The sequence below is a fragment of the Dietzia aurantiaca genome, from assembly GCF_021033825.1.
GTDB lineage: Bacteria > Actinomycetota > Actinomycetes > Mycobacteriales > Mycobacteriaceae > Dietzia > Dietzia aurantiaca.
On record NZ_JAIFXZ010000007.1, the window covers coordinates 21,756 to 79,426 of the forward strand.

General features: G+C 67.7%; 34 protein-coding genes and 1 tRNA gene (1 of these 35 only partly in view). 17 read left to right on the forward strand and 18 right to left on the reverse strand.

All coding sequences use genetic code 11. The features are described 5' to 3' along the window. Positions 1–913: 913 nt before the first annotated feature. The 8 genes from K3888_RS09225 (at position 914) to K3888_RS09260 (ending at position 29,964) form a co-directional block, all read left to right on the forward strand. Complete coding sequence (locus K3888_RS09225; protein WP_230929972.1) at positions 914–2,677, forward strand: alpha/beta hydrolase family protein; 1,764 nt, start codon at positions 914–916, stop codon at positions 2,675–2,677. Between the two features lie 176 nt (positions 2,678–2,853). After that, positions 2,854–5,799: a DEAD/DEAH box helicase gene (locus K3888_RS09230; protein WP_230929973.1), complete on the forward strand. Its 2,946-nt coding sequence runs from the start codon at positions 2,854–2,856 to the stop codon at positions 5,797–5,799. A 1-nt stretch (position 5,800) separates the two neighbouring features. Then, positions 5,801–10,432, forward strand: coding sequence for a DNA methyltransferase (locus K3888_RS09235; protein WP_230929974.1), 4,632 nt, complete (start codon positions 5,801–5,803; stop codon positions 10,430–10,432). Continuing rightward, complete coding sequence (locus K3888_RS09240; protein ID WP_230929975.1) at positions 10,429–16,899, forward strand: DEAD/DEAH box helicase; 6,471 nt, start codon at positions 10,429–10,431, stop codon at positions 16,897–16,899. Before K3888_RS09235 ends, K3888_RS09240 begins: the two co-directional genes overlap by 4 nt. Position 16,900: 1 nt before the next feature. Further along, the gene (locus tag K3888_RS09245) at positions 16,901–19,273 is read left to right on the forward strand and encodes a 3'-5' exonuclease (protein WP_230929976.1); all 2,373 of its coding nucleotides are present in this window, start codon (positions 16,901–16,903) and stop codon (positions 19,271–19,273) included. Further along, on the forward strand, positions 19,270–23,664 hold the full coding sequence (locus K3888_RS09250) for a hypothetical protein (protein ID WP_230929977.1): 4,395 nt from the start codon (positions 19,270–19,272) through the stop codon (positions 23,662–23,664). Before K3888_RS09245 ends, K3888_RS09250 begins: the two co-directional genes overlap by 4 nt. A 7-nt stretch (positions 23,665–23,671) precedes the next feature. After that, positions 23,672–28,366 (forward strand): DEAD/DEAH box helicase family protein, encoded by a 4,695-nt coding sequence (locus K3888_RS09255; protein WP_230929978.1) that lies wholly within the window; start codon positions 23,672–23,674, stop codon positions 28,364–28,366. A gap of 134 nt (positions 28,367–28,500) precedes the next feature. After that, complete coding sequence (locus tag K3888_RS09260; protein WP_230929979.1) at positions 28,501–29,964, forward strand: P-loop ATPase, Sll1717 family; 1,464 nt, start codon at positions 28,501–28,503, stop codon at positions 29,962–29,964. Between the two features lie 48 nt (positions 29,965–30,012). On the opposite strand, the gene K3888_RS09265 is transcribed toward K3888_RS09260, so the two are convergent. The 6 genes from K3888_RS09265 to K3888_RS09290 form a co-directional block, all read right to left on the reverse strand. Beyond that, positions 30,013–30,086: transfer RNA gene (locus K3888_RS09265), tRNA-Leu, on the reverse strand. A gap of 53 nt (positions 30,087–30,139) precedes the next feature. Continuing rightward, positions 30,140–31,144 (reverse strand): Ppx/GppA phosphatase family protein, encoded by a 1,005-nt coding sequence (locus K3888_RS09270; RefSeq protein WP_308281956.1) that lies wholly within the window; start codon positions 31,142–31,144, stop codon positions 30,140–30,142. Then, on the reverse strand, positions 31,141–31,692 hold the full coding sequence (locus tag K3888_RS09275; RefSeq protein ID WP_230929980.1) for a DUF501 domain-containing protein: 552 nt from the start codon (positions 31,690–31,692) through the stop codon (positions 31,141–31,143). The genes K3888_RS09270 and K3888_RS09275 overlap by 4 nt, the downstream gene beginning before the upstream one ends. A 23-nt stretch (positions 31,693–31,715) precedes the next feature. Further along, on the reverse strand, positions 31,716–32,594 hold the full coding sequence (locus K3888_RS09280; protein WP_230929981.1) for an FtsB family cell division protein: 879 nt from the start codon (positions 32,592–32,594) through the stop codon (positions 31,716–31,718). 65 nt (positions 32,595–32,659) lie between these two features. Beyond that, positions 32,660–33,937, reverse strand: a complete 1,278-nt coding sequence (eno, locus tag K3888_RS09285) for a phosphopyruvate hydratase (protein ID WP_230929982.1) — start codon at positions 33,935–33,937, stop codon at positions 32,660–32,662. A 651-nt stretch (positions 33,938–34,588) separates the two neighbouring features. After that, positions 34,589–34,879 carry a type II toxin-antitoxin system ParD family antitoxin gene (locus tag K3888_RS09290; protein ID WP_230930089.1) on the reverse strand — a complete coding sequence of 97 codons (291 nt, stop codon included), beginning with the start codon at positions 34,877–34,879 and terminating at the stop codon, positions 34,589–34,591. Positions 34,880–34,998: 119 nt separating this feature from the next. Between K3888_RS09290 and K3888_RS09295 the strand changes: the two genes are divergently transcribed. The 3 genes from K3888_RS09295 (at position 34,999) to K3888_RS09305 (ending at position 36,989) form a co-directional block, all read left to right on the forward strand. Beyond that, positions 34,999–35,859, forward strand: coding sequence for a MerR family transcriptional regulator (locus tag K3888_RS09295; protein WP_230929983.1), 861 nt, complete (start codon positions 34,999–35,001; stop codon positions 35,857–35,859). Next, entirely contained in the window at positions 35,856–36,686 is an 831-nt protein-coding gene (locus tag K3888_RS09300) for a hypothetical protein (protein ID WP_230929984.1), read from the forward strand. Before K3888_RS09295 ends, K3888_RS09300 begins: the two co-directional genes overlap by 4 nt. A gap of 141 nt (positions 36,687–36,827) precedes the next feature. Continuing rightward, on the forward strand, positions 36,828–36,989 hold the full coding sequence (locus K3888_RS09305) for a hypothetical protein (protein ID WP_230929985.1): 162 nt from the start codon (positions 36,828–36,830) through the stop codon (positions 36,987–36,989). An 84-nt stretch (positions 36,990–37,073) separates the two neighbouring features. On the opposite strand, the gene K3888_RS09310 is transcribed toward K3888_RS09305, so the two are convergent. The 7 genes from K3888_RS09310 to K3888_RS09340 all read right to left on the reverse strand — a co-directional run bounded on the left by K3888_RS09310 (position 37,074) and on the right by K3888_RS09340 (position 44,805). After that, the gene (locus tag K3888_RS09310; RefSeq protein WP_230929986.1) at positions 37,074–38,141 is read right to left on the reverse strand and encodes an MDR family NADP-dependent oxidoreductase; all 1,068 of its coding nucleotides are present in this window, start codon (positions 38,139–38,141) and stop codon (positions 37,074–37,076) included. A gap of 143 nt (positions 38,142–38,284) precedes the next feature. Beyond that, positions 38,285–40,048: an ABC transporter ATP-binding protein gene (locus K3888_RS09315; protein ID WP_230929987.1), complete on the reverse strand. Its 1,764-nt coding sequence runs from the start codon at positions 40,046–40,048 to the stop codon at positions 38,285–38,287. Continuing rightward, positions 40,045–41,790: an ABC transporter ATP-binding protein gene (locus K3888_RS09320; RefSeq protein ID WP_230929988.1), complete on the reverse strand. Its 1,746-nt coding sequence runs from the start codon at positions 41,788–41,790 to the stop codon at positions 40,045–40,047. Before K3888_RS09320 ends, K3888_RS09315 begins: the two co-directional genes overlap by 4 nt. Positions 41,791–41,963: 173 nt before the next feature. After that, positions 41,964–42,509 (reverse strand): TIGR03086 family metal-binding protein, encoded by a 546-nt coding sequence (locus tag K3888_RS09325; RefSeq protein WP_230929989.1) that lies wholly within the window; start codon positions 42,507–42,509, stop codon positions 41,964–41,966. Continuing rightward, positions 42,506–43,306: a helix-turn-helix domain-containing protein gene (locus K3888_RS09330; protein ID WP_230929990.1), complete on the reverse strand. Its 801-nt coding sequence runs from the start codon at positions 43,304–43,306 to the stop codon at positions 42,506–42,508. The genes K3888_RS09325 and K3888_RS09330 overlap by 4 nt, the downstream gene beginning before the upstream one ends. Positions 43,307–43,367: 61 nt before the next feature. Next, positions 43,368–44,126 (reverse strand): lytic transglycosylase domain-containing protein, encoded by a 759-nt coding sequence (locus K3888_RS09335; protein ID WP_230929991.1) that lies wholly within the window; start codon positions 44,124–44,126, stop codon positions 43,368–43,370. An 82-nt stretch (positions 44,127–44,208) separates the two neighbouring features. Then, on the reverse strand, positions 44,209–44,805 hold the full coding sequence (locus K3888_RS09340; RefSeq protein ID WP_230929992.1) for a TetR/AcrR family transcriptional regulator: 597 nt from the start codon (positions 44,803–44,805) through the stop codon (positions 44,209–44,211). A gap of 46 nt (positions 44,806–44,851) precedes the next feature. Between K3888_RS09340 and K3888_RS09345 the strand changes: the two genes are divergently transcribed. From K3888_RS09345 to K3888_RS09370, 6 genes are all read left to right on the forward strand, one after another. Continuing rightward, the gene (locus tag K3888_RS09345) at positions 44,852–46,063 is read left to right on the forward strand and encodes an oxygenase MpaB family protein (RefSeq protein ID WP_230929993.1); all 1,212 of its coding nucleotides are present in this window, start codon (positions 44,852–44,854) and stop codon (positions 46,061–46,063) included. A 174-nt stretch (positions 46,064–46,237) separates the two neighbouring features. Further along, entirely contained in the window at positions 46,238–46,927 is a 690-nt protein-coding gene (locus K3888_RS09350) for a hypothetical protein (protein WP_230929994.1), read from the forward strand. Continuing rightward, positions 46,924–47,370 (forward strand): hypothetical protein, encoded by a 447-nt coding sequence (locus tag K3888_RS09355; protein ID WP_230929995.1) that lies wholly within the window; start codon positions 46,924–46,926, stop codon positions 47,368–47,370. Before K3888_RS09350 ends, K3888_RS09355 begins: the two co-directional genes overlap by 4 nt. 44 nt (positions 47,371–47,414) lie before the next feature. Further along, on the forward strand, positions 47,415–48,791 hold the full coding sequence (locus K3888_RS09360) for a hemolysin family protein (protein WP_230929996.1): 1,377 nt from the start codon (positions 47,415–47,417) through the stop codon (positions 48,789–48,791). Next, positions 48,791–49,855, forward strand: a complete 1,065-nt coding sequence (locus tag K3888_RS09365; RefSeq protein ID WP_230929997.1) for a CNNM domain-containing protein — start codon at positions 48,791–48,793, stop codon at positions 49,853–49,855. Before K3888_RS09360 ends, K3888_RS09365 begins: the two co-directional genes overlap by 1 nt. Before the next feature lie 5 nt (positions 49,856–49,860). Continuing rightward, positions 49,861–50,457: a GNAT family N-acetyltransferase gene (locus K3888_RS09370; protein WP_230929998.1), complete on the forward strand. Its 597-nt coding sequence runs from the start codon at positions 49,861–49,863 to the stop codon at positions 50,455–50,457. 107 nt (positions 50,458–50,564) lie between these two features. On the opposite strand, the gene K3888_RS09375 is transcribed toward K3888_RS09370, so the two are convergent. The 5 genes from K3888_RS09375 to mfd form a co-directional block, all read right to left on the reverse strand. After that, positions 50,565–50,990, reverse strand: coding sequence for a hypothetical protein (locus K3888_RS09375; RefSeq protein WP_230929999.1), 426 nt, complete (start codon positions 50,988–50,990; stop codon positions 50,565–50,567). Positions 50,991–51,256: 266 nt separating this feature from the next. After that, positions 51,257–51,388: a putative transporter small subunit gene (locus K3888_RS09380; RefSeq protein WP_230930000.1), complete on the reverse strand. Its 132-nt coding sequence runs from the start codon at positions 51,386–51,388 to the stop codon at positions 51,257–51,259. Between the two features lie 22 nt (positions 51,389–51,410). Then, positions 51,411–53,159, reverse strand: a complete 1,749-nt coding sequence (locus K3888_RS09385; protein ID WP_230930001.1) for a sodium:solute symporter family protein — start codon at positions 53,157–53,159, stop codon at positions 51,411–51,413. A 322-nt stretch (positions 53,160–53,481) separates the two neighbouring features. Then, positions 53,482–54,294: a nucleoside triphosphate pyrophosphohydrolase gene (locus tag K3888_RS09390; RefSeq protein WP_230930002.1), complete on the reverse strand. Its 813-nt coding sequence runs from the start codon at positions 54,292–54,294 to the stop codon at positions 53,482–53,484. Then, positions 54,291–57,671, reverse strand: partial view of a transcription-repair coupling factor gene (gene mfd / locus K3888_RS09395; protein ID WP_230930003.1) — the 3' portion only. 369 nt of this gene lie beyond the right edge of the window; only the last 3,381 of its 3,750 coding nucleotides appear in the window; its start codon lies off the right edge, out of view; its stop codon occupies positions 54,291–54,293. The genes K3888_RS09390 and mfd overlap by 4 nt, the downstream gene beginning before the upstream one ends.

The window sequence follows — 57,671 nt, forward strand, 5'->3', positions numbered from 1 at the left end:
TGTGCTGAAGCAAGAGGCGCACCTCCCAGAGCTAGGGCCGAAACGGTACACGCAACTGCCAGGCGTCTTACAACGGTCTTCATCGTCATGCTCCTTATTGGCCCACGCGGGGGATTACATCATCACCAGTCGTACTTGGTATTCACTGCATCGCACAGAGCTGGGTCAGAGATGTATCCCTCATCGCAGCCGTGTTTGGTCTGGATCTCCCCTGAACTGGGATTTGGGTTGCCGTTTGCATCGTGTCCGTAACCGCACCGCGCAGCTGGGCAGTTGCCGCCGTCGGCTACGGGGATTTCATCCAGATTGAGCGGGGGAATTGCATCGTAGATCGAGGTCCCGTCTTGGAGTCGCAACGGGCCTCCCGCAGATTCGTCACACGACTCCACGTAACTCTTCGACCCGTCGGACATCTCCGCCGATCCGTCCGCAAGAACACAACGAACAACTGTAACGGCGGGCGGAACCGTCGCCGGGGCAGCGGTGGATGTGATCGGACTTGGCGATACTGCGGTCGACGTGCTCGGCTGCGATGAGGACGTGGCCTTCGCGGAGGGCGCTGACGTGACTGAAACCGGAATCGACTGCTCGTCCGAGTCGGCTCCGCACGCCCCCACCGATGCAACCGCGATCACCGCAAGCGCGGCGGTACCGAATGTCCGCATAACGACCTTCCCGTGTGCAACGACCCTGACGAGGCCGCCGGCCCAGTACGGGTTAACATTAGAACACGTTAAACATCGCCTGGTCTCGGGGTAGGCGGCGAACTCCCAGCCGTAGGGCTCATTACGCCTCTTGGATGGGGCGTCATCAACTGTGTCGTAGGCGGATACTAAGTTCCTCCTAAACCCGAGCGCCCCTCAACCAGCGCTCAGCACCTCACGAGATTCACCCTCAAGAACGGACAACCACGGTGACCAAGACGGTCGTTTTCCTCCATGGCGTCGGTGACGGCGATCCTCACAAGAACTGGCTGGCTGGTCTGAATCGTGGATTTCCCGCGGCCGGCTCGCCTCAGATCGACTCGTCACAGGTCATCAGCCCCGACTCCTCCCTGATCCTCGGCATGGCTGGCGGCAAAGCCAAGCATCCCCAGGTGACGTACAACGTCAAGGACGACCGCGCGGATCGGCGGGCGTTCGTTCGGCGCCAGGCACGCATCGAAAGGCTACTGGAGCAGTCAGAGCTGGCGACCGGGTTCGGACTACGGCGAGTTCCGGATGCTGTGGTCACGCCACTCCAAAAGATCGGCATCCAAGCCGGGTCACTACCCCAGGTGCGGAACTACATGACGGACGAAAGACTCCGCGCCGTTGTTCTATCGACGATCCTCAAGGCACTACCGGATTCCGGTGACATCGTTTTGATCGGCCACAGCCTCGGAAGCATCATTGCCATCGACCTCTTGGACCACCTCCCGGAGGACCTGCACGTCTCACGATTCATCACCATCGGCAGCCCTGGGGCAGCGCGGATCCTGCACGAGAAGCATGAGCGCATCCTCAAGCGTTTTCCGTATGCCCGGGTGGATGACTGGAGCAACTTCTTCGTTCCGCACGATCCCGTCACCGCGGGTCGCGGAATCGCATCGATCTTCCCGGGCGCACAGGATTTTCGCATCCAGGTGCCCGTTACCAAGAGCAATCAGCTCGCTCACAATGCCGCGCAGTATCTCGAGCACCCGGCAGTCGGAATGCTTGTCGCGGACGCCTTGTCGCCTACAGAAGACGTTTTGGCTACGGGAACAGAGGTTGCGATTCGTCTTGACGAGACGAGCTTCGACGCCCTTTTCACGCTTGCCTACGCAACGCGGGTCTCCACCGAAATTTCGAAGAAGGAAGTCGCGACTCGTTACGCCGACACGCTCAAGGTCCTCGGCGATGAATTCGTCGACGGCGTGCGGCAACGGCTCCCCGAAGGATCCGCTCTTCCCGTCGAGGTAGAGGCGCTCTCCCACGGCCAGCGTCCACGCGTCCCTCGACGCCTCGAACTCGACGACGCAGTTCGACTGGTGGTGACGATGGCCTTCGCCAACGTGATCCAGCCTTACGAGATCTCTGTAGGTGACGCGCAAGTCGAGGCAATCCCCGAGTTCTTCGCCGAAATGGGTTTCTCCACCGGAGTCGGACGCGCGGTGCGGAAGGCAATCGTGGACGTGCAAAAGGTCTTGTCCGAGAGTGGCGGCTTCCCCACCGGACGTCTTGCGCTCGCCGCTGCAGGGCTCGCGCTCATCGCGGCTGGGCCGATCGGGATAGCCACCATGGGGACTGCGGCAGGAGCCGCCGCCATCACGAGCGGACTCGCAGCGTTCGGCCCGGGCGGTATGGCCGGCGGTTTGGCCCTGCTCAGCGGCCTCGCATCCACCGGAGCGATGGTCACCACGGCTGCTGCCACGCTAAAGACGGGAGAGTCTTCTGGGGGCAGCGACCCCGCGAGTCTCGCAATTCGGGTGGCATCGTCGCACGCGCTGATGAGAGTCGGCGAGCAACCGGACGCGAGCCTGTGGTCATCGCTGACGGTCGCGGAGAGTGTGGTGGCTGGTCACATCAATAAGCTCGCGGAGTACAGCGACCCGAAGGCGCCCCAGCTCACGCAGCTAATGCAGACCCGGGACATAATTAATCGCCTCATGACATTCGCGCATGACAATGGTCTAGGACGGACTGCCCTCGCCTAGAGCGCACCGATAACACGTAGCCCCGCACCCGGCGAACGTGACTCGTTCGGTAACCCGTCACGCGTCCGGAGGCCTCGCCTTTCTGACAACTGTCCAGATTCTCGTGCGGAGCTTTGTGAGCGCCGCTAACCTCGACAATTCGACGACTGAGCGATCAACAAGAAGGACATCGCCCTGTGAGCAGTACCACCACCATCCAGCCGACTGATGCAAGTCAAGTCCCGTTCGCTCCGGGCGTCACGGTGGAGGTCCGTGACGAGGAATGGCTCGTCACCGCGGTGGAACGGGCGGCGAGCTCGCCCTCGACCGGGGGCGACGCATACCTGCTCAAGGTCCGGGGGGTGAGTCCGTACGTCCGCGACACCACGGCCACGTTCTATACGGACCTGGACGAGGTGAAGCCGCTGGACCCGAGCGAGTCCACGGTCGTGGCGGATCCCTCCCCCGGCTATCGCCGCTCACGCCTGTGGCTGGAGTCGACGCTGCGCCGTACGCCCGTACCACTGTACGACGAGTCGCTGGTGGTCTCCACGCAGATGCTGGCAGACCATCTCGAATACCAGCTCAGCGCGGTGCGCAAGGCGTTGTCCAACGAAATGTTGCGGCCTCGCCTACTCATCGCCGACGCGGTGGGACTGGGTAAGACGCTGGAGATCGGGATGATCCTGGCTGAGCTCATCCGCCGCGGCCGCGGCGAGCGCATTCTGGTGGTCACTCCTCGGCACGTATTGGAGCAGATGCAGCAGGAGCTGTGGACCCGCTTCGCGATCCCGCTGGTCCGCTTGGACTCGATGGGCATCCAGAAGGTGCGCCGTACATTGCCCGCCACGCGTAACCCGTTCACGTTCTTCCCCCGCGTGATCGTCTCGATCGACACGCTCAAGTCCGCCAAGTACCGCGCCCAGTTGGAACGCGTGCGTTGGGACGCCGTGGTGATCGACGAGGTGCACAACGCAACCAACTCGGCCACTCAGAACAACGAGCTCGCCCGCCTCCTCGCCCCCACCACGGAGGCGCTCATCCTGGCCTCGGCCACGCCGCACAACGGGCGTGCGGAGAGCTTCGCAGAGCTGATTCGCCTACTGGATCCCACGGCGGTCGGCCCGGACGGCGCCATCAACCCCCGCGATCTGGCGCCGCTCATCATCCGCCGTCACCGGCACAGCCCGGAGGTGGACGACGAGGTGGGTTCGCAGTGGGCCGTGCGCGCCGAGCCGAACAACATCCTCGTACCGGCGTCGAAGCAAGAGACAGCACTGGCGGGCGAGCTCCGCGACACGTGGACCCGCCCGGGCGTCCAGCCGCCGTCGGGCGACAACCGTCTTTTCCCATGGACCCTGGCCAAGGCGTACCTCTCCTCCCCCGCAGCGTTGATCGAGTCGGTCACCAACCGTCGCAAGAACGCCTCGGGCCCCGCCGAGGTGGCCGCCCTGGACCGGCTACATGAGTTGGCCGAGCAGGTGACGCCCGCCGTCAGCGCCAAGTACCAGAGCCTGCTGGCGTACCTGCGCGAGATCGGGATCTCCCCGCGCAGCGAGCAGCGGGTGGTGATCTTCTCCGAGCGCGTGCGGACCCTGCACTGGCTGGCGGAGAACCTGGCCAAAGACCTCAAGCTCAAGTCGGACGCGGTGGCGGTGATGCACGGCGGGCTGTCCGACCAGGAGCAGATGGACCTGGTGGACGGCTTCAAACGCGCATCGAGCCCGCTGCGGGTGCTGGTGACGGGCGACGTTGCCTCGGAAGGCGTCAACCTGCACACCCAGTGCCACCATCTGGTGCACTACGACATCCCGTGGTCGCTCATCCGCATCCAGCAGCGCAACGGCCGCGTGGACCGCTACGGGCAGCGCACACCCCCGGTCATCACCACGCTCCTGCTGGATCCTCCGGAGGACGCCGCACCGGGCGACCTGCAGGTGCTCACCCGGCTGATGGAGCGTGAGTATGAGGCCCATACGCAGTTGGGTGACGTCGCCTCCCTGATGGGCGAGCACTCGGAGGCCCGCGAGGAGGACACCATCCGTCAGGTGCTCGCGGGGGGCAAGAAGTTTGATGACGTCGTGCGCCGTCCGGAGGACGTCCTGGCCACCGTGGGTGAGCTTGGTGACGACGACATCGACGACGGTGACGATATCGACGCATTCCTCGAGCAGATCGCCATGGGCGGCTCTGAGGAGGTCGTCGACTCCGGCGCGGCGGCGCAGGCCCGTCGTTTCAGTGTCTACGAATCTGAGGTGGACTATCTCGAGGACGCTCTGACCGAGGCTTTCCACGGGGAGCCCCAGTTCCCCAAAGGGCGGGGCGGAGTCGCGTGGAGGCGAAACGCCAACCAGACTGCCCAGCTGGAGCCGACGGATGACCTGGCCCGCCGGCTGGACCTGCTGCCCGAGGACTACGTGCGGGCGCGCCGGGTCCGAGAGGAACTCATCCTCGCGACTTCCACCAACCGGGGCAAACTGTCTCTCGAGGAGGCCCGCGAGGGCGCCTCGGAGACAACCTGGCCGATCGCCCACTTCCTCGGCCCGCTGCACCCGGTGTCGGACTGGGCTGCGGACCGGGCGCTAGCCTCGATGGCCCGGCAGGAGGTCCCGGCGGTGCGCGGCCGGGTCGATTCACCGACTGTGCTGGTGATGGGCACGCTCATGAACCGCCGCGGGCAGGTCGTCACCCGCGCCTTCTCGACGGTCGAATTCCCGATGCCGGACCTGGCCACCGCCGAGCCCGTGGACGACCCGTACACCTGGCTCGAGGGTATTGGCCTGAGCGCCGGGGCCACCAACCCGGGCCCTGTGGCGGGCGCCTACGAGCTTTCCCACCTCATCCCGCGGGCGGTCAAGGCAACGTCAGGCAGTTTGGAAGCAGTGTTCGCCCAGGCCAGCGCCGAGGCCGATCGCAGAGTCACCGCATGGCGCGAACGTTCCCACGAGTGGGAACACCAGACAGAGGAACTGATCAGCAGCGCCCGCCTCACGAAACTCTCCCGGCGCGTGAGAGAGGAGGCAGAGCTCGCCGAGCAGCTCCGGCCGGAGCAGCGGCTGGTGAGGCCCCTCCTCGTCGTCGTCCCCACCGATCACCCCATCGCGGAGACCTCCGCGCCTACCACCTCGCAGGAGAACAGCTGACATGGCCGCCGACAGCGCGATCGTCAACGTCGACGAGTGGATCAGCGAGCACTACCTCACCACCGAGGAGACCAAGCAGTCCTACCTTGCCCGGGTGCGGGCACTGGTCAAGAGCTGGAAGCAGGACGCCGGCGAGGGTGCCATCTCGCCGTTGAAGAGGCTGACCACGGCGCGGCAGGCGCTGTTGGTGTCCCTGTCGCAGCTCTCCGGTAACAGCGATGGTGAACAGGCCCGCCCGGCGCCGGAGGAGGAACGCGCGGAGCTGAGGAAGGCCCTGGGATACGGCGCTCCCGGCGATCACTCGTGGACGCGTGGGGAGTCCACGTGGCACGCCCAGGCCTGGGCCAGAGACGGTGTGGTGATGCTGGAGGCCTCCCCTGTGGACACCGTGGAGGACCTTCGCTCAGCAGTGGTGCTCGGAGAGGTGTTCGCGGACGGCAAGCCCGCCGACGCAACGGTCGGCAAGGTGGTCGGTGAGCTGTTCGTGTCCGACGCTCCGCCGGCGTTCGTCGCGGTGTTGGCTGGCCGGTGGTTCCTGCTGGCCGAGCGAGAGTCGTGGCCGTTGGGCCGGTTCCTCGCGGTGGACCTGCTGTTGGCGCTCGAACGTGGCGACACCCGCTCGGGTGGGGAGATTGAGCGGGTGGTGGCGGCAGTCTGCCGCGAGTCCCTCGAGCGCCGGGCCGACGGCACGGTGTGGTGGACCGAGACGCTGGAGGATTCGCGTCAGCACTCGGTCAAGGTCTCCGAGTCCCTTCGCGGAGCGGTGCGTGAGTCAATCGAGATTATCGCCAACGACGTGCTGGAACGTCGTCGGGTGCGGGGGCTGTCGGTGGGCCAGGTCGACGGCCAGGATCTTGCCCGGCAGTCGCTGCGGTATCTGTACCGAATCTTGTTCCTATTGTTCGCCGAGGCGTCACCGGAGCTGCGGATCCTGCCGGTCGGATCGACCGAGTACGACGACGGCTACGGGCTTACCCGACTCCGGGATCAGATCCTCACCCCGCCGGCCACCCCTCGCGAGGAGCAGGGAACCTATCTCTACGATTCGTTGGCGTTGTTGTTCCGTCTGGTCGACGGCGGCCATCACCCAGCGGACGAGCCGGGCGTGGCTCCGGGCCTGGAGTTCAATGAGCTTTCGGCGGATCTGTTCTCGCCAGCGGCAACCTCTCTGATCGACGAGGTACAGCTGTCCAACATGGCGCTGTACCGGGTCCTGGGCAACCTCCTTCTCACGCTGGAGCAGCCGGGTAGGGACCGTGGGTTCATCTCCTACGCAACGCTGGGTGTCACCGAGCTCGGTCAGGTATACGAAGGCTTGATGTCCTACACCGGGTTCATCGCCTCCGAGGACCTGTGGGAGGTCGCCCGCGGTGGCGACGACTCCAAGGGCTCGTGGGTGGTGGGCCACGCTGACTCGTTGGAAGTCTCCGCCGGCGATCGAGTGATGCGTCGCAACCCCGTCACAGGTGAGGACGAGTGGGTGCGGCACCCGCGCGGATCGTTCGTGTTCCGCCAGTCCTCGCGCGACCGTGAGCGGTCCGCCTCGTTCTACACGCCGCAGGTGCTGAGCGAGTTCGTGGTGGGCCAAGCCATCGAGGAGCTGGATGCCACGGGGCGGATCGACACCGCCGAGGCCATCTTGACGCTCTCGATCTGTGAGCCTGCGATGGGTTCGGGGGCGTTCGCCGTGGAGGCGGTGCGACAGCTCGCCGAGCTGTACCTGGAGCGTCGTCAGCAGGAGCTGGGCCAGGAGATCGACCCCGAATCGCGTACGGCGGAGCTGCAGAAGGTCAAGGCCTACCTCGCCCTGCACAACGTGTACGGGGTGGACCTCAACGCCACGGCCGTAGAGCTGGCCGAGATCGCCCTGTGGCTGGACACCATGACGCCCGGGCTCCAGGCCCCGTGGTTTGGCCTGCGCCTGCGTCGCGGCAATTCGCTGATCGGTGCCCGAAGGGCCACCTATTCCCCCACGCAGGTCGAGAAGAAGCAATGGCTCGGCGCCGAGCCGCAGGATGCGCCAGTGGCGACGCTGGCTGCTGCAGTCGATGACGAGACGGGGTTCGATCCGTCAGTGCGCGGTCGCATCCATCACTTCCTGCTCCCCGCCGCTGAGTGGGGGTCGGCGGCCGACGCCAAGGAGCTCAAAAACTACGTGGGGCAGGCGCAGGCCGACCTCAAGCAGTGGCGCAAGTCGGTCACTTCCAAGCCCAGCAAGACGCAGGTACGCCGACTGACGGACCTGGCCGAGCGCACGGAGAGGCTGTGGCAGATCGCCCTGGTGCGATTGCGTATTGCCGAGGATCAGGCGCGGCGGCGCATTGATGTCTACGGCGCGGATGTGGCCACTCCCGCCAACCCGGTGCCGCGGGCGGTGATCGAGGAGTCGTTTGCCGATCCGGGGAGCGCGTTCCAGCGGCTGCGACGGGCGATGGACGCCTGGTGTGCCCTGTGGTTCTGGCCCCTCACCGGGGCCAGGTTGGTTGTCGACGACGAGGCCGTCACTCCCCCGACCCTGGACCAGTGGATCAACGGGCTCGAGGCGCTGCTGGGTAAGGCGTATTCCGATGCGCCCAAGGCCCGCGGCCGCTATGGCGCGAGCGAGGGACAATACCGGCTCGGCGACGACCTGACGTGGGAAGAGATCAACAGCGCCGAGGACATCGACCGCGCACTCGCCCAGGAGGCCCGCATAGAGACCGTGCTCCGCGAGCATCCGTGGATGGTCGTCTGCGAACGCGTGGCCGGAAGCAGCGGCTTCTTCCACTGGGAGCTGGACTTCTCGCCGGTGTTTGCGCGCGGTGGGTTTGACCTACAGGTGGGTAACCCGCCGTGGGTGCGGCCACGCACGGACGAGGACGCGCTGTGGGGCGAGTCGGATCCGTGGTGGATCCTGGTGCACAAGCCGACGCAGGCCGCCAAGGCGAAGCGACGCGAACTCACCGTCACCCGACCGGGTGCCCTGGACATTTTTGCCGACGGCATCGCCGAGACGGTGGTGACGTCCAAGTTCCTCAACGACGCCACCCAGTATCCACTGCTCGTCGGTCAGCAGCCCGATCTCTACCGGGCCTTCATGCAGCGCACGTGGCGCTCTGCGGGCGACGACGGCATCGTTACCCTGATCCACCCGGAATCGCACTTCACGGAGAAGAAGGCCGCACCACTCCGCCGAGAGACCTATATGCGACTGCGTCGACATTGGCAATTCATTAATACACTGAAACTATTCGATATTGCCCATTTATTCGTATGGGGGATCCACTGTTACGGCCCTAAGCGAAACAGCCCTTCATTTTTATCTGCAACCAATCTGTACCACCCCACTACCGTCATCGATTCGCTGATTCACAATGGAACCGGCCCTCTCCCTGGGCTAAAGAACGACGACGATTACTGGGATCTGCGCCCACACTCCGACCGCATCAACCATGTCGACCGAGAAACGCTCGAACTGTGGAAGTCGATTCTTGAAGATGAGGACACTCCGACACTCGATTCGCGGATGGTGTACTCGGTCACTCGCGAGGCCGAGGGCGTGCTCCGCAAGCTCGCTGCGGCACCGCGAATCAAGGAACTCGGCCTCCAGTACTCCGCCGGCTGGCACGAGACGGCCGACAAGAAGAAGGGCTACTTCGACACCCAGTGGGCCGTGCCGGCCTCATGGGACGACGTTATTCTCCAGGGGCCGCACTTCAGCGTGGCTAATCCGTTTGCCAAGCAGCCGAATCCAACGCTTCGCAGTACCGGTGACTGGACTGCGATCGACCTCGAGGCGATGCCGCCGGACTTCATCCCGGCCACGGCCTACCAGCCCAACCGCGCCGACCCCTCCCTCAACTACGACGCCGGCTACCGCCTCATCACCCAGCAAGACGCGGAGCCAGTATCGGCACGTTCCGTTATCCGAGTGGGCTGGCGGCGCATGGCCGCCATGACGGGATTCAGAACCATGTACCCGGCACTCATTCCGTCAGGCGCGGCCCACGTGCATATGGTCGAGTCGGCGGCTTCATCCACCCAGTCCGATCGCACCGATCTCTTGATTGCTGGATCGTCACTCAGTTCCTTGCTGATTGATTTCCTGTTGCGATCAACCGGTGGAGGAGACATCCACGGGTCCACCGTCGAGGGTCTGCCTCATGGACCGAGGTCCGTCCTGATGGACGCCGCTGTCGCAAGATTCCTCGAAATCAACTGCTTGACGTCCGTCTACTCCCCTCTCTGGGAGGAAGTCACCGGAACCGGGTGGACTCCTGAAATCCCGCTGCGGAAGGCCGAAGAGCGTCGGCAGGCTCAGGTGGAAATCGATGCCCTGGTCGCTTTGTCTCTCGGCGTGACTGCAGACGAGTTGTGCATGATCTACCGCACCCAGTTCCCGGTGATGCGCAAGTACGACTCACAGGACCTGTTCGACGCCAACGGCCGCAAGGTGGCCGACGACGTGGCCAAGCTGCACCGCAAACTTAAGCCCGGTCAGGAGCTCAGCGAGGAAGAGCGCACCTGGACGCATCCGCAGTCCGGCGCGACGTATGTATTCGAGTACCCATTCCGAATCCTCGACCGCGAGGCTGACATGCGGGCCGCATACGAGCGATTCGAGCGTGAACTAGCAGAAGGAACCTTGGCATGAGTGCCCTACTGCCACTGCAGGCCGCCGAGCAGCTCAAGGACGGCATCTCAGAGTTCCTGTCGACCACATTCGCGCTGTCGGACGGAGCCGCCCTCTCGGCACTGACCGAATTCGTGAGCAGCCCCGGCACGGGTATTTTCCACGGGCCCTACGTGCGAACGCGCATGCCCTTCACGCCCGCCGTCGACGGTGCATCCGAGGTGCTGGACTGGACGCCCACCACCTTCCCGTTTCGGCCCTACGTCCACCAGGCGCAGGCCTTTGCCCGCCTGTCCAGTAAGCCCGCGGCCGATTCGACCGAACCGTGGCGGCGTCCGGATCCCACCCTCGTGGTGACCGGCACCGGCTCCGGCAAGACCGAGTCCTTTCTCTACCCCGTGCTCGACCACGCACGCCGAGCCCGCGCCCAGGGCGTCCGCGGGGTCAAGGCCCTCCTGCTGTACCCGATGAACGCCCTGGCCACCGACCAGGCCGAACGCCTCACCCAACTGCTGACCACAGAGCCAGCGCTCTCGGGCATCACCGCCGGCCTCTACACCGGCGAAGCCTCCGGCACGGGACGCACGACCGTGAGCGAGGCCGGACTCATCACCGACCGCGCCACCATGCGCGAGGACCCGCCAGACCTCCTGCTCACCAACTACAAGATGCTCGACCAACTGCTCCTGCGCTCCGAGGACACCGACATCTGGCGCATCTCCGCTGCCGGGCTGCAATACGTGGTGCTGGATGAGTTCCACACCTACGACGGAGCACAGGGCACCGACGTCGCACTTCTGCTGCGACGGCTTGGTCTGGTCGTAAATGCCCACCTCGAGAGCAACACCACCTCCCCCGTCGCCCGGACCGAAGCCAACCGCGCCCGACCCCTGGGGCGGATCACTCCCGTTGCCACCTCGGCCACCCTCGGAGACGACGGCGATACGACCGCCGTCCGGACGTTCGCCACCACCGTGTTCGGCGAAGAATTCCCGCCCGAATCCGTCCTCACCGAGTCCCGCGTGACCGTCGACGAGTGGACCGGCCGCACCGCCGACGAGCGCATCCCGGTGGAGACCGCAGTCTCCCGATCAGTCATGGCCGATCTCAACACCGCGATACTCCAGGGCATTGAGGCGGGAGCCGACCCGGCCGAAGCCACATACGCCGAGGTCGCCACTCGGGTATGGGACATTTCTCCCACACCCGAAATGGGCGACGCCGTGGAGGCCGTCAAGCGTCACGACCTCACCGCCCGCATCCTCACCCACTCGTCCCGGGCGGTGAGCATCAGCGACCTCGCCGCCGCGGTACTCCCCGTGGACCACGGGCGCAGCCCCGCCGACACCGAGACGTTCCTCGTCCACGTCCTGGGCGCGCTGAGCCACCTGCGCGCCACCGTCACCGCAGCAGATTCCAACGCCGGTAGACGGCTCCCCAGCATCGAGGCTCACCTCTGGGTGCGTGAACTGCCCCGCCTCGACCGCGCCGTGCAGACCACCGTCGACTACCACTGGCATGATGACGGCCCCGACCTCGCGATAGACGGCGTCATCGACGGCACCGGCCCCGGCGACCGCGACTACCTGCCGGCCATCTTCTGCCGCCACTGCGGACGTGCCGGATGGATGACCACCTTCGAGCACGGGACCGAAAAGCCCACGTTCGAACCCTCCGCCATCCGCCGACAGTCCGTGACTGAGCCGACACAGACGCGGGCCCTCATCGCCGCCGACCAGGAAGTCCGCGCGGCCCACGAAGCCGCCGTGCCGCTTTCTCAAGTGAGATCCTCCCGCGACTCGGGCACGTCACTCATGTGGCTCGAGCCCGCCCAGTCCACGCTGCACGCGGCCGACGCGTACGGGGCCTCTGAGCAGGACGACCGCATTGTCCCCGTGCTGCTCCACACCGGCATGGCCGCGAAGGAGAACTCCGAGCGTCAGACATGCCCGGCCTGCGGCACGCGAGATTCCATCCGCTACATCGGCTCGGCCGTGGCCACCCTGCTCTCCGTGGCCCTGTCCAACCTCTTCGGACTGCGGGGACTGGATACCGCCGACAAGCGCACCCTGGTGTTCAGTGACTCCGTCCAGGACGCCTCCCACCGGGCCGGGTTCGTCCAGGCCCGGTCGCATGCCTTCGCACTGCGCACCGCGATCACCACCGCCCTGGACGGTGGCGACGCCTTCCTCGACGACCTCACCCGCGAGGTCGTAGGCGGAGCCACCACTCCTGTCGAGCGCTACCACCTGCTGCACCCGGCGATCGTGGAGCGAACCAACTTCATCCCGTTCTGGGACGCCTCCGCCAGCGCCGAGAAGCGCCGTGCTGCGTCCCGCCGGGTCCGCGAGCGGCTGCTGTTCGACCTGTGCCTGGAGTTCGGTCTGCGCTCGACCGTCGGCCGCACGCTGCCCCTGACCGGCACGGCCATACCCAGCGTGAGCATTCCTGCCGCAGCGCTGCGCACCACCGCCCGTCGGGCCTGGGAGTCCCTGGCTGTCCAAACCACCCTCACAGAAGCCGAACCCGATGATTCCGCGCTCGAGGCGTGGGCCCGCATCGTCGTGGAACGCATCCGTCAACGCGGCGGCATCAACCACGCGTGGCTCGCCAAGTACCTCGCCACGGACGGCAACACCTTCCACCTGACCAACCGGCGAGCCCGCGCCCGCGGCGTTCCGGGCTTCCCGGTAGGCGGATGGCCTACGTTCCCGCGTGTCGGTTCGACCCTGGCCAAGGACCGCTACCGGGACGGCACCGATGTGGTGGCCAGCAACCGCTCCTGGTACGCCCGCTGGACCGCGCGTCAGCTCGGGGTCACCCCGGACACGGCCCAGAAGCTGGTGGCCACCCTCATGGCGGATCTGGCGGCCGAAGCCCACCTCGACGCCGTGACCACAGAGTCCGGGGCGACCATCTACGCTCTGGATCCCGGCACCATCCTGGTGACTGCGGAGGCTGCTCCCGCCGAGCTGCGCTGCGACGTCTGCCATAACGCCACCCCCGCAGCCGCACCCATCCGCGACGTGGTGGCCGGCGCCCCGTGCCTGACGGTGGACTGCTCCGGCCGCCTACAGGTGGAAGGAATCGACACCGACAACTACTACCGGCGTCTCTACCATTCGCGGGATAGCCGATCGGTTATCGCCCGCGAGCACACCGGGCTTTTGCAGCCCGCTGAACGGGCCGAGATCGAGACCCAGTTCAAGTCCGCCTCCGAGGCCCCCGGAGCGCCCAACGTTCTGGTGGCCACCCCGACTCTGGAGATGGGCATCGACATCGGGGACCTGTCCTCGGTCATGCTCTCCTCCCTGCCCTCGTCCGTGGCCAGCTACGTGCAGCGCGTGGGCCGCGCGGGCCGACTCACCGGCAACTCGCTCGTCGTGGCCCTGGTCCAGGGCCGGGGAGCAGCCCTACCGGTGGTTCACGATCCGCTCTCGCTCATCAACGGCAGCGTGCAGCCCCCGGCCGCGTTCCTCTCGGCTGCCGAGATCCTGCGCCGGCAGTTCATCGCCCACGCGATCGACATGCTGCTCATCGAGGGCATCCACCCGTCCAGCACCAGAGCACGCGAGGTGTTCTCCACCCACCCGGGATCGTTCCTCGACACCCTGCGGGCCGAGTTGCCGCAGCGCGTTCCGGGCATGCTCGACCGCTTTCTCTCCAGCCTCGGGCCCCACGTGGGCGAGGCTGCCGCGCTCGATCTGCGCGCGTGGGCCACCGGCGTCACCGCCGAGGGCGAACCCTCACGACACAACCTGGACTCCAGCCTCAAGCTGGCCGCCGACCGCTGGCGGACCGACTATGCGGAACTCCTCAACCGGCTGGATGCCCTCGACGTGGTGTTGGTCGAGTTGCGCGAGCGGGCCGAGAGCCCCGGTGCGGTCGAGCAGGACCAAGACGATCTCCGCGCCGCCGAGGCTTCCCGCAAGGCCACCGTGGTCCAGAAGAACACCCAGCAACGCGAATACTGGATCAACGCGCTCGAACGCTACGGTCTGCTGCCCGGCTACCAGCTGCTCGACGACACCGTGGACCTGCAGGCCTCCATCGCCACCTACGACCCGGACACAGCGGAATTCGACGCCACGTCCGCGACATTCACCCGGTCCGTCGCTTCGGCGCTCACCGAGCTCGCGCCCGGAAACTCCTTCTATGCCGACCGGATGCGCATCGAGATCTCCGCCGTGGACGTGGGCGCCGACGGCGACGCCGTGGAACGCTGGCGGGTCTGCCCCACCTGCAGCTACGGCCACACCGAGCTCGCCGGGGCACCGCCCGACGCCTGCCCGGCCTGCGGCGCGGCCGGGTTCGCCGACACCGATCAATTGCTGGACGTGGTGCCTCTCCAGAAGGTGTCCGCGCAGGTCATGCGTGACTCGGCCACGGTGGATGAACGGCATGACGAGCGTCGTCGTCGTCGTTATACCGTGGCGCGCACACTCGCCTGGAACCCCACCGACGCCGCCCCCGCCTGGTTCGTGGACAACAACGGCTTCGGCGCCCGGTACCTGCGCCGCGCTGACATCCGGTGGATCAACCTCGGCACGGGACCCGGCGCCACCCGGCTGATCGGCGGCACCCAGCCCGCCGCACCCCGCTTCCGGGTCTGCCGCTACTGCGGCCACCTCGACTCCGAAGCCGGCGCCAACAATCGCCGCGACCACCGCCCCTGGTGCCCGCACACCACCGCCGACGAGGAGCCCAGCATCCACGTGGCCCTGGGACGCGCGCTGTCCACCGAGGGCGTGCTGCTCTACCTCCCGCCCGCGGTCTCCACCTACGACACCATGGTGCTGCCCAGCCTCACCGCCGCACTGCGGCTCGGTTTCCGGCACGTCCTGGGCGGCGACCCCGACCACCTGGACGTGGCCACCGTGACCGTTCTTCAGGTGGGCGCGCCCGCTCCCGCACTCCTCCTGCACGACACCGTGCCCGGCGGCACCGGGTACCTGGCCGACTTCACCACCCCCGAGCGCGTCTGGGACCTCCTGCACACCGCCTACGTGGCCGTGCGCGACTGCTCCTGCGCCGACGAGAACAGAATGGCCTGTCCCCGCTGCCTGCTGGCCCACGCCAGCGGCGGCGAGGCCGACCGCACCTCGCGTGCAGCCGCCGAAAGCGCACTACTCGCCCTGCTGCGTGGCGCTGACCGAAGCGATGACGCCGAACCGACCCGCGAGGACTGGACAGTGGTCACCACCCAGACCATCGACCCCGAAGGTGACTCGCAGCTGGAGGTCCGATTCCGCCACGGACTGACGCGGATCCTCGAGGACGAAGGCGCCACCATCACCACCGTGCCCGACGGCAAATACACCGCCCTGCGGATCCGGATGCCCGGCTCCCAGCTCACCTGGATGCTGCGCGCCCAGAACCACATCCACGAGGCGGGCACCACACCCGACTACATCCTGCAGGCCGACGACCCGCACCAGATGAAGTTCGCCATCTACGCCGACGGGTACAAGTACCACGCCAGCCCCCTGCACAACCGGATCGACGACGACACCGACAAACGTGCCGCCCTCCGGGACCTGGGCTGGATCCCGTGGGCCGTCACCCACGCCGACCTCGACGAAGTCGAATCGGCCGTGCCACCTATCACGTGGGAGCAGCAGAACTTCGTCAAAGCCTTCGGCTCCGCACTGGGGATCGCCCCCGCGCGCCTCAACACCGCCGCCGGAGACCCCGTGACCCTCCTCGCGCGGATCCTCGCCGACCCCAATCCCGACGTGTGGCAGAAGGTCGGCCACGCCAGCGCCGCATACTGGCTGGCCACCGGAGACCGCGTCAAGGCCCGGTCCGAACACGCACGGCTGTTCGCCCGACTAGTGGTGCAGGGGCACCCCCGTCAGCCCGCCTCACTCAACGCCGAACTGATGATCGACGATTCAGCGGCAGCCGTGGCCGACGAGGACTTCCGCGCTGACTGGCAGTGGTGGCTGCGAACCTCCAACCTGCTGTCACTGCGGGGGCAGAACACCACGATCGGCACTCGGCGCGACATGGCGGCGACCGGCGACGTGGACGCCGAGCTGGCGGCCATGGTCGCCGAGGCCGAGACCGGTGCGGACTCCGATGAGCGCGTGGCTGCCGTCGCGGGCTCTGTTGCTGACGATGCGCATGATTCGGGCGGCAGCCCGGTGTCCGTTGGGGACGCATTACCAGAGCCCTGGCGGGAACTGGTCGAGGAGATCGATCCCGACGACGCCGACGCGGCAGCCGAGAACACGCTACTGCGAGCGCTGGCCGATCTCGACGTGCCGCTACCGGACTACGGGGAGGAGGTCCACGGCGTGATCGCCAACGTGTCCTGGCCCGATGCGCGCATCGCGGTGTTCGTGTCGCAGTCGTCCGATAGGTTGCGGCCGATCGCTGACGCGGGGTGGACCGTCATCAACTCCACCACCGGCGACGGTGACCCGCAGACCATGGCCGCAGCGGTGAAGAACGCACTTGCAGAACGCCGCGGAGAGAGGGCTTGAGATGGCAACAATCACGCTGATCAACAAGAAGGAGAACCTCGACGGTTCTCTACGCAAGCGCGTCTTTGACATGCTCTCCAAGCTGCAGGCCGACGACACCTCGGTGGGCGCGCACGTGGAGCCCGTCAAGAACGCGGTGGACGAGCGAATCCGGTCGGTGCGGGTCAACGACAAGTTCCGGGCGTTGGTCTTCCGGATCGACGGCGGGGCCGAGACTCACTACGTCTACGTTGGCACCTTTCCGCACGACGACGCCTACGACGCCGCGGCGACTATGCAACTCCGGGTCAACCCGGTCAACGGCGTTCTCACCCTGGTCCGCGAGCAGGCCGCCGCACTCGATGCCAAGGTGGCCGCCGAGCAGGCCAAGCAGGTCGCGGCCGAGGAAGCGGCGGCCAAGGCGGAGCAGGCCACAGCCGGCGGGGTCGAGGAGGAAGCAGTCGTCGAGGGCGGGACGGCGGTGGTCCCCGAGGCGACGTCGGCCGCCGCCCCGGCAGTCGTGGACGACCCGATGCCCGCATTTTCGAGCAGCGGGATCAACGCCGACGTTCTCTCGCGCGAGCTGGGTATCGATCCCGTTGTCTCCGAGCCCGCGCTGTCCGCCAACACGCTTTCCGAGCTGGAGGCCGCGCTTGATTCCGCCGCGCCCTGGGAACGCGACGCCCTCCTGGGGCTGGCGATCGGATACTCGATCGACAATGTCCGCGAAGAATTGCGCCTGGGTGACGCGGCGGCGGACGAGCAGGCCGACGAGTTCGTCCGCGCGGTCACCGCTCCCGCCTCCCGGATGCAGTTCACCTTCCTCGGAAGCGGCGGGGACTCGGTCGATGTCATGCGCGAGATCATCGAGAACGGTGACTTCGAAGCGTGGACGACGTTCCTCCACCCGACTCAGCAAGTGCTGGCGACCCGCTACCGCAACGGCGCCTTCCGGGTGTCCGGTGGCGCGGGAACGGGTAAGACCGTCGTGGCCCTCCACCGCACCCGCGCCCTGGCCACCCGGGCGCTGACCGAGGCCCCGGCCGACTACTCGTCGGACCCCACTACTCCTCGGGTTCTCTTGACCACCTTCACCCGAGTACTGGCGGGATCGCTGTCCACCCCGCTCAGAGTTCTCGATGCCGAGCTACCCCGTGCTGCTGCTACCGGGGATGCCGGCGTCAGCGTGGCCGGTATCGACCAGACCACCATGACGGTGCTCAACCGGGCCACGCCCTCGCAACTCGCAGCGTCCGCCCCTACCGTCGTGGGCCAGTCCCTGTCCTCTGTCCCGTCCCCGCTGAGCGATCATGACGACCGTGAGTTGTGGTTCGAGGCAGTCGAGCGCGCGGCCACGCAGCCCGAGGGCGGCACCTCCACCCCGGAGTTCCTGCGCGGCGAGCTGGAGACAGTCGTTCTGGCCCAAGGGATCACCACCAAGGCCGGCTATCTCAAAGCCGACCGCAGTGGCCGGGGCACGGCCCTCAATCGCAAGGCTCGTACCGCAGTGTGGTCGGTGATCGAGTCCTATCTCGCCATTGCCCGGCGCGAGAACAAGCAGACTTTCCCAGTGCTCGGCTGCCTGGCTGCCGCAGTGCTGGACGGGATCGCAGACTCCGGCGGAGGGCGGCTGCTCGATCACGTGGTGGTGGACGAGGCCCAGGATTTCCACGTGGGGCATTGGCGTCTCCTACGCGCTCTTGTCGCGGAAGGCCCCAACGACCTGTTCATCGCCGAGGACGGACACCAGCGGATCTATGGCCGCCCCACCGTGCTGTCCCACTACGGGATCAACATCCGAGGCCGGGCATCGCGGTTGACACTCAACTACCGGACCACCGACGAGAATCTTCGCTACGCCATGGGCATTCTCGCCGGTGAGACATTCGTCGACACCGACGGACAGTCGGAGAACCTCACCGGCTACCGCTCGGCGCGCAGCGGGCCGATCCCGCGCGTGGGCCACGCTGACACGCTCGCCGGTGAGCTCGACATCGCTGAGGAACACATCCGAGCCTGGCTCGCCGACAACCCCGGGGCGTCGATCGGAGTGCTCACCCACAATCGCCGCGACGTGGATCGCATCATCGACGGCCTGGAGGCCCGCGGCATAGACATCACGTCCGGCGGGGGCGCAGGCGTGCACGTCACCACCATGCACTCGTCCAAGGGGATGGAGTTCACCCACGTCGTGCTCGCCCGAGTAAGTGAGGGGAACGTTCCCGCTCCGGCGCGGCAGGGCCTGACCGAGGATGACCTCGACCATCTCCGGCGACGTGAGCGGTCGCTGCTCTATGTGGCAGCTTCCCGCGCGCGAGACCAGCTGGTCGTCACCACCGGTGCAGAGCCGTCCACTCTCCTACCTCGCATCACCACGGAGGTCACCACATCGTGACAGGCGCAAGCCACACATCTGCGACCACGTGGAGGCTCGCCTTCCCGTTCTGGGATCAGGTCGCAGAGCAGGTGCCCGTCTCGGGTGAGACGCTTATCAGCGACACCTCGGCGGAGGACCGCGTCGAGACAGTTCTTGAACTCGCGTCCGCGTTCCGCGTGACCGGCGATCCCGCACTGGGTGAGCTCTACCCCCTGATTCCCGCCCAGTTCGGTCTCGTTCTCGGCGCCGGGCAAGACCCGGTGACGTTTGCGGCGCTGGCCATCCGTTCGTCCGCAGACGTGACCACGCCTATGTCGCGCGCAGATGGACGTCGGCTCCACCGGACTCTGGCGCAGGTCAATGCTGCCGCGGGCGCGGTGCCCGACGCCTCGTGGCCCCGGGACCCAGTCCTGCGCGCAGTGAGCAGTGCGGTGTTCGCGCTCGCGCCCGAGCGGTTCTACGCCCTCATCGACATTCGTTTGAAGGGCGGCAACGTCGAGACGGCGAACAACTATGTCAGCCGCGAATTCCAGGACGATTTCGACACCATCCTCGAGGCTGCAGTCGCCGAAGCGCGGCACGGCGCCGACTCGCCGGAGATGCAGCACTGGCTCGACACGCTCATCTCGCGCGACGGCGAAGATGCGCTGTCCACGCATCCGCAGCTGCGCAGGCCCCTGGGACTTCTCGACGTCACCCTGGCGCAGGCCGCTACGCTGCTCATGCCCGAGGTCGGCGATCTCTCCGGAGACAACGCAACGAGCACGGTCAGTCTTCCGCACTCGGCGGACACCACTCTTATCGACCAGGACGCCACCGTCCGGGAAGCCCCGGTCGACAGCGCGGACTCGGACGCGGTTCCCCTGTCCGACACGTCGGCGGTGGACACCGAATCACACGCCGACGAGGCGAGCCCGAGCGCTCAGACAGAGACAAACAGTTCAGAAGTCGGCGGCATCAAAGCCGACGAACTCCGTCCAGGAATCGGGCTGACTTCAGACGATGACATCGACGCGTGGGAGAACGCTCTTCGCCGACGGCTGACCGAAGCCACCCTGGCTATCGATACGGATCTGTCTGGCCTGGAACTCGACGTGCTCTTTGACGTGTACGGAAACCGGTACCGTCTGTCCCGCGGACGGGGCACCACGGTCAAGCAGATCGCCCACCACTTCCCCGCCGCCACGCTCATGTCGATGGTGGGCATGGCTTCGGTCGGGCTGGAAGACAATGCCTACTGGGACCAGTTCTGGGACCGGCTGCGGACCGAGCGAAACCACACCGACGAGAACGCACTCCGACAGCTCATCATCCCGCTCCTGCGACAGTTCGACCTCGATCCGATCGCGGGCTTGTCCACGTCACTGCACGTGCAGCGGCTCGCGGTACACGCTGGCATCCCGGCGTCCAGCGCGAGTCGGCTCGTCGAGGTGCTCACCATCTACATCGGGTCCGTCTCCTCCCGCGACACCCAACCCTTCAGTGAATGGGTGCGACAGCCGGGTCAGGAGCACGTCTTTGATCAACTGGACTATCCCACCCGCGACTTCGTCCGATACAGCGGTGAACGTGGGACCGAGCTGCTGGACGAGATGGCCCGCATCGTGGCCGAGATCGCAGAAAACCCTGCCGTCGATGCCACCGCTCTCACCGCTGCACAGACGTTCCTCCCGCAACTACTCATCGAACCTCTCAGGCACGCGCTACACAGCGCAGACGTCTCCGACTCGGTTCGCGCGCAACGCCGACGCGCACGCCTGACGCCAACCCTCCACCTGGAGGCCGACGACTCCATGGTGGTGCGCATCCCGGCCCCATCGAGCCACACCTCGGCACCGTGGACCATCACCCTGGACACCCACGTGGTGCGAGTCGCCGCCGAGAAATTCAGCAGCGACCAATCCGTAGAGGTGCCCATCGAGCACCCCACCAGGCGAGTAGTCGTGACCCACCCGTCCCTGGCGCATCCGATCGAGCTACGTCTCTACGACACTGGTAAACCACTCATCCTGTTCACCGCGCAGGGCGAGCACATCCCGGACACCGCGCGACTGCCCAGATCAGAGGTGCTCGCGGTGATGCCTGGGGACCTCACTGTCCTGGGCGAGCATCCTTTCGCCCCACGGGTCATCGCGAACTACGGCACCCCGCTGGGCTGGGACGGATGGGAGATCAACCAGTGGGATCTCACCGAGACCACATCTCTGCGAACCCGGACCGCCCAGGATGAGGTGCGGGACCATCCGGTGGGAAGCCAAGCTCTGCCCAGCTTGTTCGACGAGCCCGACGACCCGCTTCCCGTTCTCCCCGGCGTCTTCAGCGAAAAGCTGCCCGTTCTTCACTCCCGTCCGTGGCTCGACCTGCCGGCCCTCGGACCCGACTCCGCAGCCACCTGGACCATCCAATACCGGCGTGCCGGCGCCCGGGAATGGACTATTCAGGGCGACTACGCGGCACCGGAGCAGGGAGCGGCCCCGTTGTTCGATGACGAGCCCGAGCAGCTCGGCCGCTTCGACGTGCGTGTCACAGGACCTTTCGGAGCGAGGTTCGAGACCAGCATCGTTGTGGCTGAAGGTCTGCAGATCGAGTACGACGACTCGTTGCGCATTCCGGAGGACGACGGTCTGACCGAAGTCACCGCCGAGGTCTGGTCCGACGACCCCGCGCTCGTCATCCTGGACCCTCAGCTGCACTTCGGGCCCCAGGTTTCTAAACGGCCACTCCGCATCCGCCGGGGCGCTGCCTCGGAGATGGTCACCGTCCGCCCCCCGCGGATGGAATTCCGGATGACGCCGGTCGGCGGCGTTCCGTCGTGGAGCGACCGGCAGATCGGTCGACGTCCCGATGACTTCACCGGGGCGGTTCTCGCCGTCCGAGGGGTGCCCGAGGACATCCCCATCGTGGCGGAAATCCATGACCACACCGGTTCGGTCCGAGCGAAGGAACCACTGGTCTCACGCTCGCGCGGCGGCGTGCTCACCCTGACCGCAGACCGTCTCGCGGGTGCCGCACGCGAGACGCAGTCAGGACTGGTCATCCTTCTCCTCGCCTACCCCGACCGCACCTACACGGCTCCCATCATCCGGTTCAACACCGTCGGCGCCGACGTCAGGATCGCTGTCGACGGGGACGAGATTCACGTCCGCGGCCGTCACCTCCACTCGGACACCACCGTCCACATCTGGAAGGTCGCCCGCCCATGGAGCCCGGTGCTCACCGTCCCGCTCGTCCGAGGCCGGGCCACGCTGCCCGCTTCGGCGTTGGAGGCCGGAGACCTCCGAATCGCCCCCGTGGTGCAGGACGACTGGGACCCGGTTCCCCCATCGCCCCTTCCGACCCGGGACAGTGTCCGCATCAGCCGCCCGGGCACCTTCACCGACCCCGCGACCGCCGTTCTGTCCCAGTTCCTCCTCGGTCACACCGGCCCGGACGGAATCGATCCCACGCTCCCCGAAGTATGGTCCGCACTCGCTCTCCTCTCCCGAGGCCTTGAAGACGGAGACGACGAGCGGTTCGACCAATTGTCCCGTCTGATGGGGAACGCGCCCCGCCGCGCTGCGCTCTCCCTGGCTGCGGCCCCACTGGAGACCGCCGACAAACTAGCTCTCTTCATCCGCTCCGGGCTGGTCTTCCACTCGTTCCGACCCTACGGTCGAGACGATCTCCTTTCCCGCGCACAGAACACCGCACTCTCCTCCGAGCCCTGGCTGGACGTGCTCATCACCATCGCCAATATCCCCGCAGCCAGCGTGGAAGATCGCATAGCGTTGCGGGATCGACTACGTGGCGTTGGCGGGCATGCTCTCGTCGACATTCTCAAAACCGGAAGCGACCCACTAGCGATCTCGGCGTCTCTCGACGCAGCGTTAGTTCTCCGCAGCGACCACCCTGACGCGGTATCTGCCTTCCTCGATGCAAAGCGACTCGTCCCCGGTGGGCTCACCGACGCTGCCGCCCGATACGAGGCCTACCGGGCTCTCTTCCGGAACAAGGACTCTGAAACGGAGAAACTGCGTGAGTTCTACGGGGTTCTCCTCGAAGGGCGCTTCCAGCCCCTCAATGAAGTCAGGCGCTTTGGAGTCCTGTGGCGGGCGGTAACGGCACGGGCCAGGAAGCTGGGCAACGTTACCAACCAGCACCCGTGGGCTAACGCCCCCTTCGCCAGCTTGACCTTCTGCCTCTACGCCCGTCTGGCTGCGGTGGATGAGATCCGGTTGGATCCGCCCCAAGGGCTCGATTCAGCGTGGGCATGGTTTGCCGCCCGCGAGCCCGAGCAGACCATGATCGACCTACTCGTGGCCGAGGCGCTGGTCACCCGTATGACCCTGCCCGACCGCAAGCGCAACCCCTACTCCGCATTCGACTCGATGACCGATGAGGACATCGTGGACCTGATCGTCACCATCTAGGAGCACCGTGACTGACATCCTCGATCCGCTGATCACCGCCCGAAACATCGAGACGACGTACAAGCGGTACCTCACCACAATCCTCCACCCGAAGGAGGCGAGTCTTCGCAACGAGTTCGTAGGTGAGGTGGGTAGATCTCGCGATCTCACCAAGGGTCCACTGCTCGAGACAACGCCGCCCTACGCCGCGGGCCAGTCGCTGAACGATCTCATTGACGAGGGAGTGCTGGAGCCCTCATTCGCGCGGCTCTCCAGCCCCGCCCTCCCCTTGGAGAGGCCGCTGTACGCGCACCAGGAGAACGCGATCCGCAAGGTGGTGGCCGGCCGCAACGTAGTGGTGACAACCGGCACCGGCTCGGGCAAGACGGAGAGCTTCCTGCTGCCGATCTTCAACCACCTCATGGCCGAACGCGCGGCGGGCACCTTGGGCCCAGGTGTCCGAGCACTGCTGCTATACCCGATGAACGCTCTCGCCAACGACCAACTCAAGCGGCTCCGAACACTCCTGGCCGACGTCCCCGAGATCACCTTCGGGCGCTACACCGGGGAGACCAAGCACACCACAAAAGACGCCCAGCGGCACTTCAAGTCCCTCCATCCCGGTGAGCCACTGCTGCCCAACGAGAAGCTCAGCCGCGAGGAGATGCAGGCGGACCCGCCCCATATCCTCCTCACCAACTACGCCATGCTCGAATACCTCCTCTTGCGTCCTCGGGACATCGAGCTCTTCGCATCCCACGGTTCCCAGACCTGGCGTTTCGTCGCGCTCGATGAGGCCCACGTGTACGACGGAGCCCAAGCGGCCGAGGTCGGGATGCTGCTGCGCCGCCTCAAGGACCGGGTAGCCCCCTACGAGCGTCTGCAGTACGTCGCCACCTCGGCGTCTCTGGATGGTGAGCCCTCCGAGGTCACCTCCTTCGCCTCGGAGCTGTTCAACGCAGACTTCGAGTACTCTTCAGACCCCGCCCGGCAGGACGTGGTCCACGCGGTGAAGATCACCTCCCCGGACGCAGCCACCTGGCAGCTCACCCCGGAGCAGCTTCTCGAAATCGTCGCGGGTCCCACGGACGATTGGGGCGTGCAGGAGGCAGATGCAGGCCCCGATTCCGCGCGCTTGGTACAGCTCTCCGGAATGGCCTCCGCCGGCGAGGCCTTGGACCACGAGCACCACATCATCGCCTTGCGCGCCGCGCTCGCCGACGGCCCTGTAGACATTCGCGTCCTCGCCGAGCAGATCTGGCCAGGACGGGAGGACGCCGACCGCCTGCTCGAAACCCTCGTTCGTCTGGGCGGCCGCGTATCAGCCGGCAATGGCCACCCGGTGCTGTCCGCGCGCTATCACTTTTTCGTCCGCGCCACTGAAGGCGCCTTCGCCTGCCTGTCCGAAACCGGACCCCACGTGGCCCTGGCCCGCCACGAGGAATGCCCCACCTGCGATGCGGCGATGTTCGAGTTCGCTACCTGCACCTCGTGCGGAACCGTGCATCTCGCCGGCCAGGTCGAGGACGACCGTTTGATCCCCGTCACCGGACGCTCCGACAAGGCGAAGTGGTATGCACTGTTGGATACTGCTGATGTCGTGGTGGACGAGGACGACACGGTTCTGGCCTCGGACGACGACGTCGTCGTCACCACCCCCACTTGGCTGTGCACAGGCTGCGGCGACCTCTCGGAGAGCCCCGTCACCACCTGCCATTCCGGGTGCGGCAAGGGCACCATCCGGCCCATCTTCGCGCTCCACACCAGCAAGGCGGGCCTGTCGACCTGCATCCACTGTGGAGCGCGAAAGAACCACCTCATCCGCCGACTCGACCTGGGCAGCGACGCTCCCGCCGCGGTCGTCACCACGTCCCTCTACCAGCAGCTTCCCATCGCCAAGGATGAGTCGCGCGATCTGGTCGGGCAGGGACGCAAGCTCCTCATGTTCAGCGACTCGCGGCAGGCCGCCGCGTACGCCGCGCCCTACCTCAACGGAACCTACTCCCGTCTGGTCCAGCGTCGCCTACTCACCCAGACCATCGACTCTCCGTACTACCGAAACGAGCCGGCCACCATCGATGACCTGGTGGCCGACGCCGTCCCCGTGGGCCGAAAGGCCCACCTCTTCGAAGCGACAGACTCCAAGCGCCACACCGACCGGGCCGTAGCCACATGGCTCATGTCCGATCTCATCGGCACAGACACCCGCCAATCCCTGGAAGGCCTGGGCTTGCTCCACGTGAGCATGCGTCTGCCGGCGGACGCCACGCTTCCTCCGCCCCTCGTCAAAGCACTCGATACCGATGGCGCGCGAGCCGTCCTGCAGCAGCTGGCGGCGATGGTCCGACGCCAGGGTGCAGTAACCATGCCCGACGGTGTTGACGCCACCGACGAACTGTTCGCCCCGCGCAATGTTGTGATCTCTATGCGCTCGGATGGTTCCGACCGTCGGCGCAAGCAACTGTCCTGGGCTCCCACCCGCGGCACAAACAAGCGGCTCAACTACCTCGAACGGGTCCTGGAGAAGGTCGGCAAGCGTGACCAGGCCCGCGAGTATCTCGACAGGCTGTGGATGGTTCTCGGAGCGGGCGGAAGCCGGGGAAACGGACTCGGTTGGCTCAAAGACAACACGCCTACCGTGGGGACAAGCCAGCTCGACCACCGGATGATCGAGCTTCGGCCCGGTATCACGGCACAGTGGTGGCGGTGCTCGGTCTGCCGGTCCCGTACCGCCCACAACGCGCTCGACGTGTGCCCAACGCTGAACTGCGACGGGGCACTGGAACTGGCCCCGATCCCGTCACTCCTCGAGGAAGAGAACCACTACCGGCATCTGTACCGGTCCATGGCGCTCGCCCCCATGTCCGCCAGCGAACACACCGCGCAATGGACTGCAGAAGAGGCGCTGGAGATTCAGAACCGCTTCATCCGGGGCGACATCAACGTGCTGTCCTGCTCCACCACCTTCGAGCTGGGTGTGGACGTGGGTGACCTCCAGGCAGTGGTCATGCGCAATATGCCTCCGCGAACCGCCAACTACGTTCAGCGTGCCGGGCGGGCAGGCCGACGTTCGGACTCTGCAGCATTCGTCACCACCTACGCCCAGCGTCGACCGCGGGATCTCGCCCGCTTCCAAGACCCCACCGGCATGATCAGCGGCGTCATGCGCGTTCCCTGGGTGCCGATTGACAACGAGCGGATCGCCAGGCGACATATCCACTCGATCGTTGTGGCCGAGTTCCTACGGAGCCAGTACGAGGATTTCGGTCGCGAGTTCCCCCGTGTGGCCGACCTTTTGTCCGCGGACAACCCAGCGGATGAAGCATGGCGGAAGATCGAACCATTCCTCACGCCAGTTCCGTCACACATCGCCGATGCGGTGGCGCGGGTCGTGCCCGAGGAGCTCCACGATGAGCTCGATGTGGCCGAACACGGCTGGGTCCGCCACCTGATCGAGCGGTTCGAGTCCGTAGCCGAAGAACTCCGTCTGGAAAGGGCACAACTCACCGAGCTGCAGGACAACGCTGCGGCCGAGAAGAACTACAAGTTCGCCAGCTTATTGGAGCGGACCCTGCGGACAGTCGAGGGCCGCCAGATGCTCGCCGTACTGGCCCAGAAGAACATCCTCCCCAAGTACGGATTCCCGGTCGACACAGTTGGCTTGCGCACCAACCATTCACCTGACCCCGCCGGTCAGAAGCTCGAACTCGACCGTGATCTTGCGCTGGCCATCCTCGACTACGCACCTGGAAACCAAGTTGTAGCCGCCGGGAAACTGTGGACGTCGCGGGCAGTGGCAAAGAAGCCTGGCAAGGCGTTCGTTCGACACGAGTACCGCGTCTGCACCGACTGCGGCGCGTTCCAAACTGCGCTCTCTCTAGAAAACGCCGAACCAACCTGCCCCGTATGTGAAACGGAATTCAGCAGCAGATCAATCAAACGCTTCATCATCCCCGAGTGGGGTTTTGTCGCTGAACCGCAGCCCGAGCCCGTAGGGTCGGCCCCGCCATCTCGGGGGACTGTCGGTTCCTCCTTCGTTGAGTACCCTGGGGACTCGATCTCCCAGGTAGAACTTGTTGGCGGCACCACAACCACAACCGCGACCTCGGGTGTCCGTGCTCAGATGGTGGTTCTCTCCGAGGGGATGGGGGCCGGCTACCGAATCTGTAGTAACTGCGGATGGGCCAAGCCGCACTCGGGAGACCGATCCGCCGCCCACACGAACCCTCTCACCGGAGCGGACTGTCGAGGCAGCTTTGAGCTTGTCGCGCTGGGCCACCGCTATCAGACCGACACCGCGGAAATCGTTCCTCGAGGGCTCGTCGATGCGAACCCGAACGCCATGCTCTCCCTGATGTATGCCCTGCTTGAGGGGGCATCAGAAGGGCTGGAGATCTCTCGGGACGACATCGATGCCACGCTTTCGTGGTCAAAACGGACACGGTCGATCGTTCTCTACGACACCGTCCCGGCCGGCGCCGGCGCAGCCCGGAAGATCACCGAGAACATCACCACGGTGCTCGACGAAGCACACCGCAGGGTCGATAACTGCGACTGTGGTCTCGAGACGAGCTGCTTCGGCTGCCTCCGCAACGCGTTCAACGACCGACACCACGAAGTGCTAAAGCGCGAGGACGCATTGCGACTGCTCGATCAGATGCGCTCATACAAGTCGGACATAAACTTCGAACCCCTCGCCACAACAGCTTCCCCGCGACCGTGACACACAGTGCAAGCGAGGCTTTCTCAAGCAAACTCTTCGAGCACCCCCAAAAACGGCAACGTGCACGGTAAAGTAGAGCTCTCCGACGGTCACCAAAATGACCTATCAACCCCGTACTGAAACTGAGGGAATAAGTGAAAGAACTTATCCAAATAGACTCATTCGGAGCAATCGACGCAGACGCCGACGAATTGCTTCGAGACTGCTTCGAGGACCATCCTGCATACCTACAGATAAGAGCACAGCAGCGATTCCTAGTACTGGGCCGAAAGGGCGCTGGCAAAACTGCCATTTACAAGCGTCTCGTTACCGAGCAGTCCTTTGACCAGTTTGCATTCGGGTACTCTTTTGACGATTACCCATGGGCACATCACAAGCTGCAAGAAGAGACGGGAGTCCCTGTCGAAAGGAGATACATACACAGTTGGAAGTATCTAATCTTAATCGCCTTAGCAAAAATACTCCTCAATCAAGATCAAAGTCAACCTTGGAGCGACGACGCTCATGAAGCACTCAGTCGACTCGAAGCATTTATGGTCGATTCATATGGGTCGCGCAACCCAGACATGACACAATTATTCTCCCCCGAGCGCATACTTCAACTAAAGGGGCGCCTTAACCTTGGTGCGATCGCGGGCGACCTTAACAGCATTCGTGTCCGCGATCTCCCTATCCATATCCAAGATGTTAACCGAATGCTCGCGTCCACAGTAATGAGCACGCTCAACCCATCAATTTCTTATTTCATCTGCTTTGACCAATTGGATCTGGGGTTTGACCCAGAAGATTCATCTTATTCAGCGAGGCTATCCGGCCTAATAATGGCAGCCCGGGATCTCTTCATCCAAGCCCGCGATGAAAACAAGAACTTTTGCCCCGCAATTTTTCTCCGAGACGACATTTTTGAGGACTTGAAATTTGAAGACAAAAATAAGATAGCCGAGAACTACTCAACCCGAGTAATTTGGTCTGACACGGGCAGTAGCCCAACCCTCAAAGAACTCATGGAAAAGCGGTTCACTATCGCTCTTTCAGAGACTGAACACAGCGATCACGTTCATTGGAATGACGTCTTCGACGAAACGAAGGAGATGCCCAGCAGGCAGAACAAATATAAGCATATCTGTGACCGAACATTTCTCCGACCAAGGGACATGATCAAGTTCTGCAACACAGTTCTAACCGCACACAAGGCCGGCCCACCCGAGAGCCAGTTCAATAACTCAAGCATCCATGAAGCGCGCGAAGAGTACTCCGATTACCTACTTCGAGAGCTTGACGACGAAGTCGCAAAACACTCCCCCAACTTTAGTGTTTATCTCGAAGTACTGAAGTCAATAGGCACTGAGCAGTTTTCGTTGGAACAGTTCGAGTCAAATCTCGAGCTACGCACTCTGGCGGTTGACGAATCCACGAGCTCAGCGATGGCGACACTGTTCGAGTTTTCAGTCGTAAGCTATCTCAAACCGGGTGGGCGCGGCGGTGGATCAGCGTGGATCTGGCGGTACAAGGACCCGAGGGCACGTTTCGATCCATCTTCTAGCTCGTTCCGCGTACATCCGGGCCTTAAAGAGGCCCTGGACCTTGCCCGCGGATAGGCACTCTCTCCGTGTGTTCACGCCTCCGTAGATCAAGTGAAGCCTCGGTGCCCCCAGTCGGACTCGAACCGACACTGAAACGGTTTTAAGCCGTCTGCCTCTGCCAATTGGGCTATGGGGGCCTGGCCCACACCGGGTGTGGACCGGGTGGGCACGCAGAGCGCCCGGGCCGGCGTCAGCCGGCCAGGCTGGTCAACACCGACATCGCGATGCCGTCCAGAATGTCCTTCTCACTCACCGTGATCTTGGAAATCCCTGCCCTGTCCGACATCACATCACACAGCGCAGAAGCCACCAGCGCCCCGCCCCCGATCACATCCGCGCGACCCGGGTGCATCGGCCCCAAGCCGCGGCGCTCCGCGACCGTCGATTCCACCAGCCGGGCGCACACCTCGCGCATCTGCTCGAGCGAGATCACCGAATTGTGCAGGGCGGCGGAGTCGTACTCGGCCATCCCCTGCGCCACCGCAGACAGCGTGGTGAAGGTGCCGGCCACGCCCACAAAGCGCTTCGCCCGGCCCAGTGGCAGCCCCGACGCCGACTCGAGAGCCTCCGCGATCACGCGACGGGCCTCCGAGACCTCCCCGCTGCTCGGCGGGTCCGAGTGCAGCGTCCGCTCCGTGATGCGCACACAGCCGATGTCCAGGCTCTGGGCACCGAGAATGCGGAGCTCGCCGTCGTCGTCGTACTCCCCCACCACAATCTCCGTCGACCCGCCGCCCAGGTCCGCCACCACGAACGGCCCCTTACGCGGATCCAGATCCACGACCCCGCCGGCGAACGTCAGCTGCGCCTCCGTTTGACCGCTGATCACCTCGGCGGCCGCACCCGGAAAGTGCTCGCCCAGCACGTCGGCGGTCATGTCGAAGAACTCGGCCTTGTTGGCGGCGTCGCGGTTGGCCGAGGTGGCCACCATGCGCAGGGCCTGCACGCCGAGCTCAGCCATCGTGGCCGTGTAGTCCGTCAGAGCGGTGCGGCAGCGGGCGATCGCGCCCTCGGAGATGCGCCCGGTGGCGTCCACGCCCTCGCCCAGGCGGATGATCCGCATCTCGCGCGTGACGTCGGTGAGCCCGGGACGGCCGGAGATGCCCTCGGCGACGAGGAGCCTGATGGAGTTGGTGCCGCAATCCACGGCTCCGACGCGCACAGGGGCGGCGCCGGCGAAGTCGGGAGAGGTCACGCCCGATCCTCGTCGCGGTAGTCGGGGATCCCCAGCTCCTCGGGGGTGGGCCAGTCGGCGGGCAGGGCGGTGCCACGCAGCCCGGCCTCGCACGCCAACGCCACCGACTCATCCCCCAGCCGCACCACGCCCGGCCCCTCAGCCAGCGCATACGCCATGAGCACGTGCAGGCACTTGACCCGCTCGGGCATGCCGCCGCCGGTAAAATCCGTGCCCAGGTCCTCGATCTGGTTCCGCTGCGCCAGGTACCGCTCGTGCGCGGCCTGGTAGTTCGCGGCCATCTCCGGATCCTCGGCCAACCTCGCCGTCATCCCCCGCATGATCCCCGCCGACTCCTGCCGACTCGCCTCGGCGGTGAGCCGCGGATCGGTCAGGTAGTACAGCGTGGGGAACGGGGTGCCGTCCTCGAGCCGCGGCGCCGTCTTGACCACGCCGGGCTTGCCGTCCGGACTGCGGTACGACACCTCCAGCACGCCACGCGGCGGCCGGCCGAGCTGGGCGGCGATGGCGTCGAGATCGTCCTGGGAAACGCGTGCTTCAGCGCTCACGCTGGGGGTCCTCCTGTGACAAGTTACGGCGCGGGTTCGGCGCCGGGTTCGGCCGCGTCAGGCTGGCCGGGGTTCTGCTGAGCCGGGTCGGTGACACCGTCGGGGTGGGGCATCACCGGGGTGGGCGGGGTGTCGGGGCCGCCGGGGATCGACGTGCCGTCGAGGATCGACTCCTCCGGCATGACCGGATCGGCCGGCACGGAAATCGAGTTCCACAGGCGCGTCTGCCAGGGCAACGCCGCGATCTCCGCCGCCCGCTTCTCGGCCGCCGCCTCCTCCACGGGGTCGACCGTGCTCACGCGGTACGGGGTCTCCCCCGGCTTGACCGCGCCGAACCGGATGCGGGCCTGCTGCTCGATGAACGCCGGGTCGGACAGCATCTCCTGCTCGGCCTCGAGCTCGGCGATCGTCGCCTCGATCGCGGCCCGCTCCTGCATGACCGCCTTCTCATCGCGGAGGAACTGGTAGTGATTGCGCAGCGGGAACGAGACGGTGATGAGCAGGATGATGGCGACGACGGCGAGGAGTCCGATCCGCCGGGGCGTGTAGTTCTTCGGCCCCAGGACCGTCGAGGACAGATCCGTGCGGGTGGTGAGGCGATGAGCCTCCGGATGCGCGGTGGTGCCGACCCGGCTGGACCTGGCTGAGGCCGGCACGGGCCGATCCCGTTCGCGAGAAGGCGTGCGCCGCTGCGGCGCGCTCCGGCGGGTGAGGTCGGCTCCTGAGGCGGGGCCGGCCTCGGCGTCGCCGGCAGTGCTGCTGCCCGACCCGGTGGTGCGGTCGGTGCCGCGGCGGTCGGAACTGCGGCGCCGGATAGGACCCGACGCCTCCCCGGGCCGCCGGGACGACGCGCGTTCGCGTCCGTCACCCCGGCGGTCCGAGGGGCGCGGTGGGCGGGCCATCAGCCCTCCTCTCGACTACCTGTCCTTATAGCCGTGACTTCTACTGTCAGGCCTTACTGCGTTGATCAAGCACTGAAACGCGGGAAGGCACCGGCACCGGCGTAGCGGGCCGCGTCGCCGAGCATCTCCTCGATGCGCAGCAGCTGGTTGTACTTGGCCACGCGCTCCGAACGGGCCGGGGCACCGGTCTTGATCTGGCCACAGTTGCAGGCCACCGCGAGGTCGGCGATGGTCGTGTCCTCGGTCTCGCCCGAGCGGTGGCTCATCATGCTGGCGTAGCGGTTGCGGTGGGCCAGCTCCACGGCGTCCAGCGTCTCGGTGAGGGTGCCGATCTGGTTGACCTTGACCAGCAGAGCGTTGGCCAGGCCCTTCTCGATGCCCTCGGCCAGGCGCTGCGGGTTGGTGACGAACAGGTCGTCGCCCACCAGCTGGACCTTCTCGCCGATCATGTCGGTGAGGGTCTTCCAGCCATCCCAGTCGTCCTCGTCGAGCGGGTCCTCGATCGAGACCAGGGCGTACTCGGAGACGAGCCCGGCGTAGACGTCGGCCATCTCGGCGGCGGAGAGCTGCTTGCCCTCGAAGTGGTACTTGCCGTCCTTGTAGAACTCGGTCGCGGCGACGTCCAGCGCCAGGGCAACGTCCGTGCCCAGCTCGTAGCCGGCCTTGGAGATGGCCTCGACGATGAGGTCGAGCGCGGCCTTGGTGGAGTCGACCGACGGCGCGAACCCGCCCTCGTCGCCCAGGCCGGTGGACAGGCCCTTGTCCTTGAGGACCGCCTTGAGCTGGTGGTACACCTCGGTGCCCATGCGCAGCGCCTCGCGGAAGGTCGGTGCGCCGATGGGGGCGATCATGAACTCCTGGACGTCAACGCCCGAGTCGGCGTGCGCGCCACCGTTGAGGATGTTCATCATCGGCACGGGCAGCACGTGCGCGTTGGAGCCGCCGATGAAGCGGTACAGCTCGAGACCGGCCGACTCGGCGGCGGCGCGGGCCACGGCCAGCGAGACGCCGAGCACGGCGTTGGCGCCGACCTGGGCCTTGTTGGGCGTACCGTCCGCGTCCAGCAGGGCCTCGTCGACCAGCCGCTGATCCTCAGCCGGGATCCCGATGACGGCCGGCGCGAGCACGTCCAGGACCGCATCCACGGCCTTGGTCACGCCCTTGCCGAGGTAGCGCTCGTCGTCGTCGCGCAGCTCCACGGCCTCGTGGGCACCGGTCGACGCGCCGGACGGCACGGCGGCGCGGCCGAACGAGCCGTCGTCCAGAAGCACCTCCACCTCGACGGTGGGGTTGCCTCGCGAATCGAGGATCTCCCGGGCTCCGACCTGCTCGATAAGCGCCATCTGTACTCCTTGGGGAAGACTTGGGTAACGGCCTTGTGGGCTGGCACCACGCTCCGGCGGCGGCACCGGGGGCCATTGTTCCACGTCGCCCCGCCGGTCGCGCCGAGGCTGCGCCGCCCCTCTCGACTTGCGCGCCCGAGGCCCCGCCCATCGTCCCCTCCGACTTGCGCGCTCTCTCTGCGCGTTTCTTGCCCACTTACGCGCCCGGATTGGTGCATTCCGGGCGCGTACCTCTTGCCTCAATCAGCGCCCGGCCGACTCGGCCCACTCCCGCGGCCGCCAGCCGCCCTGACTCAGCTCCAGTCCTTGCCCGGGTCGATGTGGCGGCCGACATCCATCGCGTCGTGAAGTACTCGGCCGATGACAAGAACGTCCCCGTCAAATCGGCACATCAGAAAATTCCGCGGGCGACTGACACGCCCACCGGTCGACCGGAATCGGCTGTTCGACAGGTGCCACGTAACGACCCGCTCCCCGAGCTCAGGGCGCTCGACCAGGCGGGGATCACGGAAGCAGCGGCAGCGTCCCTTAGTGCAGCGATGATCAGCTCTTGATATCGCTGTCGAGCTTGTTCACCGAACTGCTGGTACGACCACGCGAGAATCGAAGCGATATCGTCCCGCGCACTGTGAGTGAGTCGGACCTCCGCCATCAGCCAGCTGACCGACCGTCAGCCACAGCTCGCGCGCCGATGTCCGCGATGACGTCGTCCAGGTCCGCAGGGTCAATGTCCATGTAGCGACCCGCTGCAACGTCGGCCCACCCTCGATCTGCAGCAGCACGTAGCGCGGCGAGCCTTGCCGCATCCTCCGCCTCGCGCTGTTCCAACAGCCGAAGCCCTTCCCGCAATACCTCGCTCGCGTTCTGATACCGCCCCGATGCCACCAGAGCATCGACGAGCTCGTGCTGCTGCTGACCTAGAACCACATTTCGCGTCGGCATTCCGATCACCCCAATTGGCAGAATATGCCAACGATGCGCCTCTGGCTAGACGCCCGTGAGCACCCGTGTAGGCCCTTGGCCCTTGACCTTGTCACAGTGTCAAGGTTCATGATCAGGGCATGAGAATCGGTGAGGTCGCCCAGATCGTCGGGATCAGCGCACGCAGCATCCGGCACTACCACCGCCTGGGCGTCATGGCCGAGCCCGCGCGCACGACCGGCGGGTACCGCGAGTACGACGTCGCCGACCTGGCTCGCATCGCCCGAATCGCATTCCTGTCCAGCTGCGGCGTACCGCTGCGCGAGGTCGCCGCGCTCCTCGAGGCGGAGACCGGCGGGGCCAGCACCAGCGGCAGCAACGGAGGCGATCCAGCACCGCACGAGCCCGCCGCCGACGCTGCAGCCGACCTGGCCGCCATCCGCGACGGAATCGATGAGCAGATCGCGCAGCTCACCCGGCAGCGGGACCGACTGGACGTGATCGCCCAGCGAGCCGCAGCCGGATTGCCGCCCGGGCTCCTGCCCGAGCCCGTGGCCCGCGCCCTCGAGACATGCAGAGCCGAGGCCGCCGCCGACCCCGAGCTGGCCGCCCTGCTCGACAGCGAACGCGATCTTCTCGACCTGGTCGCCCTTCACGGAGACTTCCCCGGTGCGCTGGCCGCGAGCTATGGGGCCATCGGCGCCGACGCGGGCCGTCGCCGCGCCTACCTCGACCTGCTCGCCGGATTCCAGCGCATCGAGGGTCGTCGACCGGCCGACGTGGAGCCCGAGATCACCCGGCTTGTCGACGCCCTCCTCAGCGACGCCGACCTCCGGGCGCTCGTCGCCGGCCCTACGCCCGCGGCCGACTCGCCGACACCGTCCAGCGAACCGAACCGGCCCGCCGATCGAACCGGACCCACGCTCGACCAGCTCCTCCCCGACCCCGCCCAGCGCGAGGTGCTGCGCCGCACGCTCACTGCACTGGGCGTGCTGTCGTGACGGGCAGGCTGCTGCCGGCTGTGGCGGTTGTCGTCGTCGTCATCGATGCGGCCCTCCTCGCGACCGGCACGATCACGCCCGCGGTGGCGCTCGCACTGTTCCTGGTCGTGGAGGTCCCGCTCGGAGCGGTCTCGGTGTCCGGATACGTCCGCCGGTACCGCGGCCACCGCCGCGGATCGGAATCACGGTGGGATGCCCTGCGCGCGCTCGCCGCCGACGACCCCTACCTGCGAATGATGGCCGCCGAGGCCCGCACGTTCGCCTCGCTCGGCCGCTGGATCGCGCGGCGACCGGACGTACCCTCCGGCGCGGTGGCGATCGGCTACTCCCGCGGCACACTCGGCATCCCGATAGCGCTCTCGGTCGCAGCCGGGATCGAGCTGGTGGCCGCCCATCTGCTCATCCCGTGGCCCACCGTGCGGCTGATCCTCGACCTCCTCGGGATCTACGCGCTACTCATGATCCTGGGGTTGCTCGCCGGGCGGATCGTGCGGCCGCACCTGATCGTCGGCGGCGAACTCGTACTCCGCAGCGGTCCGCACGTCTGCGCCCGGGTGCCACTCTCCGACGTGACCGAGGTGCGCCGGGATCGCAGGCTCTCCCCCACCTCCGCGGCGGTCGACACCGACGGCGACCGCGACATCCTCGCCCTCCCCGGGCCGGACGGGACCAGCCTGACCGTGATTCTCGCGCGGCCGGTCGAGGCGGCGGTGCCGGGGATGCCGTGGGGCAGGCCCGAAACGCGGGAGGTCAGCGAGGTGCGGCTGCATGTCGACGACGACGACGTCGCGGCCCAGCTACTCCGCGAGGCGGTGCCGGCAGCGTGAACCGGACGGCGTCCTGACCGAGTACCCGGCCAACGGACCATTCAGAGTTCGAGAATCGTTGACGCCATGGGACCCGGGTCCTAGCGTGGGGCGCAAGATTCGCTGCACCGACCCGGGGCAGCACGAGGGAGGGTGGCCATCATGGACTCGATCGGAGACGTCGCCGGAAGCGCGATCATCGGAGTGGGGGGCGTCATCAACATGATGTTGGCCGCCGTGGGTTCGGGCGGGCTCGCGGGATCCCTGTCCGAGAACGTCTACCTCCCGCTCCTGGGCTCGGTCGCGCCGGGCTTCACGTTCTGACCGCGGGCGCGGAGGCGGACACCCCGCGCGCCGAGCTCACCAAGCCCAGCACACCCAGGCCCAGCTTGTCAGGGAGATCGCCGCTCACGCCAGCGACACCACACACTTACCTGTCGTCCGCCCGGAGAGCATGTCCACCACCGCCTCTGGCGCGGCCTCCAGTCCCTCGTACCGCGCCAGGTCCAACTTCAGTTGGCCGGACTCCCACAGCTCCGCGAGGTTCTTTCGCACCTCGGGGAGTCGATCCGCGTACGTCCCCGCCCGGAAGCCCCTGAGGTTGAGGTCCTTACTTGTCGCCGCGAAGAGATTCTCCGGGGCCTGCGGTGGCCGGCCGTCATATCCGGCGATCGCGCCGCACAAAGCGACCCGGCCATACGGGCGCAGATGGTCGAGCGCGGCTCGCAGGTGGTCGCCGCCCACATTGTCGAAGTAGACGTCGATCCCGTCGGGTGCCAGCTCCGCCAGCGGTTCGTCCAGGCCGTCGCGCCAGTTGAACGCCCCGTCGAGGCCGAGCGAATCCGCGAGGTAAGCGACCTTGTCCGCACTCCCCGCGCTGCCGACCACCCGGCACCCGTGCGCCTTGGCGAGCTGCGCCGCCACACTGCCTACCGCGCCGGCGGCCGCGGAGATCCACACCACGTCGTCTGGCTTCAGAGACGCCACCTCGAACAATCCCGCCCACGCGGTCAGGCCTGTCATCCCGAGCAGACCCACATGCAGCTCCGGCGGGCCCAGCTCGCGGTCCAGCCTGGTCAACGCTCCGGCCACGCCAAGCGCCTGGTTGCCAGGGTCGACCAGCGCGTAGTCGCGGTAGCCGAGGTCGTGGTGGACCAGATCCCCCGGGGTGAAGCCCTCCACGTCGGATTCGACCACCTCGCCGATCACCATCCCCGCGAGCGCCTCCCCCGGCTTGAGGGCCGGCAGGTACCCGGGAGGCGAGACGGGATCGAGCCGCAGGCGGGTAGCCGCGTCCACCGAGAGCAGCAGGTTTCGGATGAGGACGTGCCCTGGGGCCATGACGGGCATCTCCGTGGGGACAACCTCGAGATCGCCCACCGCGAGCGCACCGTCGGGGTGCCGCACCAGGCGGACCTCGCGATTGACGCGTTCCGCGGTACCGATTGTCGTGCCGTGCGTTGCCGTGCTGGTCATCAAAGACCCGCCTTCCGTCGTGTGAGTCAGCCCTGGCCGGCCCACCCCGTGTGGGGCAGCTCACACAACCCTAAATGAACCGAGTTCAATTGAGGAGAGTTTTGGCGAGACTCGTCAGACACCTCCAGGCAGTGCTTACCCGCCTAGCCCCCGAACCACGCCCGGCCGAGCTCGGCGTAGCGGCCGCCGGCCCGCAGGAGTTCCTCGTGCGTGCCGGCCTCCACGATCCGCCCGCGCTCCATCACCAGTACGCGGTCGGCCGTGACCGCCTGGCTCAGCCGATGCGCCACCACGAGCCCGGCGCGACCCTTCAACACTGCAGCGGCCGCGGTGTCGAGCCGCCGAGCCCCGGCGGAGCCGGCCTCGGCGGTGGCCTCGTCGAGGATCACCACGTCCGGGTCGGCCAGCTCCACGCGGGCCAGCGCGATCATCTGGGCCTGCATCGGATCGAGCGGATGGCCGCCCTCGCCGACCACCGTGTCGATCCCGTCGGGCAGGTCGTCCACCCAGTCGGCGCCGACGGTCCGCAGGGCGGCGCGCACGTCGTCGTCGCCGGCCTCGGGGCGGGGCGCCCGCACGTTCTCGGCCACGGTCGTGGCAAAGGTGTGCACCTCCTGCGAGACCATTGTGATGTGCTCGCGCAGCGCGACCGGGTCGACATCGGCGATCGGCACCCCGCCCAGGCTGACGGCGCCGCGGGACGGCACCACCGAGCCGGCGGCGACCAGCGCGAGCGTGCTCTTGCCGGCGCCGGTGGAGCCGACCACGGCCACCACCTCGCCGGGAGCGAGCGAGAAGTCGATGTCCACCAGCGCGGGGATGTCCCCGCCGTAGGAATGCGAGACTCCGGACAGTTGGAGCGGGCCGGGCTTCGGAACGGCGGTCCGCTCGGGCACCGGCATGGTGATCACCCCGACCATCCGCACCAGCGAGGCGCCGGCGGACTGGACCTGATCGGCCATCCCCACCAGCGCACCGATCGGGTTGAACAGCCGGTGGAACAGCAGCGCGGCGGTGGTCACGGCGCCGGCGGTGATCATCCCCGCATCCACGAGGAAGAACCCCACGACCAGTAGCAACGCCAGCACCGTCGCCTCGGCGCGGTTGTTCCGGCTGAAGGCCCGGGTGACGAAGTAGAACACCCGGATCGACAGGTCGCGGGCCAGACCCGAGGCGGCGGTGATCCGTTCGAGCTCGGAGTCCTGGGCGTCGTAGGCGTGCAGGGTCCGCGAGCCGGAGATCCCGCCGAGGAGACGGCTGGCCCGCGTGCCGAACGCGGCGCGCTCCTCCGCGTAGATCGGGCCGGACCGCGGCAGGTACCAGCGCAGCGTCGTCCAGTACATGGGCAGCGCCACCAGCCCCACCAGCCCGAGCCGCCAGTCCACGGCAACCAGCCCCACGCCGGAGACGACAACCGTGAACAGCGACTGCACCACCAGCGGGATCACCGTGGTGGCGGCCTGGCTGATCTCGCGGGCGTCCTCCGCCACGCGGGAGACCAGGTCGCCGGTCTCGGTCCGTTCCATCTGCGCCGCCCCGAGTCGCAGCGACCGGTCCATCACCATCTCGCGCAGCCGCGCCACCGTCGGCTCGGTCAGCCGGGCGAGCCAGGTCTGCCCGGCCCACGTGCACAGCGCGCCCACGACACCGGCCACCGCGATCGCCCCGGCGCCCACCAGCACCACGGCGCCGTCGCTGGCATCGGGAAGGACGTCGACCAGCCAGCCGATCACCCACGGCGCCACCAATCCGGCGACGGAGCCGACCAGCCCGGCCAGGCCCACGAGCAGCAGGAAACCGCGGCGTTCCCGCAGCAGCGGCCAGAGCAACGCCAGTGATTCGCGCGCGCTGGCCAGGGGCAGCGCCTCGGTTGCGGCCGGGGCCTCCTGTACAGATGTAGTGCTCATCGATCGACCGCCGTCCGGTAGGTGGCCGAGTCGGCGCGCAGCTCGGCGTGGGTGCCCGATCGCGGCTCACCGTGGGCGGGAAGGTGGACCACCCTGTCGGCTGTCGCGAGGAGAGGGGGCGACGACGACACGATCAACGTGGCCTGCCCCGACCGGCGCGTCCGCATGTCCCGCACGGCCTGCGCGATCTCCCACTCGGTCACGGCATCCACGGCGCTGGTCGGCTCGTGCAGCACCAGCACGTCCGGGTCCGCGTGCAGGGCCCGGGCCAGCGCGATCCGCTGCCGCTGACCACCCGACAGATTGCGCCCACCCTCCTGCACGACGTGGTCCAGCCCGTCCGGCAGATGCTCCACGATCTCGGCGACCGCCGACGCGTGGACGACGTCGTCGTCGACCTCTACCCCGTCGTCGGCCCCGACCTTCCCGTGCCGCAGGGCGATGTTGGACCGGATCGTCCCCACGAACAGATCGACGCGGTGCGGGGCCACCACCAGGTGGCCTGCCAGTTCCGGCACCAGGGCGCTGCGGCGGTGCCCGCCGACCAGGACCGCGTCGGTGTGCTCGCCGTGGCCCGCGATCGCCAGGGTCACCGCGTCGGCGGCGGCCGGCTGCTCGGCCACCAAGGCCACCACCTCGCCGCGCGCCACCTCCAGGTCCAGCGCGCGGCCGTCGGGCAGGGGGAGGCCACGCAGCTCCAGGCGGGATCCCTCCGGGACCTCGGTACCCGACTCGTCCACCGGCGCCGAACCCTGCAGGTCCACCAGGCGCTGCGCGGCGCCGTGGGATCGCGCGAACACGCTGACCATCATGGTGATCATCCGCACCGGCTCCTCGAAGAACACCGCCACGCCCACCACCGAGACGAGCGTGCCGATCTCCATCTCACCCGCCACGACGCGGTACCCGGCGGCCACCAGGACCATCACCAGCACCGCGGCCATGCCGAGCGACCCGATCCCCGCGACCCGCCCCGACCGCTCGGCGGTGACGATGCCGGCCTCTGCCGCGCCCTGCGAGGCCACGCGGTACTGCTCGGCCGCCCAGCGCTCGCCGCCGCCCGCCTTGAGGACGCGCAGTCCGGTCATGATGTCGGTCGCGCGGCTGCTCGCCTCGCCGATCGCGGCCTGCTGCGCGGTGCTGTGGCGCGAGATCGCCCGGCTCGGCAGCGCGACCAGCACCAGACTCAGCGGCACGCCGACCAGCACGATCAGCCCCACGATCAGGTCGGTCCACAGCAGGTACACCGAGATCCCCACGATGCTGATCACCGCCGACCCGCCCAGCGCGACCTGCCGGAAGATCAGCGCGGCCACGTCGGCGTCGGCCGAGCACACCGACAGCACCCCGCCCGAGCTCGCCCCCTCCATCGCGCGGCGCCGGGCCAGTGGGACGCGCGTGGCCTCGACGCGCAGGTCGTGGGCCTCCTCGTTCAGCGCCCGATTGCTCATCCGCGCGCCGAAGCGGTAGCTGAAGCTGAGCACCGTGAACAGCGCGACGAGCCCCACGACCGACCACAGCATCGCCTGCCGGTCGAGCGGGATGATCGCGGCGTCGACGATCCAGCCGATCGCAATAGGCACCAGCGCCTCGGACAGTTGCCACATCGTCATGAGGAGCAGGCCGGGCACCACGAGGCGCCAGCGCCGGGAGATCGCACGCCACAGGAGCCCGTTCGCCGTGGCGGGCGCGGGCGCGGTGTCGTGCGCCGTCGCCTCGCGCGTCACTGTGGGTACCGCCATGTGTGTCAGCTCCCGCCGCCGGTGGTGTCGACGACCGGGCGTCGCCGCCCCAGTAGGTTAGTGTGACCTAATCTCGCAGCGCCATACCGGGCTTGCCACAGCGCCAACTGTGGATGATCGGGAGCGGCGAATCGGCGAGGTCTCCCGGGCGGCCGGGACCGGCGCTCGGGCGCTCAGCGGGGCTGCCGACCGAGAAAGGCGATGAGTCGCTCACCGGTGGTGGCGCCGGCCGGGGCGGGGACCTCCGGACCGCAGACCCCGTCCATCCGCAGCGCGTCGCCGTTGGAGCGCGCGACCTCCAGATAGTGGGCGGCATCGGCGTCGTCCAGCGCTTCGTGCTCGGTCGCGCCGGCGGCACGGGCGATGTCCCAGCGGTGCACGAGGAGGTCCGTGCCGTAGAAGCGGTCGATCACCTCGGCGACGGTGGTCGGCCCGAAGTAGCCCTCGAACTCGGTCTCGCCCCGCCCGTCTCGCAGGACCTCCTGGGTGAGCGTGCGCACGGACTCCCAGTCCGCGCGCAGGTCACCGGTCGCGGGATCGAGCTCGACGTGGCGGCCCAGGAAGTCGCGGTTCGTGTCCACGACGTGCTGCAGCACGTCCCGGACGTCCCAGCCCTCGCACGGCGTGGCCGCCGTCCACGCGCCGTCAGGGACGTCGTCGAGCATCTCGGAGAACTGGCGGGACAGGCGCTCATAACGCTCGCTGATCGTGTCGTTCATGTCCTCATCGAAGCACCGAACCGCCGCCCGCTCTTGTACGGATCGGACATATCCGGAAACGTCGAGAAGTACTCGGACAACATTGCGGCCGGAGCCTTCCCGGTGATCCGCCGACACTCGCGGCCGAGATGCGCCTGGTCGACGTAGCCCGAGTCCGCCGCCAACCCCGCGAGCGTCGGTCGTTGCTCGGTGGCCGCCAGCGCGAGGAACCGCTGCAGCCTGAGCAGGCGCGCCAGGGTGGACGGCGCGTAGCCGAACAGGCGCAGGCATCGCCGGTGCAGGGTCCGCGGGTGCGTGGACAGGGCCGCCGCCAGCTCGGTGACGTCGTCGTGGGGCGCGGCAGCCAGTCGGGCGAGAATCGCCTCGGCGAACGGATCGGGATGCTCCGCGGCGTATCGGTCGGACACGAGGCCGCACAGTATGTCTCGTCTCGAGTCGAGGCTGCCCGCGGCGGCGATCTGCCCGGACCAGCCCGCCGCCGTCTCCTCGCCGAGGATCTCCGCGGCCTCCACTCGCGCCTCGCGGTACTGCGACAGATCGAGGCCGAACAGGGCGGCCGGAACGCCTGGGCGAAAGCGGATGCCGACCGCGGTGGTACCCGGCGGCAGTTCGAACGACCACGCCGTGGTCTCTGGACCGCAGAACAGCAGGCGCCCCGACGAGAGCCACAGCAGGTCGCAGCACGCGTCGGGGACCAGCAGATGCCGCCCCCTGGGCACGGCCGTCCACGCGCACAGCAGCAGGTGCAGGCACTCGTCGGGGGGTTCGACCGGGACGTACCAGCCGGTGCGCAGCATGAGAGCCATCGTAGGCGGGCGCGGCCGGGGGGCCCGGGGGTTACGGCGCCTGGGTTCCGGGCTACGGCGCCGTGGTCCCCACCGAATACGCCGCGGCCGCGTCCCGCACCTGCATGACGTACTCCTGCGAGGCGTTGTAGGCCAGGATCGCCCGCTGCCAGTTCTCGGCCACCGAGAGGTCGCCCCCGTTCTCGCACAACAGACGGGCGGCGGCGATCGCGGCGTCGTCGATCTGGTTGGGGTCGGCCCGCCCGTCGCCGTTGGCGTCGCGCCCGTACTTGCGCCACGACTCGGGGATGAACTGCATCGGGCCCACGGCACGGTCGTGTTCGGTGTCGCCGTCCCACTCACCGCCGTCGGTGTCGGGGATCTCGGCGAATCCCGGGGAGCCGTCGAGCTTGATGCCGATGATCGGCGGGAGCGCGTAGCCGTCGTCGTTCAGGGACGCCCCCCGGTACCGACCGTGACGAGTCTCCACATGCCCGATCCCCGCCAGCGTCGTCCAGGCGAGATTGCACTCGGGCCGGGTCTGGCGCATCGTCTCGGCGGCGTTGCCGTAGGCGGCGAGCGCGGCGAGCGGGATGTTCATCTGCATGTTGATGCCCTCGGCCCACGGCCGCAGCTGGTCGGACGTGCGGCCGGGCGCGTGGATGTCCACGGCCGGCACGGGGGCGCCGGCGCCGGGCGGGATCCCAGGCGGGATGGGCGTGGGCGCCTCGCGGGTGGGGCCGTAGGAGCACGACGACGACAACACCGCCAGCACCAACAGTCCCGCAGTCGCTGTGGTGGCGCGGTGAGCGCGAGTGAATCGAGTGGACATCGCCGATCAGTCTGCCCGAGCCCGGTCCGGCAGTGCCTCGGGGACTACCCGGATTCCCGGCGGGCCGGGCGTGATGTCGGACTCAACTCTTCCGCGCCCCGAACCCGCCGGCCAGCGCACTGAACTCGTCGAGCAGCGCCTCCCGGCTGATCGGCGGCTGGTCAAGCACCCAGCGCACGGCCACGTTCTCCACGGCCATGACGATCACCCACGCGCGGGCAGCCGGGTCGACCGAGGTCGCGCCCGCGGCGGCGAGGTACACCGCCAACAGTTCGCGGACCCGGTGCTCGAGCGCGTGCTGCGCGGCCCGGTGACGCACGGCCGGCAGCTCTTCCCACACGATTCGCAGCAGTCCGGCATCGGCCTCGATCGCCGTGAGCAGTGCGTCGGCGATCGCCCGGACGGTCCCCGGGTCCCGCAAGTCGACGGGACCGGAAGCCGCGAGAGAAGCCGCGACCCGGTCGGAGATCTCCGCCGACCAGCGGTCCATCACCTCGGTGACCAGCGCCGACTTGTCCGGGAAGTACTGGTATAGCGAGCCCGGACTGACCGCGGCCTCGTCCGCGACACGGTTGGTGGTGAACGACTCGTAGCCGTCGCGCACGAGCACGACGCGAGCCGCCTCCACGATCCGCTCGACCATTGCGCGGGATCTCGCCTGCTGGGGAACCCTTCTCATAGACGCGAATTGTATGCGAGTAAATACTCGCGTCATAGTTACCTCCATGACCACCACCATGTTTCCGGGCCGTCACCGCGCCGCAGAGAAGCGGTCTGAGCGAATGGGGCGCACGCTGAAGCGTGTGGCCAAGGTCGAGGACCTCGACGAGGAGTTGATGGACCGACTCGGCCGTGGCTTCACCGAGAAGGACCAGCTCGGCAGTGGCCTCGCCAAGGCCATGCGCAAGCGCAAGGGTGAGCCGGGTTCGGTGACCCACCGGCAGCTCAGTGAGGCCCTCGAGATCGGGTCCGCGGGTCTGCGTGAGCGCGACGGCGTGGCGCCGGTCCTCATCGAGTACCTCGAGACGCTCGAGGCCACCCCGGACTGGGTCGACTGGGACCGGATCGCTCGCGGCCAGAAGGCCTACCTGCGGTTCGGACAGAATGCGGCCGACGTACTGTTGCAGCTGTCGCTCATCGGCGGCTACCGCTTCGGCGGCCCGTCCGACCTGCTGGTGGCCACCGGCGGCCTGACCGGCGGGACCACGCTGCGCCGCCTCGCCGAGACGCAGCACTGGGCCATGAAGCTCTCGCTGCCCGGTGGTCTGGACCCCCACGGTGAGGCCTGGCGGCTCACGGGCCACGTCCGGGCCATGCACGCGGTGGTCAATGACTCCATGGAGCCGCGGTGGGACGTCGATCAGTGGGGCCTGCCCATCAACCAGACGGACCTTGCCTCGACCCTCGGACTCTTCGACGCCGTGGTGCTCCTCGGCGTGCGCGTGCTCGGCGTGCCGGTCAGCAGGCAGGAGTCAGCCGACATCATGCACGTGTGGCGCTATGTCGGCTGGCTGCTCGGCGTGGACGACGACATGCTGGTCGAGCGCGAGCGCGAGCGGCACCGCATCAACTACCACATCCTTCAGGCCCAGGCCGACCTCAGCGAGGCCGGCCCGCAGCTCACGCAGGCGCTGGTGCAGGCACATCGCGACCGCCACCGGGCGGGACCGCTCCCCCGCGTCCAGGCGTGGTTCGCCTACGAGCGGTTGCTCAGCATGCTCACTGTCTTCCTCGGGCGCGAGTCGATGCGCGAGTTCGGCTTGCCCGTCCGTCCGCCGTGGGCCCATTTCTACATCGCCGGGCTCAACACGCTGCGCTACCGCACGCCGTTCGGTCGCGCCCGCCTCGAGGACTGGGGCCGGAAGGTCTACGCCCGCCAGGAGCGTGAGACGTTCGGCAAGGCTAAGGCGGACATCGGACGCCCGAAGACCGACTGAAGTTCGGGGCGGCGAACGCCACGCCCGGCGCTCCGGCGACGGGTGCCGTGCGCGTGGAGGGCGGATGCGGGCAGAGGCCTCCGGGCCACAGTTTAAACAATGAGTCGATTTCGCCACATTCACAACTATGTGGCTTTTTCACCTCATGTCGGCGATGTGTGGCACGATCACCGCATGTACGTGCTGACGATCGACCAGCGACACAGCCGCACCAGCCGGGACCGCGTGCCGCGGCTCCTCGAGGTGCTCGCGGAGGCGGACGTGCCGTGCGTCGCCGCGTTCGAGCGCACCGCCGGCGACGAGGTCCAGGGGCTGCTCGACGAGCCGGCCGCCGTCCGCGCCGCGCTACTCACGACACTGCGTGACGGCGACTGGCACTGCGGGGTCGGGGTGGGAGAGGTCGACGACGACTCGTTCGCCACCGGCACCCGCGCCGGCCGGGGGCCCGCCTACCTGGCCGCGCGTGAAGCGGTGGAAGCGGCCAAGTCGATGACCGGCTCCGTCGCGGTGCGGGTTCCGGGCGATTCCGGCGAGGAGGCGACCGCCTGGGCCGCCGATTGCGAAGCCGTGTGGACGCTGGTCGCCGGGCTCGTGCTCGAGCGGACCGAGGCGCAGTGGCGCGCCGTCGACGCGGTCGACCGCTCCCCCACCCAGGCCGCGGCCGCCGAGGAGTTGGGCATCACGCCGACCTCCGTCGCCGGGGCCCTACGCCTGGCACACATCCGACAGGAGCGGGCCGCCTACCCGGCGCTCGACCGGCTTCTGGCAGGCGCCCACGCCGCCGCGACCGGGGCCGGCCCGGGCGACGGCATCCGCGCCCGCGTCGGATCCGATGCCACGCCGGGAACAGGAGCCGACCGATGAGCGCCTGGCCGGACTGGCTCGCGGTGGCCGTGGTGGTGCTGTCGACGCTGGCCGTCTCGGCAGCTATCGGCTCTCCCATCGCCTCGCTCGTCCTGCGCTCGGCGCGCGTGCCCGAGCCACCCACGGTCGAGATCAGCGGAGACAAGCGCAGCCCCGTGGTGAGCCGACGCGAGAGCGCACCCTCGGACGGCGAGGTCCGCGAGGTGCTGCGCGGCGGGATGTGGATCGGGATCCTCGAACGCGTGGGCCTGACCGCCGCGATCCTCGCGGGCCGGTTCGAGCTGGCCGCCGTGGTGGTGGCGATCAAGGCCCTGGGCCGCTACCCCGAGATCAGGGAGAACCCGGCGGTAAGTGAGCGCTTCATCATCGGCACCCTCGCCTCCCTGCTGGTGGCGGCCGCCTGCGGGGCCGCGGGCCTGGTCGTTCTGGGCGCTGTGATCTGAACCGGTGAGCCCGGGCCGGTCGGGCACGTACGCTCGGCCACACCATGCTCACGACGATTCTGGTGCTCCTGCTGGGGATCGTGACGATCCTGGTGATCATCGCGGCCAACGGCTACTTCGTGGGGCAGGAATTCTCGTACATGTCCGTCGACCGCAACCGCCTGGCCGCGCAGGCCGAGGCCGGCGACGCCACGGCGGGGCGCGTCCTCAAGATCACCGAACGCACGTCCTTCATGCTCTCCGGCGCGCAGCTGGGCATCACGGTCACCGGCCTCCTCGTGGGTTTCGTGGCCGAGCCGCTGGTCGGCGAATCGCTGGGGGAACTCCTCGGCGTGGCGGGCGTGCCCGTGGCGGTGAGCGTCAGCGTCGGCACCGTGCTCGCCCTCGCGGCGTCCACGATCGTGCAGATGATATTCGGCGAGCTGTACCCCAAGAACCTCGCGATCGCCGCCCCCGAACCGCTCGCCCGCGCGCTCGCCCGCTCGACCAGCATCTACCTGGCCGTGTTCGGCTGGCTGATCATCGTGTTCGACCGCGCCTCCACCGGCCTGCTCCGGCTGGTCAAGGTCGAGCCCGCGGAGGATCTGGACTCCTCGGCCACGGCGGCGGATCTGGAGCGCATCGTCGCCGACTCCCGCGCGAGCGGCGAACTGCCCGAACAGCTCTCGATGCTCATCGACCGGATCCTCGACTTCCCCGACCGCACCGTCGAGCACGCCATGATCCCCCGCGCCCAGACCAGCACCGTCCCACCGCAACTCACCATGTCCGAGGTCCGCGAACTCATGGCCCGGGGCCACTCCCGCTACCCGGTGGTCGCCGACGACGAGCCGCTCGGCGTGATCCAGCTGTCCGACCTCCTGCACCATGGCGCCGACCCGGACGCGACCGTCGCCGACCTCATGCGCCCGCCGGTCGTGCTGCCCGCACTCATGCCGCTGCCCGACGCGCTGGCCAAGCTCACCGGCGAACGCACGCAGCTGGCGGCGGTGGTCGACGAGTTCGGCGGCTTCGCCGGCGTGCTGACCATCGAGGACATGGCCGAGGAGGTGATCGGCGAGCTCACCGACGAGCACGACGAGCGGTTCGACAACGTCATCGTGGCCGACGGCGACAACCGCTGGCGCATCGACGGCGACGTCCACATCGACGAAGTCGAGCGCGCCCTCGGCCACCAGCTTCCACACGGCGACTTCGAGACCATCGCCGGCCTGACCATCGCCGCCCACCGCGAGCTCCCTGGGGAGGGCCAGACGATCACCGTCGGGCTGCCGGTCGAGCCGCGCGAGTTCGTCGCCTCCGATCCGCGCCGGTACGCCGTCGAGATCACGGTGGCCAGGGTCGAACACCGCGTCCCCGCCGAGGTACTGGTCAGCCTGGTGGAAGTCGACGACGACAACGACGACATCGGCGGTCTGTGATGAGCAGTCCCGTTGTCGTCGTCATCACCACTTTCGGCCTGATCGCGGCGAGCGCGTTCTTCGTGATCACCGAGTTCTCCCTCCTCGGCGCACGCCGCCACCGGCTGGAGGTCGACGCCCCGCGCAGCGCGTCGGCTCGGGCGGCGATCCGCGGCATCGACGAGCTCACCGTGATGCTCGCCGGGGCGCAACTCGGGATCACCGTCTGCACGTTCGCGCTCGGCGCCGTGACCAAACCCGCCGTGGACGCCTGGCTCGGGCCCGCGCTCGGCTCGCTCGGGATTCCCGGCGGGGTGGCCGGCGGTGCATCGTTCGTGCTGTCGCTGCTGCTGGTGACGTTCCTGCACCTCGTCGTGGGCGAGATGGCTCCCAAGTCGTGGGTGATCGCCGATCCCGAGCGGGCCGCCCGGCTGGTCGGCGTGCCGGCGCGGGCGTTCACCTGGGTGTTCCGGCCGCTGCTGCTGTGGATCAACCGCATGGCCAACAGGCTGGTGTCCGCCAGCGGGGTCGAGCCGGTGGACCGCGCGGCCGTGGGCGGGCAGGACGCCGACACCATCCGGCAACTCGTCGAGCACTCGGCGGCGGTTGGCGCGCTGGAGGCGTCCATCCGCTCCCCGCTGGCCGGCGCCCTCGAACTGGAACACCTCACCGTCGGCGGCCTCGTGGACTCCGGGCGCGCGCCGACCGCGGTGGCCGCCGACGCCACCGTGGCACAGGTGCAGGACGCCGCCGCCCGCACCGACCACATGCGGATCCTGATCCTCGACGAGCCGGGGCCCGATGGCGGCCGGCGCCGCGATCCGGAGGTGGTGCATGTGCGCGACACGCTGCTCGAACCCGACGACGCCCCCGCCCGACCACTGGCCCGCACCGCGATGTGCCTGGACCGGGCGACTCCCGTGTACGAGGCGCTGGCGACAGCGCGGGAGCGCAGCGAGCAACTCATGGTGGTGACCGAGGACCGGACGTTCGTCGGGGTGCTGACCGTGGCCGACATCCTGCGCAGGATCCTGCCCGAGCCACGACCCTTCCTCGACTCCGCCGGGCCCGAACGAATATCTTGAACCACATGGTGACCATCCGCCCCGCGACCTCGGCCGACGCGCAGACCGTCGCGAAGCTCCTCTCCGAGGCGTTCCGCGACGACCCCGCGTGGGCGATGTCCTACTCCGACCCCGCCACCCGGCCGAAGAAACTCGAGGCGCACTATCGTCACCGGGTGCGCCGCCACCCCGAGCTCGCCGACGTGGCCGTGGACGGGAATCAGGTCGTCGGCGCCCTGCTCTGGGAGGCGCCCCGGTCCGAATCGCGTCCCACTGCCCTCCTGCGCTCGGCATGGCGGGTGGTTCAGCGCATCGTGAGCCGGCTGCCGGGTGCCCGCGGACTCGCCCACACCCTCGCGGTGGAGGTGTACCGGCCGCTCGAGCCGCACTGGTATCTGCACGACATCGCCGCCGGCCCGCAGGCCCGCGGCAAAGGAGTCGGCTCGGCCCTGCTGACGCACCGGCTCGCTGAGATAGACGCCTCCGCGACGACACTGGCGGCGCTCGAGGCGACCTCCCCGGGCAGCCGCCGCCTCTACGAGCGCTTCGGTTTCGAGGCCGTCGGCCGGGTGCCCACCCTGCCCGGTCAGGCGTCGACGGTCATGATCCGCCGCCCGGACTGACACGGGGCCCGGGCTGACCGGCCGGCCGAAGTTTGTCGACACCACTGCGACGGGGCCGCCCATTGGCCGCGCTGGTGCAAACATATTTCGCAACTGTGCCTACAAAATTAGCCGCCTGCCCCCGGCTTTAGAGTCCCGTCGGGATTAAGCGCTCCGGGAGCGACCTCCACCCAGCGGGCCGGGTTAGGCGTGCCCATAAAGGTGCAACGCAGTTTGTTAGGCGACAACTCGCCAATCCTCGAGTTTGCACAGACATCGCCCGGCTTCGGGTTGAGAGCCGGCGCCGGATACGACGGCGGGGGCGGCATCTGCGGAAGATGGAACTGCCACTCGAACGGGTAGGGCAATGCCGGAAGCTGCCAGATGGGTATGTCGAAAGGACGCGGAACCACGACCGGTTCAATTACCGACCCGGAAACCGGCTGAGCAGCAGCGGCGGGACTCAGAGCCAGTGCCATACCGGCGACTAACGGGCTCAGCAGCAACATTCGAGGCAGCGGCTTCACAGAAAACTCCTTGGCGAGATAAACCACGATTAATCCTCAATGTAGCCTCAGGACCCGCTTCCTGAACGCGATCGGGCCGGCCGTCCAAAGTTTGTCGACACCACTGCGACGGGACCGCCCGTTAGCCGCGCTGGTGCAAACACATTTCGCAACTGTGCCGACAATACGAAGAGAACCGGAGCCCCAGGCGTCGGAGAACAAGGGCCGGGCTGCGCAACCCCGTGGTCGCGCAGCCCGGCCCCTGCCGGAGACCCGCCCGTCCGCCTGTCAGCAGCGAGACGCCGGTGTCCGTCCTAGATGATCGGCACGCCCTCTTCCTTCGCCTCGAGCGCCTCCTTCGCGAAGCCCCGCACGATCACGGCGAGCGTGCCGGCCACGATCACGGGCCAGATGAGTACATAGATCGTCAGCAGAATCGGTGACATGAGTAGTCCGCCTTCCTTTCCTTTAGACGTGGATTTTGTCGTCGTCGTCATCATCCGACCGGCGCGCATCGCGCCCGGCCGACACCGCCTCTGAGTGCTCCTCGGCCTCCTCTTCGAGGGCCTCGGCCACCTCCTCGGTGTCGTAGTCGGCGGTGCGACGGGCGATCTTGGCGAAGTCGAAGTCCATCGAGCTCCGCACTGACATCGCGAAACAGACGATCGTGCTCACCGCGTACGCCACGAGCGACGCCGTCAGCGTGTCGTAGTCGCGCAGGAAGCCGAACACGAACGGCGCACTGACCACCGCGGCGATTCCGCCGATGATGAGCGCGGCGCGTGTGCCGAAGAAACCGAACACCATCAGGCCCAACACCACGCCGACACCGACGACGGCCAGCGCCTCGATGATCCACGGCGCCACACCCGTGTCCGGGATGAGCCCGAAGCGCGTGGGCAGGAAGACCGCCAGCGCCACCAGCACGGACACCGTGAACGCCGAGTTGGTGACCTTCTTCCAGTAGAAGCTCGCGATCACCGGGAACACCAACGCGCCCCAGAGCGCACCGACGAAGACCAACAGGTCCAGGATGTTGAACCGGATGTTGGCGAACACCAGCGCGGCGACCGTCGCGAGGATCATCGTGATGCGGCCGATCGTGAGCATCGTGCGCGGGTTCGGGATCCGGCCCCGGCTGCGCATGCTCTGGCCGTAGACGTCCGTCATCGCGATCGACGACATGGCCGCCAGATCCGAGTCCGCGGTCGACGAGAGCGAACCGATGATCATGATGAAGAACACCGCGACCAGCACGCCCGGCAGATACTCGGCCGCCACCTGCGGCAACAGGTTGTTCGGGTCGCCGTCCGACGGCGAGATGCCCGCGTACAGTGCCAGCACACCGACCATGCCGATGCCGATGATCGTCGCGCCGTAGCCGATCGTCGCCGTGATGAACGTCGGCTTGATGAGATCCTCGCGCACCGCGAACAGTCGCTGCGCGATGGTCTGGTTACCGATCGCGTACGCCAGGACGGCGGCGATGTACGGGGCGCCCTGGTTGAGGAACGCGTCAGAGGAGAAGAACGACTGCTGCTGCGGCGTCAGGTTCTGGGCGCCGGAGGAGAACAACTCGACTCCGCCCAGGAAGAAGAAGATCGACGGCACGATGATGATTACCGCACCCAGCATCGCCAGCACCTGCGCGAAGTCCGTCAGCACCGAGGCGCGGAAACCCGACCACAGCGTGTACAGCAGCACACCGCCGGCGATCACGATGACGCCCTGGATGAAGCTGAACGGACTGAGCATCGCGATCAGTGCGCCGCCGGCGATGAAGTTCGACGTCAACGAGATGACGGAACCGAGGATGTTGGATCCGGCCAGCATGAGCTGGGAGGACCGGCCGTGGCGGGCGAACATGACCTCTGCGAGCGTGTGTGCCTGCGGCGCGACCTTCCGGATCCGCCGACCGAAGGGGTAGATGAACAGGATCATCAGGGCACCCCAGAGCCCGTAATGAATCGGACCGGACACCCCGTAGAGGTAGCCCGAGTTGACCGAGGCGTACATGGATGACGCCCAGATCCAGGTAGCGGTCATCGACGCCGCCGAGATACCGAACCCGATCTTGTGACCAGCAGTCATGTAGCTGTCCGCGTTCTCGTCTCGACGCGCGATCCGCATCGACATGAACATCGTCCCGCCATAGAACAACAGCAGGAGAAGAACGACAGCCGTAGCGCTCAATGCAGTTGTGCTGAGCAAACCCATCTGCCCCTTTCCCTCTTAATTTGTTATACGAACGCTCAGAGCATAGTGAAACCTGGGGACAAACTGAGAACCGTACTGGTCAGACCGCTTTGTCGGAATCTACAAACGCGGCTTCCCGGCCCCGCGCCGCTCGCGACATCTGGACTGCAGCGCACAGACTTTTTTTCCGGATTCGCTGGTGGGGCGACTCCGCCGGCGCCTCGACCGTCTTGGCCGATTCCACAACGCGCCTCCCGCGGGCAGGCATGTGTGCAATGGCAGGTCAGGCACGTGGTCCGCGCTTCACGCGAGCGCTTCAAGCGACTGCGCCAGGCAGGGCTCGTCAGGCGGGCCAGGCGGCGCGCCAGTCGGCCGGGGTGGCCTGGGCGGCAGGCACGCGGAGCGCGGCCTCGGCGGCACGAACGGTGTCGGCGAAGGCGCGGACGACCTGCCGGTAGGAGACCTCGGCGGAGCCCGATTCGTGGAAGACGCCCACCGGGTCCACGCGGACGACCCCCATCGCCTCGGGGATCAGATCGTCGGGGAGGCCGGCCGAGCGGACGCGGCCCAGCACCTTCTGCCCCAGGGCGAGCGCGGGCTGATCCCACGAGATGCCGTCCACCACCGAGCGGGGCGGGTGGCCGGCGCGCTCGGAGGCGCGCTTCTCCGCCTGTTTGGCCTCCTGCCACAACCGGTCCTGTTCGGCGGAGTCGAGGCTGTCCGACTGGTACGTACTGTCACCGTCCGCGTCGGTGAACCAGTAGGGCGCCCGACGACGAAGCTTGTCGAGCAGTGTTCCGGCCACGTCCTGAACGTCGAACGCGCCCTCGGCCCGCTCCGCTCCGATCGCGGCGTGGAACAGCACCTGCAGCAGCAGGTCGCCGAGCTCGGAGACCAGCTCGTCGCGATCGCCGTCGGCCACCGCGTCGACCAGCTCCCAGGACTCCTCGATGAGGTACGGCAGCAGCGAGGCATGCGTCTGGGACGACTCCCACTCCCCCTCGCGACGGATCCGGGTCATGAGGGCCACCGCCTCGGCCAGCCGGTCGTGCTCCTCGTTGCGATCCCCCGCCGTCGAGAAGAGAGTTTCGACCACATCGGCCGAGTGATTCTGCGCGAAACTCTCTTCTCGATGGTCGGCGGGCTCGTGGCTCATCGCGCCCCGGGCCCCGACGCCCTGGCCGACGTCGCCCCGGGCCCCGACGCCCCGGCCGACGTCGCCATCGGCGCGGTCTCCGGCTGGACGACCGGGTTGGAGCCCTCCGGGTCGCCGGCCATGGCGGTCAGGAAGTCGGCGGCGTATTGCAGCATCTCGTCGTCGCGCGCCTTCTCGCCCCCCGCACCCGCGCGCGCGCCCGCCGCCTTGGGCAGCGGCAGGAGCACGGTCTTCTGCGTGGCCCGGTACTGCGCGGCCGGATACATGCGCTTGAGCCGCATCTGCTGGGAATCGAGCAGGTCGAGCGGGCCGACACGCAGCCGGGAACCGGCGATCACGATCTCGCGGACCCGGTACTTCTGCGCCACGAGCCGCAGCCGCGCCACGGACACCACGCGCCGCGCCTCGACGGGCAGCGGGCCGTACCGGTCGACGAGCTCCTCGACCACCGCGTCGATGTCGCCCGGCTCACGCGCCTGCGAGAGCTTGCGGTACGCCTCGAGCCGGAGCCGGTCGCCGTCCACGTACTCGGGCGGGATGAACGCGTCGACGGGCAACTCGATGCGGATCTCGCCGAGCTCCTCCTCCACCTCGACCTTCTCGCCGTCCGCGATCGCGCGGTACGCCTCCACCGCCTCGCCGACCAGACGGATGTAGAGGTCGAAGCCGACGCCCGCGATGTGCCCGGACTGCTCGGCGCCCAGCACGTTGCCGGCCCCGCGCAGCTCGAGGTCCTTCATGGCCACGGCCATGCCGGCGCCGAGATCGTTGTTCTGGGCGATCGTGGCCAGCCGGTCGTAGGCGGTCTCGGTGAGGGTCTTCTCCGGGTCGTAGAGGAAGTAGGCGTAGCCGCGCTCGCGCGACCGGCCCACGCGCCCGCGCAGCTGGTGCATCTGCGACAACCCCAGCTGGTCGGAGCGGTCCACGATCAGGGTGTTGGCGTTGGAGATGTCCAGCCCGGTCTCGACGATGGTCGTACACACCAGCACGTCGTACTCGCGGTTCCAGAAGCCGCCGACCGTCTGCTCGAGCTGCTCCTCCCCCATCTGCCCGTGCGCCACCACCACGCGCGCCTCGGGCACGAGGTCCCGGATCCGGGCGGCCGTGGAGTCGATGGTCCGCACGCGGTTGTGCACGTAGAACACCTGCCCCTCGCGCAGGAGCTCACGGCGGATCGCAGCGGCGACGTGCTTGTCCGAGTAGGCGCCCACGTACGTCAGCACGGGCAGCCGCTCCTCGGGCGGGGTGAGGATCTGGCTCATCTCACGGATCCCGGCCAGCGACATCTCCAGCGTGCGCGGGATCGGGGTGGCGGACATGGTCAGCACGTCCACGTGGGTGCGCAGGGAGGTGATGTGCTCCTTGTGCTCCACGCCGAAGCGCTGCTCCTCGTCCACGATCACCAGGCCGAGGTTCTTCCAGCGCACACCCGTCGCGAGCAGACGGTGCGTTCCGATCACCACGTCGACCGTCCCGTCGGCGAGCCCGGCGAGGACCTCCTTGGCCTCGGCGTCCGAGGTGAAGCGGCTCAGGCCACGAATGGTCACGGGGAAGCCGGTCATCCGCTCGGTGAACGTGGCCAGGTGCTGCTGCGCGAGCAGCGTGGTGGGCACCAGCACCGCCACCTGGGTGCCGTCCTGCACAGCCTTGAACGCCGCCCGCACCGCGACCTCGGTCTTGCCGTAGCCCACATCGCCCACCACCACGCGATCCATCGGCGCGGGCTTCTGCATATCCCCCTTGACCTCCTCGATCGCACTGAGCTGATCGATGGTCTCGGTGAACGGGAACGCGTCCTCCATCTCCCGCTGCCACGGGGTGTCCGGCCCGAACGCGCGCCCGGGCGCGGACTGCCGCTTGGCGTAGAGCTGGACGAGCTCGGTGGCGATCTCACGGACGGCCTTGCGGGCCTTGCGCTTGGTGTTCTGCCAGTCCGCGCCCCCCATCTTGGACAGCGTCGGCGCCTCACCGCCGACATAGCGGCTGAGCTGGCCGAGCGACTCCATGGGCACGTACAGACGGTCCCCGGCGGCGCCGCGTTTGCCGGGCGCGTACTCGATCACCAGGTACTCGCGCCGCGACGAGCCGTCACCGCCGCGCACCTGCCGCTCGACCATCTCCACGAACCGGCCGATGCCGTGCTGGTCGTGGACCACCAGGTCCCCGGCCTTGAGCGCGAGAGGATCGACCTGGTTGCGGCGCTTGGAGTGTCGCGCCTTGGGACGTGCGGTGGCGCCGAGCCGGTTGCCGGTGAGGTCCGTCTCGGAGACGACGACGAGACCGTCACCGCCCGCGGCACCCTCACCGCCGATGAGCGCGAAGCCGGCGTGCAGGACCGCCTCGTAGATCGTCACCAACCCGGCGGCTGGCTCAGCGCCGGCCTCGACCGCGGTGGCCGGAACCTCCGCCTCGGCCAGGCGCTCCTTGACGCGGGCGACGGTGCCGTGGCCCGGGACCACGACCGCCGCCCGGCCCCCGCTGCCGACGAGCGCGCGCAGCCGGGTGAACATGGCCTCCATCTCGGAGTCCTTGCCACGCGGTGAGGGCGGGTCGCCCGCCTCGACGGTGATGGTCAGGCCGTCCTCCGCCTCGGTGAGGAAGCCGCTCGGCACGAGCTGCCACCACGGCACGCCCGCCTCCTGCGCCTCCTCGCGGATCGCCGAGAACGTGCGGTACCCGGAGCCGGACAGATCCAGCGTCTCGCTGTCCACGGGGGCGTCGCCCCCCATGGTGGCCGCGGTCCACGAGGCCTCGAGGAACTCCCGGCCGGCGGCCGCCAGGTCACCTGCGCGACGGCGGACCTTGTCCGGGTCGCACACCACGACCCGGGTGCCCTCGGCCATGAGCATCGGCAGCGTGGCCATCTCGCCCGGCACCAGCACCGAGGTCAGCGCCTCCATACCGTCGCGCGGGATGCCCTCGGCCAGCGAATCGAGCAGCTCGACCAGCGTCGGATTGGCGTCGTGCTCGGTGGCCAGCTCGCGGGCCCGGGCGCGCACGCCCTCGTCCAGCAGCAGCTCGCGGCACGGGTAGAGCGTGGCCGATTCCTTCTCGCCCTCCGGCAGCGAGCGTTGGTCGGCCACCGAGAACTCGCGGATCTCGGCGATCGTGTCGCCCTCGAACTCGATGCGCAGCGGATGATCCGCCGTCGTGGGGAACACGTCCACGATGCCGCCGCGCACCGCCACATCCCCGCGACTGGCCACCATGTCCTCGCGCACATACGCGAACTCCGTCAGCTCCGTCAGCAGGTCCGTCGGATCGAGCTCCGCCCCCGTGACCAACCGGACCGGCTTCCGGCGGGCCGCCCCCGGCGAGATGGGCTGCACCACCGATCGCGCCGCCGCCACCACGACCCGCGGCGCGTGACCGGACAT

Excerpts from the sequence above, each read along its gene's own strand:
- K3888_RS09305 (WP_230929985.1), top strand. The coding sequence starts at position 36,828 with ATGGACTCGATCGGAGACGTCGCCGGAAGCGCGATCATCGGAGTGGGG.
- K3888_RS09360 (WP_230929996.1), top strand. The coding sequence starts at position 47,415 with ATGCTCACGACGATTCTGGTGCTCCTGCTGGGGATCGTGACGATCCTG.
- K3888_RS09245 (WP_230929976.1), top strand. The coding sequence starts at position 16,901 with ATGGCAACAATCACGCTGATCAACAAGAAGGAGAACCTCGACGGTTCT.
- K3888_RS09355 (WP_230929995.1), top strand. The coding sequence starts at position 46,924 with ATGAGCGCCTGGCCGGACTGGCTCGCGGTGGCCGTGGTGGTGCTGTCG.
- K3888_RS09235 (WP_230929974.1), top strand. The coding sequence starts at position 5,801 with ATGGCCGCCGACAGCGCGATCGTCAACGTCGACGAGTGGATCAGCGAG.
- K3888_RS09290 (WP_230930089.1), bottom strand. The coding sequence starts at position 34,879 with ATGCCGACGCGAAATGTGGTTCTAGGTCAGCAGCAGCACGAGCTCGTC.
- K3888_RS09340 (WP_230929992.1), bottom strand. The coding sequence starts at position 44,805 with ATGAGAAGGGTTCCCCAGCAGGCGAGATCCCGCGCAATGGTCGAGCGG.
- K3888_RS09345 (WP_230929993.1), top strand. The coding sequence starts at position 44,852 with ATGACCACCACCATGTTTCCGGGCCGTCACCGCGCCGCAGAGAAGCGG.
- K3888_RS09325 (WP_230929989.1), bottom strand. The coding sequence starts at position 42,509 with ATGAACGACACGATCAGCGAGCGTTATGAGCGCCTGTCCCGCCAGTTC.
- K3888_RS09370 (WP_230929998.1), top strand. The coding sequence starts at position 49,861 with ATGGTGACCATCCGCCCCGCGACCTCGGCCGACGCGCAGACCGTCGCG.
- K3888_RS09385 (WP_230930001.1), bottom strand. The coding sequence starts at position 53,159 with ATGGGTTTGCTCAGCACAACTGCATTGAGCGCTACGGCTGTCGTTCTT.
- K3888_RS09335 (WP_230929991.1), bottom strand. The coding sequence starts at position 44,126 with ATGTCCACTCGATTCACTCGCGCTCACCGCGCCACCACAGCGACTGCG.
- K3888_RS09365 (WP_230929997.1), top strand. The coding sequence starts at position 48,791 with ATGAGCAGTCCCGTTGTCGTCGTCATCACCACTTTCGGCCTGATCGCG.
- eno (WP_230929982.1), bottom strand. The coding sequence starts at position 33,937 with ATGGCGCTTATCGAGCAGGTCGGAGCCCGGGAGATCCTCGATTCGCGA.
- K3888_RS09280 (WP_230929981.1), bottom strand. The coding sequence starts at position 32,594 with ATGGCCCGCCCACCGCGCCCCTCGGACCGCCGGGGTGACGGACGCGAA.
- K3888_RS09380 (WP_230930000.1), bottom strand. The coding sequence starts at position 51,388 with ATGTCACCGATTCTGCTGACGATCTATGTACTCATCTGGCCCGTGATC.
- K3888_RS09320 (WP_230929988.1), bottom strand. The coding sequence starts at position 41,790 with ATGGCGGTACCCACAGTGACGCGCGAGGCGACGGCGCACGACACCGCG.
- K3888_RS09315 (WP_230929987.1), bottom strand. The coding sequence starts at position 40,048 with ATGAGCACTACATCTGTACAGGAGGCCCCGGCCGCAACCGAGGCGCTG.
- K3888_RS09350 (WP_230929994.1), top strand. The coding sequence starts at position 46,238 with ATGTACGTGCTGACGATCGACCAGCGACACAGCCGCACCAGCCGGGAC.
- K3888_RS09240 (WP_230929975.1), top strand. The coding sequence starts at position 10,429 with ATGAGTGCCCTACTGCCACTGCAGGCCGCCGAGCAGCTCAAGGACGGC.
- K3888_RS09390 (WP_230930002.1), bottom strand. The coding sequence starts at position 54,294 with ATGAGCCACGAGCCCGCCGACCATCGAGAAGAGAGTTTCGCGCAGAAT.
- K3888_RS09330 (WP_230929990.1), bottom strand. The coding sequence starts at position 43,306 with ATGCTGCGCACCGGCTGGTACGTCCCGGTCGAACCCCCCGACGAGTGC.
- K3888_RS09295 (WP_230929983.1), top strand. The coding sequence starts at position 34,999 with ATGAGAATCGGTGAGGTCGCCCAGATCGTCGGGATCAGCGCACGCAGC.
- K3888_RS09310 (WP_230929986.1), bottom strand. The coding sequence starts at position 38,141 with ATGACCAGCACGGCAACGCACGGCACGACAATCGGTACCGCGGAACGC.